The following is a 48608-nucleotide window of genomic DNA, read 5'->3' on the forward strand; positions in this document are numbered from 1 at the left end:
ACAGGCGCAAGGCGAGCGCGGACGCGGCAGCGAGGCCGTCGCGGATCGCGGCAAGATCGCGCGGTCCGCCGCGGCCGATGACCAGCCGCGACAGCGCGCGCGCGAGGTCGGGCGCGCTCCTCAGCGTCGTGCGCACGTCGCCGCGTATCGCGGGATCGGCAACGAACAACGCCACCGCATCGTGCCGTCGCGCGATGGCATCGGGGTCCGTGAGCGGGGCCGCGAGGCGCTGCGAGAGGAGGCGCGCGCCGGCGGATGTGACGGTACGGTCGATGGCGGCGAGCAGCGAACCCCTGCGCTCGCCCGACAGCGTCCGCATCAGTTCGAGATTGGCGCGGGTCGCCGCATCGATCGCAAGGCAGGCACCGGCGCTCTCGCGCAGCGGCGGCGACATCGGCGGCCGTTTGCCGAATTGCGTGCGCTCGACATAGGTGACGCAGGCCGCCGCCGCAGTCAGTTCGAGCCGCGACAGCGGTCCGAAGCTTTCGGTGGTGGCGACCCGGAAATAATCGCACAGCCGCCGCTCCGAAGTTGCGCCGTCGAACACGTCGCGGGCCAGCGGCATCACATGCTCAAAGGCGCGCAAGAGCGGCGCGACCTCCGCGTCCGCATAGAGCGCGTCGGAGACGATGATCTCTCCCGGCTCGATCCTTGCGATCTCGGCTGCGAGCTGGCCGGGCTCGCATTCGGTAACGCGGAACTCGCCGGTGGAGATGTCGATCCATGCGAGCGCGAACCGGCCGCGGTCTTCCGTCGACGAGGTGCGGGCGCGCGCCAGGGCCAGCAAGTAATTGTTGCGGCGGGCGTCGAGCAGCGTGTCTTCGGTCAGCGTGCCCGGCGTGACGAGCCGCACCACCCCGCGCTGCACCACGCTCTTGGCGCCGCGCTTCTTCGCCTCTGCCGGGTCTTCGAGCTGCTCGCACACCGCGACGCGGTGGCCGAGCGCGATCAGTTTGTGCAGATATTCATCGGAACGCTCGACCGGCACGCCGCACATCGGGATGTCGTTGCCAAGATGCTTGCCGCGCTTGGTGAGGACGATGCCCAGCGCGCGCGACGCCACCTCGGCGTCGTCAAAGAACAATTCGTAGAAATCGCCCATCCGGTAGAACAACAGGCAATCCGGATTGGCCGCCTTGATCTCGATGAATTGCTCCATCATCGGGGTCACGCGGCCGGCGTCGTCGCCTGCTTTGGCGGCCGTGCCCCCGGTGCCGGGCGGCGGGGCCTTGGCCTGCGATGGTTTGTGGGGAGCGTCCATGGCGGGCAAGCTATCAAACCGCTGGCTGGAAAAGAAATCGCCGGGGCGGGCCCCGGCAAAGTCTTCAACAGCGCAGCGTCTCACGGCCGCACGATCGTCCGTCATCCCGGCCTTGTGCCGGGCATCCATGCCTGTCCTTGTTCGGCAAGACGTGGATGGCCGGGTCAAGCCCGGCCATGACAGGCAGGCGGCTACTTCACAAATGTCTTGCCGGTGATCCGCTCCAGGTTCTTGTAATAGACCTTGTCGAGATCCTCCTTCGGCATGCCGTATTCGTCGAGAATGCGCAGCGTCTCGCGGATATACATCGTGCCCTTTTCCGGATCGAACGGGCAGTCCGATGCGAAAATCACCTTGTCGAGATCGAAAAAGCCGAAGCCGATCTTCATCGCGCCTTCCGAGGTGAAGGTCGCCGTATCCGGATAGAAGTCGTGCTTGAAATAGTCGAGCGGGCGCTTCTTGAGGCTTTTGAGCAGCGCGCCGTAGTCTTCATCCGACGTGCGTGAACCGAACTGATCCCAGCCCGGGCCGACGCGGCCCTCCAGCGTCGGCACGATCGAGCCGAAATGATGCACGATGACCTTCAGCTTGGGCATGTCGTCGAGAATTTTCGAAAAGACGAGACGCGACATCATCGCCGCGGTCTCGTAGGCCCAGCCGAAGGTCCACCAGATTTCGTACAGCGATTTCTTCTCACTGAGATAATCCGGGAAATTGGCGCCGCGCGAGGGATGCACCCAGATCGGCTTGTCCAGTTTCTCCATCGCCGCGAAAAAGGGACGGAATTCCGGTGCGTCGAGCGGCTTGCCTTCGACATTGGTGAAGATCTGCGTGCCGCAGGCGCCAAGCTCGTTGATGGCGCGCGTGGTTTCGGCAATTCCGGCATCGGGCGCAGTCAGCGGGGTCTGCGCGACAAAGCCTGCAAACTCGTCCGGATATTTCGCACAGAGTTCGGCCATGCCGTCGTTGCCGACTTTGGCGAATTCGACCGCACGTTTTGGGTCGCCCTTGGAAACCTGTTCGAGGGTTGGCGCGGCCAGCGAGATCACCTGCCTGTAGTCCTTGAAGCTGCCGACGATCTTGCGGCGGTGATCGAGGTCGTGCAGCGCGGGCAATTGCGTGGCGCGCTTGCCAATGTCCGGCAGCCCGCTGGCCAGCAGCATGTCGAAATATTTTTTCGGGAAAAAGTGGTTGAAGGCGTCGATACGCATGCGGTGTTCCCTGGGTTAGCGCGTCTGTATTGCAGGGGTGGCGCCACAAAATCCGGTCATTCCCGCGATAGCGGGAATCCAGTTCTTGACTCTGGGTCGCCGCTTTCGCGGGGACGAGCGGATGTGGCGGCTTTTGGCAAACATCAGTACGGCGTGATCACGTTGAGGAGCGCCTGCCGGCCGCCGCGCACGGCGTCCTGCGCGCGCTTGAGCGCCGCGGGCACGTCCTCCGGCCGCTCGACCCGTTCGCCATGGCCGCCCTGCGCGGTCACGAAGGCGTCGAAGGGCGGCGACGGATCGAGATCGGCAAGGAAGCGCCCGTCGGTCTCGCCGGCCACGCCGTCCTTGAACATCGAGAGCGTCGCCCGCCGCACCGCACCGTAGCGGCTGTTGTTGAAGACGATCGAGAGCACCGGCAGATTGAACTTGTCCTGCACCCAATGGCTCACGGTCGGATTGCCGAACATGTAGCTGCCGTCGCCGAGCGTCGCGACGATCAGCTTGTCCGGTGCGGCGAGCTTTGCGCCGATGGCGGCGCCAAGGCCCCAGCCCAGCCCGCCCGCCGGGCCGAGCGAATAAAAGGTCTCCGGCTTCTCGCGCGGGCAATATTCCAGCGACAGCGGGTATTCGTTGAAAATGACGGCGTCAGTGCCGAAGGCTTCGCCGATACAACGGCTGAGATAGGCCGGCGTGATTTTGTCGGATGCGCCGCGCACGGCCTGCTCCGCCTTGTCAGTGCGTTCCCTGCGCCGTTCGGCCATTTTTTTGCGGCGCGCGTCGATCGCGGCGGCCATCGCCGGACGATGCTGTTCCAGTGCGGCATGGAGCGCCTCGAAAGCATCGGCCGAACGCGCCACCAGCGACAGATCGCTCGGGAACGAGCGCATCGGATAGCGCTGATAGACCGGGTCCTCGCCGATATGGGCGAATTTGCAGCCGCTCATCACTTTGTCGGAATGCGGATAATACGGCACGTCGCATTCGGCGTTGACGATCAGGTCGGCCTCCGGCACCAGCGGGCCGGAATCGTAGCCGGCATGCATCGCATGGCTCGACGGCAGTGTAACCACGCGCGGATTATGGTTCACGACCGGCAGTGCATACGTGTCCGCAAGCTTGGAGAGCGCGGCCACGGCACGCGGATCGCCGTCCGAGGATGTGACGATCAGCGGCGACTGCGCCTTTGCAATCCAGTCCGCAAGCGTCGCGATCGCCTGCGGGTCGGGACAACCGACACTTGGCACCTGACGCGGCGTCGAGGCCAGCGTTTCGGATACCGGGGCGGCGAGCGGCTCGCGCGGCAGAACCAGATAGACCGGGCCGCGCGGGCTCGTCATCGTCATCTCGTAGGCGCGGGCGGCGACATCGGCGGCCTGTTCCGGCACCTTCATCTCGTAATCCCACTTCACCAGTTCGCGCAGCATGCCGGCCTGGTCGAACATCTCCTGCGCCCAGTGGATCGAACGGCTGCGCGAGCCGAAGCTGCCTTTCTCGGTAAAGGGCGTGCGGCCCGCGGCAAGGATCAGCGGCGCGCGGTCGCGCGCGAGATTGGTGACGTTGTTGATGGTATTGGCGGTGCCGACATTGACATGCACCATCACGGCCTGCGGCCGGCCGGTCATCAGATAGGCGCCGTGCGCCATCGCGACCGCCAGATTCTCATGCGGAACCAGCACCGGGCGCGGCAGCCTGGCGTTGCTGTGCCGCGCGCGGGTGAAGGCCTCCACGATGGGGGGAAAGTCAGTGCCGGGATTGCAGAAGAAGTAGTCGACGCCGTGTTCGGCGAGGGTCTTCAGGAAAATCTCGGCCGCGATCGGCGCGTGTTTGCTTTGCCTTGCGCCGGACGGGCCTGACATGACGATACCTCACCCACTCGGACGAACGGACACATGTGCCGGGATTTCAGCGGCGTAGACGCATAGCGGACCGCCCCGCCGCTTACAATGCCGGTGCGGGCATGCGGGCTATTCCGCCGCAATGCGGAAGGACAGCCGGGCGTCGAACTCGTCGAGGCATTTTGCCAGCGATTGTCCTTCCGGATCGACCAGCGCGGCGGTACGGGCGCTGGCAATGCCGTCGATCGCGTCCTTGATTGGAAGCTGGCCCTGCAGGGCCGGACGGATCAGGCGGGTTTCGATGGTGTGAAAATTCTGCGTACCACGCTTGTGGGTCGAGCCATAGCCCTTGATCAGCCGCGCGCATTCGGCGATCTCGAGCCCGAGTGCCGGCGAGAGCCGCGCGCCCTGCATGATCATCGATAGCCACGCCTCGATCTGCGCCTGTTCCTCGACATAGCGGTGCATATAGCGGCGCAACGGCCGCATTTTCGCCAGCAGCCAGAAACGCAGGTAGCCCGTGACCGAGGTGGTCTGCACATACATGCCGATGTGGAAACGGTCCAGCCAGCCGCGCTTTTCGGAAAACGCGATGATGCGCCGCGCCAGCCATGGCGGCAGCACCTGGCACATTTCCTCGATGCCGGGCTTGAGGAATTCGGTCACCGAATAGGGCTCGCCATTCCTCGCCCCGAGTTCCTGCTCGATGCGCTGCATGCGGGCCGGGTCGATTTTGGCTTGGGCGACGCGGATCAGATCCTCGAACGACATGCGCACCGCGAGATGGCGCGCGGTCTCGCGCAGCAATTTGCCGTCGCCCTGCATCTGCGCTTCGTGATCGCGCACCGGGGCGAGCCGGTCGAGAAACAGACGCGCATAGTCGCCGTCCTGGAAGCGGGCAAGGCGGCGCACGCCCTCGATCACGATGTCCTGAGCCGATTGCGGCATGGTCGCGCGGATGTCGCGCTCCAGTGTCGCGAGATCGTTGCGCGGCTTTTCGCGGCGCTTGCCCTCGGCGGGGCGGCGCAGGCTCGTTGCTTCGCTCCGCGCCATCGCGAGCCCGGCCTGGAAGCCGCGCAGGTTGGCCTCCGCGGCCTTGCCCTCGGCGCGGATCGCGCGCTCGAACGCCTCGACCGGAATTGGCAGCTTGCCACAGCCGGCAATGGCGCCGAGCATCACCGCATTGATCATGGCGCCGGCTTCCTTCGCGACCGCCTCCATGTCGAACAGGATGCGGCCTTGCGCATTCTTCTCGGCGGCCTCAAGCAGGCGGCTTTCGTCGAAGCGGCCGTCGCCCAGTGCCATCTTCTCGTTGATGACGTAGAAGCGGCTGGTCGAGGAAATCAATAGCGTGCGGTCCGGCGTGCAGAAGCCATTGGCGATGCAGCGGCCCGCTTCCATGAATTCGGACGAAACCAGCACGTCGATATCGCCGATGCCGGGCGCCAGCGCGAGCACCGGACGGCGCAGCCCAAGCTCCTGCCAGGTCGTCGGATAGATTTCGATATAATAGGTGGTGCCGCCGGTGCGCTGGGCGACGCCGGGGATCGAGGTCGATTGCGCCGGCAGGCCGAGCTCGGCTGCGGCCGACATGATCCAGTTGGTGAGCACGCCGCCGCCTTCGCCGCCAAGCGCGGCGATCAGCATGGTGACGGGACGCTGCTCCTTGATCATGCGGTCACCTGTTCGCGCGCTGCGGCGGGCACCGCGCCTGCGGGCATGTCGGCCTCACGCGGACGGCCGCCGAACCAGCCGATCACGGCGCGGCGGATGTTGAACAGGGTGCGGTCCCACCATGTGGCATTTCGGATAATCTCGGCGCGATAGAAAGACGGGCACAGCACGGCGGCATGCGCGACTTCGCCGCACAGGCCGCAGCCGACGCAGGATTCGACCACGCTCGCCACCGGATCGGTGCGCAGCGGATCGGGCGATGGCTTGATGGTGAGCGAGGGGCAGCCGGAGAGCCGGATGCAGGAATGGTCGCCGGTGCAGATTTCGTCGTCGACCCCGAACTTGGTGCGCACCACGCGCTCGCCGCGGGTGAGCTTGGCAGCATCCTCGGCGCGCACCCGGCGCTGGCGCGCGAGCTGGCATTCGCCGTCCGCGATGATGACCTTCAGCCCATGCTCGGCGCTGGCCAGCGCCTCCTTGATGGTCGCCATCATCTTGCCGACCGAATAGGTGCGCACCTTGCGCAGCCATTTGACCCCCATGGTCTTCAGCGTCTGCTCGATATCGGCGGTCTGGCCTTCGCCGGCGCGGCTTGCCTTGGAGGAGGGCATGTATTGCAGGCCGGTCGCCGATGTGTAGCCGTTCTGGAACACGATCAGCAGGCCGTCGCCCTTGTTGAACAGGTTCGAGGTGACGCCAGTGATCAGGCCGTTATGCCAGAAGCCGCCGTCGCCCATCACCGCGATCGGCCGCTTGTTGGTGTTCGGCCCGACCGCGGCCGCGCTCGCGAGCGACATGCCGTAGCCGAGAACCGAATTGCCCATGCTGAACGGCGCGAACAGCCCGAAGCAGTGGCAGCCGATATCGGCGGAGATATGCGCATTGCCGATTTCCTGCTGCGTCAGCTTGAGCGCGGAGAAGACAGGGCGTTCGGGACAGCCGGTGCAGAAGGTCGGCGGCCGCGGCGGCAGGTCGCGCAACGAATGCTGAACCGCCGGAAGATGCGCGGTCAGCTTCTTGATGCGCTCGCCCACGGCGGCCGTGTCGAGCCGGGCGGGTTTGGCCTCGATCAGGAACTGCGCGAGGCCGCGCATCAGCACTTCTTGGGTATATTCGCCCGCCTGTGGCAGCACGTCCTTGCCATAGAGCCTGGTCTGGATGTCGCCGCGCCGCAATTCGGTCGCGACCATCTGCTCGATATATTCGGGGAAGCCTTCCTCGACGATCAGCACCGATTTCTTGTCGGCGCAGAAGGAGCGGATTTCCTCCGGCACCAGCGGATAGGTGACGTTGAGGCACAGGATCGGCACGCGGCAGTCGCCGAAGGTGTCGGCCAGGCCAAGGCGTTCGAGAGCACGCAGCGTGCCGTTATACAGGCCGCCCTGGACGATGATGCCGATGTCCTTCAGGTCGCCAGGGAAGAACTCGTTCAGCTTTTCGCGCTGGATGAAATCGCGTGCGGCCGGCATGCGCTGCTCGACCTTCAGCTTCTCGTGCGCGAAGGTCACAGGCGGATGGGCAAGCTTGGCGAAATTATGCGGCGCCGGCCCGGTTCGATGAAGTTCGGAGATCGCCGGTTTGATGTTGTCCTTGGCAGAGAAGGCGCCGGTCACATGGCAGGCGCGGATGCGCAATTCGAGCATGACCGGCGCGTGGCTCGCTTCCGACAGCTCGAAGCCCTTCTCGACGATGCGGACGATGCTCGGCAGATCCGGGCGCGGATCGAGCAGCCAGATCGAGGATTTCAGCGCATAAGCGTGCGAGCGCTCCTGGATCACCGCGCCGCCCTCGCCGTAATCCTCGCCGACGATGATCATGGCACCGCCCATGACGCCGGGGGAAGCGAGGTTGGAGAGCGCGTCGGATGCGACATTGGTGCCGACGATGGCCTTCCAGGTCACCGCGCCGCGGATCGGGTAGTTGATCGAGGCGCCGAGCATGGCGGCGGCGGAGGCCTCGTTGGTGCAGGTTTCGACGTGGACGCCGAGTTCCTTGAGGTAGTCCTCCGCATCGACCATCACGTCGAGGAGGTGCGACACCGGCGCGCCCTGGTAGCCGCCGACATAGGAGACCCCGGACTGCAGCAGCGCCTTGGTGACGGCGAGGATGCCCTCGCCGTGGAAGGTCTGGCCCTCGCCGAGCCGCAGGGACTGCACTTCCTTCTTGAATGACCGTTCCATGAGCACTTGCCGCCGGACAATCGTGAGCCGTTGGTCCGGTATTTAGCACCTTGGCACAATTATAAAAGGCACCGGTTTGATCCCTCAAACCGGCGGGATTCGTCCCACGGCCGCGCGCAGTCTCACATCTGCGAGGGCAGGAACGTCGACAGGATCGGGAACGAGACCAGGATCGCGAGCCGGATCACGTCGGTGATGATGAACGGCGTCACCCCATAGAAGATCGTGGAGAGGTTGACGTCCTTGAGCACGCTGTTGATGACATACACATTCATGCCGATCGGCGGGGTGATCAGTCCGAGTTCCACGGTCATCACGATGATCACGCCGAACCAGATCGGGTCGAAGCCGAGTTCCATCATCGCCGGGAAGATGATCGGGATGGTCAGGATGATCATCGCCATGGCATCGAGGATGCAGCCGAGCAGGAGATACATCAGCATCACCAGCAGCAGCACCACATAGGGTGCGAGGCCGAGATGGGTGATGAAGTCGGTGACCTTCTGCGGGGTCTGGGTGATCGTCAGAAAGTAGCCGAAGATCATCGCCCCGATCAGGATGGTGAAAACCGCGGCCGAGGTGCGCACGGTATCGACCAGGCATTTGATCGTCAGCGCCAGCGTCAGCCGGCCGCGCAGCAGGGAGATCAGGAAGGCGCCGCCGGCGCCCATGCCGGCTGCTTCGGTCGGAGTGAAGGCACCGCCATAGATGCCGCCGATGACGAAGAAGAACAGCAGCAATATCGCCCACACGCCGCGCAGCGAGGCGAGGCGTTCCGGCCACGACGCCTTGGGCGCCAGCGGAAACGCCTCCGGGTTGCGGGCGGCGAGAAACATCACGCACAGCACATACATCGACGTCGCGATGATGCCCGGCACGATGCCGGCGATGAACAGCTTGCCGATATCCTGTTCGGTAATGATGCCGTAGACCGCGAGCACCACCGATGGCGGGATCATGATCCCGAGCGTGCCGCCGGCGGCGATCACCCCGGTGGCGAAGGTCGCCGGATAGCCGTAGCGGCGCATTTCGGGATAGGCGACATTTGCGAAAGTAGCGGCCGAGGCGACCGAGGAGCCGCTGATCGCGGCGAAGCCCGCCGATGCGGCAATGGTGGCGGTGCCGAGGCCGCCGCGGAAATGGCCGAGGAAGGCATGCGCGACAGCGTAGAGCTCGCGGCTCATGCCGGAGGCGGTCGCGAAAGCGCCCATCAGCAGGAACAGCGGGACAACGCCGAAGCCCAGATCGGTTGCCGTCCGGATCGGCGACTGCGCCAGGATGCGGAGCGCCGGCCCCATATCCGCGAGATAGCCGAAACCGAGCACGCCAACCGTCCCCATCGCGATGCCGATCGGCACCCGCAGCAGCATGGCGACGAATAGCGATACGAACCCGATGACCGCGACCGCATCAGTACTCATGGGAACGGCTCAATCGACCTTGACGTGAGGTTGCTGCTCGATGACCTCGGGCCGCACGATCAGGCGGATGGTGCGCACGACCAGAAGAAGAATGGCGCAGGCCAGACCGATCCAGGCCACGAAATAGAAAATCCAGACCGGATAGCGCAGGTCGAAGGTCAGGAGGTTGGAGGCGCGCGTGCTCAGCACCTGCTCGCCCATCATCCAGGTGAAGACCAGCATCGCGCCGAGCGACACCAGCGAGGCAAAGGTATCGAGTGCGCGCTTCAGGCCGGGGCCGCCCCAGCTCCAGAGCAGGTCGACCGTGATGTGGTCGCCGCGATAACTTGTGACTGCAATGCCCCAGAAAATCAGGATGCCGAGCAGCAGGCGCGAGAAGTCGTAGGCATCGAGAATGCCGAAGCTGAAAAGATAGCGGGCGCCGACGGATACAAAGGTCAACAAGGTGACAGCGGCGAGGAAGATCGCCGCTGTCACCTCGATTGCGTCGATCACACGATCGACAATGCCGCGTTTTGCGGGGGCGCTCATCAATAGGCCGAGTCGCGCTTCTTGAGTTCGTTTTTCAGGTCGCCCAGAATTTTATCGGCATCGTAGCCTGCCTTCTTGACCTCGTCTGCCCACTTCTTGACGAGCGGTTCGGCGGCCTTTTTCCACTGATCGAGCTGGGCCTCGGTGAGTTGATAGACGGTGTGTCCCGGCGCCTTCATCAGCTTCTCGCGGCCGGAATTTTCGTTGTCCGCCCAGGGCGAAGCCAGCTTGAGCGCCCATTCGGAATTGCAGTGATCGTCGATCACTTTCTTCTGCGCGGCCGACATCTGGTTGTATTTGTTGCGGTTGATCGCCCACACGAAGGTCGTGGCGTAGAGCGGCACGTCCATGTGGTATTTCACCACGCCGTCGAGCTTGAACAGCAGCACCGAGCCCCAGGGGAAGGTGATTGCATCGGCGACGCCCTTCTCCAGCATGTCGCGGGCTTCCGGCGCGGAGCCATGCGCATTGGTACCGCCGAGCGAGGTCACGAACGCTGCCATGGTGGCCTGGGCCGGACGGATTTTCATGCCCGAAAGCTGATCGGGCGTTTCGATCTTCTTCTTGGCATGCAGGGCGCCCGGATCGTGCGCATGCACGATGCACACTTTCACGTCCTTCATTTCCTTCTCGGCATATTGCCGGTACCAGGCATCCAGCGCCTGCGACCCGCCCTTGGCGTTGGTCATCAGGAACGGCAATTCGCCGGCGGCGATGATCGGGAAGCGGCCCGGCTGATAGCCGGGGTTGACGAAGGTGACGTCGGCGATGCCGTCGCGCGCCATGTCGTAATGGTCGGTGGCCTTGCCCAATTGCTGGGCCGGATAGATCCGGTACTTGATGGTGCCGTTCGAGGCCTTCTCGATCGACTTTGCCCACTCCTCCATCGCGCGATGGATCGAGTGTGTGGGCGGAATCCAGTGGGCAATCTTGAGTTCGACGGTTTGATCCTGCGCCGTAGCGGCACCGGCCATCGTCAGGATGGCGGCGGCCGACATGCCGACGAGGGCGTTGCGCGCTTTAGACATCATACGTCCTCCCGTGCGTTCGCATATCCGGTTGGCCCGGAGCTTGGAAGCATTCAGCAGAAATCCCGAAGCATTGTAAAGCGGGATAGTTGGTATTAAAACTATTTTGCAATCGTCATGAACGCTTCAGGGGTGCAGGGCAAGCGTGGCACGTTCCGCGACACGACCGGCAGCGATTGCCGAGACCTCACCCGAGCCGCAAGCGGCGGATTCGCTGGATTTCGGTCCGTTCGACGACTGGATCGGTTTCCGCCTGCGGATGGCGCAGATCGCTTCCTTCCAGTCTTTCGCACGGCACACACAGTCGGTCGGCCTGAGCCCCGGACGTTTCGCCGCACTCATCCTCATCGACCGCAATCCCGGGATGAGCCAGACCGCGCTCGCCCGCGCGATCGGCAGCGACAAGTCCACGCTGACGCCGGTACTGGACGATCTGGTCAAGCGCGGTCTGATCAGCCGGACGCGCACGCGCAGCGACCGCAGGCTCTACGAATTGTCGCTCACCGATGCCGGGCGCAAGGTGGTCCGCGCGATGCAGGACTGCGCCGAGCGTCACGAGCGCGAACTGGACGACATCGTCGGACCGCGCGACCGCGCGCAATTCGTCAGGATATTGCGAAAGATTTCGACGGCGCTGGGCTAAAACTCGCCGCGGAAACGCGCCGCCAGTTCTTCCGGCAGCGGATGCGCCTTGATCTTGGTCCGGTCAGCCGGATCGCGCTTGACCCAGGCTCTGGTTTCCTGGCCCTCGACGGCGACCTGGTTGTTCTTGCGGATCTGGTGCTTGATCTCGAAGCTGGACCGGCCGACCCGCACGAAGGTGGACTGGATGATCACGTCGTCGCCGAACCGGGTCGGCTGAATGAATTTCGCCTGCGTCGCGACCAGCGGATAGCCGTCGAACTCGAATTTCTTCAGCAGCTCGGCCTTGCTGACGCCGGAAGCCGCGGTGATCAGCATCGTGACCGAGTGATCGAACATCGCAAAATAGCGCGGATAGAAGATGATGCCTGCGGGGTCGCAATCGCCCCATTCGATCCTGACGCTGCGGCTGTTGCTGAGCATTATCTGTAGTCCAAGCCTTTAGGTCCGTTCGTCCCCGAGAAAGCGGGGATCCAGCGCCATGGATACTGGATTCCCGCTTTCGCGGATTGAACGGAGGTTGTGTGACGCTCCGTGAATAACAAGGAAGCTAGCGCGGCGCCATCCGCAGCGCGCCGTCGATGCGGATGGTCTCGCCGTTCATGTAGCCGTTGCGCACGATGAACAGCGCAAGATCGGCATATTCCTCCGGCCGGCCGAGCCGCGGCGGGAACGGCACCGAAGCGCCGAGGCTTTTCTGCGCGTCTTCGGGGAGCGCCGCCAGCATCGGCGTGTGGAAAATGCCGGGCGCGATGGTCATCACGCGGATGCCGAACTGGGCGAATTCGCGCGCCGCCGGGATGGTCAGCGCCACGACGCCGCCCTTCGACGACGAATAGGCGGCCTGGCCGATCTGACCCTCGAAAGCCGCAACCGAGGCGGTCGAAATGATGACGCCGCGCTCGCCGCCGTCCAGCGGTTCGGCTTTCGACAGCGCCGCCGCGAACAGCCGCATCATGTTGAAGGTCCCGATCAGGTTGATGTCGATCACCTTCTTGTAGTCGGCGAGCGGCATCGGGCCGTCGCGGCCGACGATGCGCTTCGGCGGTCCGACGCCCGCGCAATTCACCAGGACGCGGCCGACGCCGTATGCCTTCTGCACCTCGGACAAAGCATCGGTGGCGCTTTGCTCGTCGGTGACGTCGCACTTCACCGCGATGCCGCCGAGCTTGTCGGCAGTTTGCTGAGCCGCGGCCAGATTGATGTCGAGCAGTGCGATCTTGGCGCCGGCATTCACGAAGGTTTGCGCGGTCGCGGCGCCGAGCCCCGATGCGCCGCCGGTAATGACTGCGACCTGTCCGTTGATGTCCATGTGTTCGTCTCGCTCTTTCCTCCGGTCATTCCCGCGAAGGCGGGAATCCAGCCTCTCTTTCGCTGGGTCCCCGCTTTCGCGGGGACGAACGGGACACTAGTTAGCGGCCTCGGTGTTCTCGATCAGCATCGCGATGCCTTGGCCGCCGCCGATGCAGGCCGACGAGATGCCGTAGCGCAATCCCTTGCGCTTGAGCTCACGCGCCAATGTCGTCGTAATGCGGATGCCGGTGGCGCCAAGCGGATGGCCGATGGCAATGGCGCCGCCATTGACGTTGAGCTTGTCCTCGTCGAGCCCGAGTTCGCGGGCGCAGGCCATGACCTGCGCGCCGAAGGCCTCGTTGATCTCGATGCGGTCGATGTCGGCGAGCGTCAAGCCCGCACGCTCCAGCACCGCCTTGATCGCCGGCACCGGCCCGATGCCCATGACTTCGGGCGGCACGCCGACCACGGCGGACGCCACGATGCGGGCGAGCGGCGTCTTGCCGTTCTTCTTCAGATAATCGGAGTTCGCGACCAGCGCCGCGGCGGCGCCGTCGACGATGGCCGAGGAATTGCCGCCGGTCTGCACGCCGCCGAAGGCCGGCGGGATTTTCGCCAGTGTCTCGACGGGCGAAGGCCGCACATGGCTGTCGGCCGTCACCTCGGGGACTTTCCGCGACAGCCTGATGCCGCGCGATTCATAGCCCGGCAGATCAAAGGTCTCGGTCTTGACCGGCACGATTTCGCCGTCGAGAAAGCCGTCCTTCTGCGCGGCGAGCGCGCGGTCGAAGGAACGTGCGGCGAATTCGTCCACCTCCTTGCGGGTGATCTGGTATTGCCGGGCGAGATTCTCGGCGGTGTCCCCCATCGTCACCTTGGCGGCGGGATCGAGCAGGGCCTCCCAGAGGAAGTCCTTGAACTCGACCTGGCCCATGCGGAAGCCGCCGCGGCTGGTATAGGACGCCACCGGATTGCGGCTCATCGATTCCGCGCCAACACAGAGCGCAAGATCGGCGCGGCCGAGCGAGACTGCGTCGGAGGCCTGCGACAGCACCTCGATGCCGGTGCCGCAGACCCGCTGCACGTGATGCGCCGGGGTGTCGATCGGCGCGCCGGAATAGAGCGCGACATGGCGTGGCAGGCAGTAGGTGTCGAAGCTCGCCTGCGCCATGCCGCCGGTGATGACGGTATCGACGTCGTCGCCCTTGACGCCGGCGCGCTTCAGCACCTCGCGGCCGACCTTGATGCCGAGATCGGTCGGCGAGATCGCGGCAAGCGCGCCGTTATAATCGACGAAGGGCGTGCGGACGCCCTCCACCAGCCACGCATCGGTGAAGGTTGCGCCGATGCCGGGAATCTTGTCGGACATGTCAGGCCTTTTTGTCGACGGTGATGACCCGCGAGGACGGCGGATCGGAATACATCTCGTCCACCATCGCCTTGCGATGGCTCAACACTGCGCGCTGGTTGATCGAGCCCTTGTCGGTGATTTCGCCGACATCGAGCGAGGGCGGTTCGGAAAGCAGGATCGCGCGCATCACGCGGTTGGACGATCCGGTCGAGGCTTTGGCGAAGCTCGTCAGCAACTCCTTGAATTTCGCCTTCACGCCGTCATGCTCCAGCACGTCGGCGGCGGCGGCATCCTCCGGCAGGTCCGGCGCGTATTTGCGCAGCGCCTCGACATCGGGAATGACGATGACCGCGATATAGTCGCGGTCGGCGCCGCCGATCACCACATCGCGGACATACGGCGCAAAGTGCGAGATGAAAGCCGCACGCAAGGGACCGACGCTGACCCAGGTGCCGGTGCCGAGCTTGAAGTCCTCGGCGATGCGGCCGTCGAACAGCAGACCCTGCAGCGGGTTATTCTCGTCCTCGAATTTCAGCGCGTCGCCGATCTTGTAGAAGCCTTCCTCGTCGAACGCCTTCGCCGTAAGGTCGGGCTGCCGCCAATAGCCCGGCGTGATGTGCGGGCCCTTGAAACGGGCTTCCAGCTTGTCGCCCGACGGCACGAGCTTCAGCGTCGAGCCGCGCGCCGGCAGCCCCATATTGACGCCGTGCACGCTCTCCCACATCCGGCTCATCGCGAACGGCGCGGTTTCGGTCGAGCCGAGGCCGGTCAGGAACAGGATTCGTTGTCCGACCGTCTGCATCGCGAGTTGCTGGTACTCGTCATAGACGTGTTGTGCGATCGCCGCGCCCGCATACCACAGCACTTTGAGCCGCGAGAAGAAATTGCGGCGGAGCTGCTCGTCGGTCCGGAAGAACGGCAGCAGCGCCTCGTAGCCCTTCGGCACGTTGAAATACCAGGTGCAGGCGACGTCCTTCAGGTTGCGCACCGTCTGTTCGATCGCGCCCGGCAGCGGCTTGCCCTCGTCGATGTAGAAGGTGCCGCCGTTATAGAGCACGAGGCCGACATCGTGATTGCCGCCCGCGGTGTGATGCCACGGCGCCCAGTCGAGAATGGTCGGCGGCTCGTCCTGCAGATACTGCAAGGCCGAGCGCACCATGATCTGGTTCGAGCACCACATGCGCTGGGTGTTGATCACGCCCTTCGGCATGCCGGTCGAGCCGGAGGTGAACAGGAATTTCGCGATGGTGTCCGGGCCGACCTTCTGGTGGGCATCGTCGACCGCATCGGTCGGGACGGTGGCGGCAAGATCGTCGAAGGCGACCGATTTGCGGCCCGGCATAGGATTGCGGGTGAAGACGAGTTCGACGTCTTGCGGAATGATCGCCTGGATCGCCTTGGCATATTGCTGGCCGTCGCAGGCGAACACCATGCCGGGCGTGAGCAGGTCGACGATATAGCGCAGCTTGCCGAAATCGGACGAGATCAGCGAATAGGCCGGCGAGATCGGCGCATAGGGAATGCCGACATAGAGGCAGCCGAGCGCCAGCATGGCGTGTTCGAGATCGTTGCCGGACAGGATCGCGACCGGCCGTTCCGGCGACAGGTTGCGCGACAGCAGGGCCTGGCCGATGCATTTGGCATATTGCAGCGCCTGCGCATAGGTGATGTGCCGCCATTCGCCGTTTTCGTCGCGGGCGGCCATGAAGGTGCGGTCCGGCGTCTCCTTGGCCCAATGCACCAGGCGGTCGGTGATCCGGTCGGGATACGGATCGAGCGGATAGCGAGAACGGATCAGCAGGGTGCCGTCCGGCCGCCGTTCGATGTCGATCTCCGGCTTCTCAAGCTTCACCGGCCGGATCGGCGCCGTTGTGTCGCTACGCGAAATCTGAGGCGCTTGCGCCATTGGCTTTGTTCCTACCCTGCGCGGCCTTGTTGTTCTTGATCGGCGTGTTCAGTGACTTTGTGTCTGACTGTTGTCCGACTTGCCGATCAACCCTTGTGCAGGGCCTTGGGCGCGCGCTTCTCCAGAAAATCCTTGAGCCTTGCCTGCGCCTCCTCGCTGCCGGAGGAGATCGCAGCCATCAGAGCCTCCATCATATAGCCGCCCGGACGGTCGATGTCCGCAATTCGTGGCAGCGCGTGCATGACGGCATAATTTGTCATCGGGGTGTTGGCGGCGCAGCGCTTGGCAAGCTCGATGGCCTTCTCCAGGCCAGCGCCGTTCTCGACCAGATAGTGGGACAAGCCCATCGACAGCCCATCCTCGGCCCCATAAGTCCGGCCGGTCAGCATCATGTCCATCATGCGCGACGCGCCGATCAGCCGCGGGATGCGCACCGAGCCGCCGCCGCCGACATAAATGCCGCGCACGCCTTCCGGGAGCGCGTAATAGGCGGACTTTTCGGCAACGCGGACATGGCAGGCCGACGCCAGTTCGAGGCCGCCGCCCACCACCGCGCCGTGCAGCACCGCGATGACCGGCACCTTGCCGAATTCGAACATGTCGAACACACGATGCCAGTTGCGCGAGTGATGCACGGATTCCACCGTGCCGCGCACCGTCAGTTCGGAGAGATCGAGGCCGGCGGAGAAATGGTCGCCGTCCCCGGTCAGCACCACGGCGCGGATGTCATTCGGCAGGCCGGCGAAATAGGCCTCGATGCCCATCACCAGCGTGTCGTTCAGCGCATTGCGCTTTTCAGGCCGCGACAGGCGCAGAAAGCCGATCTCGCCATCGCGCTCGGCGGTGACGACGGAGGGCAAATTCGGAATGTCGATCTTGGTCCTTGGCATCGGTCCCCGAGACGGCCTCACCGGGCCTTGGTCTGATTGTTGTGTTTGGTCTAATTGTTGTGGTTGACAACAAATTCCCGAAAACCGCTCGGCGGTCAATCCCCATCCTTACAAGTATGGATGAACAAAAGCACGAAATATTGGGGTTTCTTGCCGACGTGCGCTGTTTCGCTGATCAGGCGCAATGGTCCGCGGCCGTCGGAGGGGAGTCCCCCGGCCGCCATCGTCCGGAGAGGCTGCGGCCGCCACCGGACAGCCGGCCTCACAGCACCTCGTGGACGTCCAGCTTGACCGCATTCTTCTCGCGCGCGCCACGCGCGATCGCGATCACCCGGTTCAGCCAGTCGAGCTCCCGGTCGCCGGTCTCGAAGCGCATGCAGGTGCGGAAATAATAGAGCGACGGATCGACCGCCTCTCCGGTGAGGAGGCGTGCCAGCACCTCCGGCGGGCCGTGCCGGAGCCCCTCGCTCGAGACCAGGATCAGCGCGCCGCTGTCGGCCCGGATGGTATAGCGCGCCTCGACATGGGCGGCGCCGTCGGCGCGGATGAATTGCCAGTCCGCCCCGCCGGGCAAAATTTGGCCGGTCACTTTGCCGGTCACGGTGCCGCCGAGGATATTGATCACCCGCCGCTCCCCGATGGGGGTCGCCCCGAATTGCAGGATGTCGGCGAGTTCGGCATTCACGCGCAGGATCGGCTCGGGCGAAAGCAGAGTCATGTCAGATGTGCCGCCAAAACATTGGACTTGAGTTGGATTCGCTGGCATTTGACCGCCCGAAACCCGCTCCGTAAATAGAATAAATGCAAAACGGCGCGTCCGTCGCGCCTGAGGAACCGTCTGATATGTCGCGTGTCATGTCGCTTGCCGAGGCCGTGTCGTCGACCATCAAGGATGGCGATACGGTCGCGATGGAAGGCTTCACCCACCTGATCCCGCATGCCGCGGGGCACGAAATCATCCGCCAGGGCAGGAAGCATCTGACGCTTTTGCGGATGACGCCGGACCTGATCTACGACCAGATGATCGGCATGGGCTGCGCCGACAAGGTGATCTTCTCCTGGGGCGGCAATCCGGGCGTCGGCTCGCTGCACCGGCTGCGCGATGCGGTCGAGAAGGGCTGGCCGAACAAGATCGAGATCGTCGAGCATTCGCATGCCGCGATGGCCAATGCTTATGCCGCCGGCGCCGCCGGCCTGCCGTTCACGGTGTTCCGCGGTTATATCGGCACCGATTTGCCGAAGGTGAATCCGGCGATCAAATACATCAACTGCCCCTATACCGGCGAGACGCTCGCGACCGTGCCGGCGCACCGGCCCGACGTCGCGGTGATCCATGCGCTGCGCGCCGACAAGGAAGGCAATGTCCTGCTTGAGGGCATTCTCGGCGTTCAGAAGGAAGCGGTGCTGGCCGCGAAAAAGTCGATCGTGACGGTGGAGGAGATCGTCGACGATTTCGGCCCGCGCAGCCTGAATGCAGTGATTCTGCCGAGCTGGACAGTGGGCGCGATCGCGGTGGTGCCGGGCGGCGCGTTCCCGTCCTATGCGCAGGGCTACTACAAGCGCTTCAACGCCTTCTATAAGCAATGGGACGGGATTGCGCGCGAGCGTGAGACCTTCCTGGCCTGGATGAAGGAAAACGTACTCGACAAGACGCCGGAGGATTTCGCGCGTCATGTCGAAGGCCTGCGCACGGCGGCGGAGTAAGTGCGATGAATTACAAGCCCAACGAGATGATGACCATCGCCGCGGCACGCGCGCTGAAGAACTCCGACGTGACCTTCGTCGGCATCGGCATGCCATCGGCGGCCGCCAATCTCGCGCGCCTGACGCATGCGCCCGACATCACGCTGATCTACGAGTCGGGCACGCTGGCGACCAAGCCGACCGTGCTGCCGCTCTCCATCGGCGACGGCGAACTCTGCGAGACCGCGCTGACCACGGTCTCGGTGCCCGAAATGTTCCGTTACTGGCTGCAGGGCGGGCGTATCACCGTCGGCTTTCTGGGCGGCGCGCAGATCGACAGATTTGCCAACCTCAACACCACGGTTGTCGGTCCCTATGACAAGCCCAAGGTGCGGCTGCCGGGCGGCGGCGGCGCGCCGGAGATCGCGACTTCCTGCGGCGAGATTTTCATCATCATGGCGCAGGGCAAGCGCTCGTTCGTCGACAAGCTCGATTTCATCACCTCGCTCGGGCACGGCGAGGGTGGCGATCACCGCGAGCGGCTGGGCGTGAAGACCAAAGGGCCGACCAAGCTCGTGACCGATCTGTGCGTGTTCGAGCCGGACCCGGTCACCAAGGAAATGACGGTGACGTCGATCCATCCCGGCGTCACGCGGGAGCAGATCCAGGACAATACCGGCTGGACTGTGAAATATGCCGACAAGGTCGCAGAAACCCCGGCCCCGACCGAAAAAGAGCTGACGGTGCTGCGCGAACTGCATGCCCGCACTGCGCGCGCCCACGGCGAGGCCGGCGGGAAGGAATAACGAGATCCGGCGCCAGCAAACCTCTTCGCCGCTTGCTTTGCGGAGAGGGAGAAAGAAAGGCAATTCCATGCGTGACGTATTCCTCTGCGACGCCGCCCGTACCGCCATCGGCCGCTACGGCGGCGCGCTGTCGAAGGTACGGACCGATGACCTCGCCGCGGTGCCGATCAAGGCGCTGGTAAAGCGTAATCCGAATGTGGATTGGGCGGCGCTTGACGAAGTGGTGTTCGGCTGCGCCAACCAGGCCGGCGAGGACAATCGTAACGTTGCGCGGATGGCGCTGCTGCTCGCAGGGCTGCCGGATTCCATTCCCGGTATCACGGTGAACCGGCTGTGTGCGTCGGGGCTCAATGCGGTGGGCGACGCGGCGCGCGCAATCCGCGCCGGCGAAATCGATTTCGCCATCGCCGGCGGCGTCGAGTCGATGACGCGCGCGCCATTCGTGATGGGCAAGGCGCAGGAAGCGTTCGCCCGGCAGGCCGACATCTACGACACCACCATTGGCTGGCGCTTCATCAATCCGCTGATGAAGAAGCAATACGGCGTCGATTCCATGCCGGAGACCGGCGAGAATGTCGCCGAGGAATTCCAGGTGACGCGCGCCGATCAGGATGCATTTGCGCTGCGGTCGCAACAGCGCGCCGCCAAGGCGCAGGCCGCAGGCTTTTTCGCCGAGGAAATCGTGCCGGTCGAAGTGCCCGGCAAGAAAAGGGGCGAAGTCGCCATCTTCGACACGGACGAGCATCCGCGCGCCGACACCACGCTGGAGCAACTTGCCAAGCTGAAGACGCCGTTCCGCGAGAACGGCACCGTCACCGCGGGGAATGCTTCGGGCGTCAACGATGGCGCCGCCGCGATGATTCTGGCCTCCGAGGAGGCGGTGAAGAAGCACGGGCTGAAACCGCGCGCCCGCATCCTCGGTATGGCGTCCGCCGGTGTGCCGCCGCGCATCATGGGGATCGGCCCGGTGCCGTCAACGCGCAAGCTGATGGATAAGCTCGGGCTCAAGATTACCGATTTCGACGTGATCGAACTCAATGAGGCATTCGCCTCGCAGGGCCTTGCGGTTTTGCGTCAGCTCGGTGTGCCGGACGATGCTGAGCATGTGAATCCGCATGGCGGTGCCATCGCGCTCGGTCATCCGCTCGGCATGTCGGGCGCGCGGATCGCAATGACGGCGGCGCATGCGCTGGAAAAGCGCTCCGGCAAGAAGGCGCTCGCGACCATGTGCGTGGGGGTCGGGCAGGGCGTGTCGCTGGCGCTGGAGAGAATTTGATCTAGGTCAAGTCCGGCCGTGAGGTTGATTGGCAGATCGCGCTTTCCGGCCGTTGCTTTGAATTTCAGGATAGCGCGTCCCGCGCGCGAGTCGGACAATGACGAGGGGAACTGAACGATGTCTCTGATTTATCCACTGGATGGCCTGTCGGCCTATCCGAAACATCTCTCGCCCGATTACAAGAGCACGGTGAAGCGGTCGCCGACCAAGCCGCTGATCCTGGCTCCGCACACGCTCTCCGAGCTGACCGGACCGATCTACGGTCACGATGCGATCCAGGAAAACGACAACGATCTGACCAAGCAGGGCAAGGGCGAGCCGCTGGGCGAGCGCATCATCGTGCACGGCTATGTGCTGGACGAAGACAAGCGGCCGGTGCCCGAAGCGCTGGTGGAAATCTGGCAGGCCAATGCCTGCGGCCGCTACGTGCATATCGTCGATCAGCATCCGGCGCCGCTCGATCCGAACTTCACCGGGGCGGGCCGCACCGTCACCGACAAGAACGGCTATTACAAATTCATCACCGTGAAGCCGGGCGCCTATCCGTGGGGCAATCACTACAATGCCTGGCGGCCCAATCACATCCACTTCTCGGTGTTCGGGCACTCGTTCCTGTCGCGGCTTGTCACCCAGATGTACTTTCCGGGCGACTATCTGTTTCCGTTCGATCCGATCTTCAATTCGGTGCCGGACGAGAAGGACCGCGCGCGGATGATCTCGTCCTTCGATCTGGAAAACACCGTGCCGGACTGGGCGCTCTGCTTCCGCTTCGACATCGTGTTGCGCGGCCGCGAACAGACTCCTCCGGATCTCGACTAAGACGAACGGGAATTAAGATCATGTCAGTTCTCACGCCTTCGCAAACCGTCGGCCCGTTCTACGCCTACGGCCTTACGCCCAAGGGTCGCGCGCACTGGGACCCGGACGGGACCTATTCCTGGAAGGAGACCGTCGGCTCGAACCTCGTCACGCCCGACGTCGCCGGCGACCGCATCCGTATCGAGGGCGGCATCTATGACGGCGACGGCAAGCCGATCCCCGACGCGATGCTGGAAATCTGGCAGGCCGACGGCAACGGCAAATACTCCAACGAGCCGGGCAGCCGCCGTTTGCCGAATACCAAGTTCAAGGGCCACGGCCGCTCGGCCTGCGACAAGGACGGCGTGTTCCAGTTCGACACCGTGAAGCCCGGGCCGGTCCCGGGTCCGGATGGAAAAATGCAGGCGCCGCATATCGTGGTCGCGATCTTCGGCCGCGGCATGCTGCGGCAGGTCTATACCCGCATCTATTTCGACGGCGAGGCCGCCAACGCCACCGATCCGATCCTTGCGCTGGTGCCGGCCGAGCGCCGCGCCACGCTGATGGCGAAGAAGCAAGGCGACGTCTGGCGCTGGGACGTCCACATGCAGGGCGACAAGGAAACGGTGTTCTTCCAGGTTTGAACGATGTCGTCCGCGCGTAGGGCGACGACAGCAAAAGCCCCGGTGCATCGCACCGGGGCTTCTTCATTTCGTCAGTGACAGGGAGGCTCAGTGACGGGGAGGCTTACGCCGCCTGGTGGCGCCACTTGCCTTCGTAGCCGGTGCGGACTTCTGCAGCATACGGGGTCGGGCCGACCACGACCTTGATCTCGGTCTGCTTGTGACGCTCGACCGTGGTCTTCTTGGTGCCGCCATTCTCTTCACCCCAGACGAGGGTGAGTTCGGTGCCGGGCTTGGCATATTCGCCCTCGACCCAGCCGAGCGACAGCATCTTGCGCTCGTTGAAGGAATAGCCCGAGAACATCGAGGCGCCGACCATCTTGCCGCCCTTCGCCATCACGGTGTCGTAGGACGACGAAGCGTAGTTCGACAGCGGCAGATCGATAAACTTGTAGTTTTCGCCATGCGGAGCGAACATCGACGCATTGATGCGGTTCACGTCGTCATTGTCCCAGGCGAAGGTCACCTTCTTGCGGTGGTTCTTGCCTTCCATCTCCTTCAGCGCATCCGAACCGATGAAGTCGTGGTCGAACTTGGTGAAGGTGTTGTAACCGAGCTCATACGGCGTCGTGTAATAGTCCTCGATATTCTTGGAGACGAAGCTGCCACCGATCGAGGCGTTCGCCTCATAGCTGGTCGGCGACAGCCATTCGCGATAGGCCTTCAGCTTGTCGCCGGAATAGATCGCCGGCACGGGCGACGGGATCCAGCCCGATTCCAGCGTGTTGGTTGCGTAGGCGCGCGAGCCGACCGGCACGATGCCGAAATCCTTGCCGGCTTCGAGAATGGCGTTGCGGATCTCGTCGCCCTCGGCATAGGGGCCCCACACTTCGAGGCCCGGCGCACCGGCCATGCCGTGACGCAGCGCCCGCACCTTGCGGCCGGCAATGGTCATGTAGCCCATGTTGAAGAATTTGATATCCGGCATCACGCCGTTGTTCAGCTTCTTGATGACGTCCTGAGCATTGGGGCCCTGGATCTGATAGCGATAGAACTGACGCACCACCGGCTTGCCCATCGGGCGCGAGGGCGAGCGGTCGTCATACTGCGTCTCGACATCGAAGCCGCCGGTCTTGGCGTGGAATTCGATCCAGTTCGCAGCCGGGTTACGGCCGACATACACCATCTCGTTCTCGGCGAGATAGAACAGGATGCCGTCACCGATCACATGGCCGTACGGCGTCACGGGCGCGAATTGCTTGGCCTTGTCGACGGTGAAGTTCTTGAAGGAGTTGGTGGAGAGATAGGACAGAAGCTTCACCGTGTCCTTGCCGCGCACGAACAGGTTCACCATGTGGTGCGACTGATCGAACAGCACGCAGGTTTCGCGCCAGGCGCGCTGCTCGTCGCGCCAGTTGGTGAATTCGGGCGCCACGACCGGATACACATAGGCGCCGATCTGCGAGTTGCGCATCATGTCAACGGCATTGCCGGCCGCTTTCAGCTTCTCTTCCAGGTTCTTGTAAGCCATCTCAGGTTCCTCCGAATGATGGGTCGTTGCGTGACGTGGCGGATCGCATGGCGGCCGGTCGCGCGAGGCGGGGCGTCTCCGCCAAAACCTGCGTTGCCGGCAAAACATCAAATGTCTGTATACAGGGGCGCGAAGAACCGCCGTTCGAGCCCTCTGCGTGTTTCGTCCCTAGGTCGGAATTTGAGCGTTTTTTGGCAATCCGGATGGACTACCCAACCGACGTGCCTGTATTGTATACAGCATGAATTCCCGGCAAGCTCAAGACCGGGAATCAAGGGAGGGCTTCCGGTGCCGGGCCAGGCCGCCGAACATGAGCGCGCGTCATCGCAGACCGTCAAGGCGCAATTGTCGCTGCGCGACCTGATCCTGTCCGGCGATTTGAAGCCGGGGGACCGGATTTCGGAATTGTCCGTCGTCGAACGGCTCGGCATTTCGCGCACGCCCATCCGCATGGCGCTGGTCAGGCTCGAAGAAGAGGGCTTCCTCGAGGCGATCCCTTCCGGAGGCTTCGCCGTCAAGGCGTTCTCCGAGCGCGACATCCATGACGCGATCGAGATGCGCGGCACCCTGGAAGGCTTTGCGGCGCGGCTCGCGGCCGAACGCGGCGTGCGCAATGCTGTCATGCTGCAATTGAAGGACCGGCTGGCGCAGCTCGACGAGCTTGTGGGCAGGCCCACGCTCAGCGTCGACGACTTTTCCCAATATGTGGGACTGAATGGGCAATTCCACGCGCTGCTGATCGACGCTGCGGATTCGCCGGTTCTGGCGCGGCAGATCGATCGCGCGCTCAATCTGCCTTTCGCTTCGCCGAGCGGTTTCGTTATGGTGCAGGCCGTGCTGCCGGAGGCGCGCAAGATTTTGACCATCGCCCAGGACCATCATCATTGCGTCGTGCGCGCGATCGAGGAACGCGAGGGTGCGCGCGCCGAGGCGTTGATGCGCGAACACGCGCGGCTTGCGCATCGCAATCTGCAACTTGCGTTTCGCAATCAGGGAACCCGCGATCTCGTGCCCGGCGCCGTGCTGATCAAGAAGCCGGTACCGGCGCGCTATTGAACCGCCGACAGGCAACAGAAGAATGGGAGTGAACGCTTCATGACGCAACGCACCAGGCCGCCGTTCCGCGCCGACCAGGTCGGCAGTTTCCTGCGCCCCGAGCGGCTGAAAGAGGCGCGCGCCAAGCGCGAAAAGGGCGAGATCACGGCGGCGCAACTCAAGGCCGTCGAGGACGAGGAGATTGTCAAGCTCGTGCGCAAGCAGGAAGAGATCGGGATGCAGCTTGCGACCGACGGCGAATTCCGCCGCACCTTCTGGCACTTCGATTTCCTGGGCGGACTCGATGGCATCGATCTCTACGACCACACCCAGGGCATTCAGTTTCAGGGCGCGCAGACCAAGGCCTGGGACATCCGCACCGTCGGCAAGATCGATTTTCCGCTCGATCATCCGTTCCTGGAGCATTTCCGGTTTCTGAAGGCCAATACAAAAGTCGTGCCGAAGATGACGATCCCGTCGCCGACGGTGGCGCATTTCCGGGCCGGGCGGATCAAGATCAGCAAGGAGGTCTATCCGGACCTCGATGTCTTCTACGAAGACCTTGGCAAGGCCTATGCGAAGGCGGTCAAGGCCTTCTACGACGCCGGCTGCCGCTATCTGCAGTTCGACGACACGGTGTGGGCCTATCTCTGCTCGGAGAAGGAACTGGCGCAGTCGCGCGAGCGCGGCGACAAGACCGACGATCTCCAGCAGAAATACCGCGACATGATCAATCTCGCGCTGAAGGACAAGCCGGCCGATATGACGGTCACCATGCATGCCTGCCGCGGCAATTTCCGCTCGACCTTCATTTCGTCGGGCGGCTACGAGCCGGTGGCCGAGGTGCTGCTGGGCCAGGTCAATTTCGATGGCTATTTCCTGGAATACGATACCGAGCGCGCCGGCGGCTTCGAGCCGCTGCGCTTCCTGCCCAAGGGCGAGAAGCAGGTGGTGCTCGGGCTGATCACCTCCAAGAGCGGCACCCTGGAAAAGAAAGACGACGTCAAACGCCGGATCGAGGAGGCGACAAAATTCGCCCCGCTCGAGCAGTTCTGCCTGTCGCCGCAATGCGGCTTCGCTTCGACCGAGGAAGGCAACATCCTCACCGAGGAGCAGCAATGGGCCAAGATGCGGGAGATCGTCGAATTGTCCCACGAGGTGTGGGGCAAGTGAAGGGTGGAGCAGGCGAAGGGTGGGGCAAGCGAAGTGCGGGGCAAGCAGCGCCGCCGCTGCATTCTCATCCGCAGCGGCCCCCGGAGGTCTGCTCCGGGGGCGATCGTCGCCTTGCGACAGGATCGGATTGCCGGATCACGCTGCTGCGCAGCAATCAGATTTCGAAATCCGCAGTGATGCGAGGCTATTAAGGCTTGATGCCGCCCCGGGGATCGGGAAAACTCCCCTCATAAATCAATAACGTCCTTTGAGGGAGGAACGCATGGTCAAAAACCTATCCGGCGTGCTTGCGGCGGGTGCGGCGGCGTTGACGCTGCTCGCAAGTCCGCAGGCTCACGCGCAGTCCGGCGAGCCGATCAAGATCGGTCTTGGCATCGCCATGACCGGCGGCCTTGCCGGTCCCGGCAAGCAGGCGCTGCTCGGCGTGCAGATCTGGGAAGAGCAGATCAACAAGAAGGGGGGGCTGCTCGGCCGTCCGGTGCGTCTCATCGCCTACGACGATCAGACCAACGCCTCGACGGTGCCGGGCCTCTACACCAAGCTGCTGGACGTCGACAAGGTGGACCTGATCCTCGGTCCCTACGCGACCAACATGATCGCTCCGGCGATGCCGGTCGCGATGCAGAAGGGCAAGACCATTATCGGGCTGTTCGGTCTCGCGATTAATACCGAGTTCAACTATCCGAAATATTTCGCGATGATCCCGACGGGTCAGAATACCAAGCCGTCCTTCACCGAGGGCTTCTTCGAGATTGCCGCGAAGAACAAGATCCAGTCCGTCGCGCTTGTGGCGGCCGACGCGGAGTTTGCCAACAACGCCTGCGAAGGCGCGCGCACAAACGCGAAGAAGCACAACATCAAGATCGTCTATGACGGAAAATATCCGCCGCCCACGACCGACTTCACCCCGATCGTCCGGGCGATCCAGGCGCGCAATCCGGAAGCCGTCGTGATCTGCTCCTATCCGCCGGATTCGGTCGGCATGGTGCGTGCGGTCAACGAGGTCGGGTTCAAGCCCAAGATGATCGGCGGCTCGATGGTCGGCCTGCAGATCAGCGCGATCAAGACCCAGCTTGGTCCGCTGCTGAACGGCTGGATCAACTACGAGACCTGGGTTCCGACCAAGGAAGCGCTGAATCCTGAAATCCAGGAATTCCTGAAGGTGTATCAGGAGCGCGCCAAGGGCGCCGGCGTCGATCCGCTCGGCTACTATCTCGGCACCTGGGGCTATGCCTATGCCGAACTCCTCGGCAAGGCCGTGGAAGGCGCAAAGAGCCTCGACGACGACAAGATCGCCGACTATCTGCGCAAGAATACGATCCAGACCATTATGGGTCCGATCAAGTTCGGCAAGAACGGCGAATGGGTCGATTCGGGCATGATGCAGGTTCAGTACAAGGGCATCAAAGGCAACGACCTCGATCAGTTCCGCGGCATGGATACGCAAATTGTCGTTGCGCCGGCAAGCCGCGCCACCGGCGAAGCGGTGTTGCCGTTCGAGAAGGCGCAGCAACAGTAACGCGCCTGTCGAAGCGTTCCGGCGCCGCGCGAGCGCATCGTGCGGCGCCATTTTCATCAACCGATGAAACCCTGTTAGGTTGCGTCGTCCCCGCGAAAGCGGGGACCCATAACCACCGCTCTGGAATATGGGTCCCCGCATTCGCGGGGACGACTGATCCACAAAAAGAGCTGGTGCCTTAATGCTCCTCCCCACAAGCCTTGTCGGCTCCTACCCGCAACCCGAATGGCTGATCGATCGCGAGAAGCTGTCCAAGCAGGTGCCGCGCGTTCGCATGCACGATCTGTGGCTCATCCCGGAAAAACATCTCGAAGCCGCGCAGGACGACGCCACCCTGCTTGCGATCCGCGACCAGGAGCGCGCCGGCCTCGACATCATCTGCGACGGCGAGCAGCGCCGCGAAAGCTATTCCAACCGCTTCGCCACCGCGCTCGAAGGCATCGACCTCGACAAGCCGGGAACGACGATCAACCGCACCGGCAAGACCATTCCGGTGCCGCGTGTCGCCGGAAAAATTCGCCGCATGCATCCGGTCGAGGTGCGCGACGTCAAAATCCTGCGCGCCAATACCGATCGTAAAATCAAGGCGACGGTGCCGGGCCCTTTCACCATGGGCAAGCAGGCGCAGGACGATTTCTACGGCAATGAGGAAGCGGTCGCGATGGACTATGCCGTCGCCGTCAACGCGGAGATCAAGGATCTGTTCGCGGCCGGCGCCGATATCGTGCAGATCGACGAGCCGTGGATGCAGCAGCATCCCGAGAAGGCGCGGCAATACGGGCTGAAGGCGCTGGCCCGCGCGCTCGACGGCGTGACCGGAACGATCGCGATCCATCTGTGCTTCGGCTATGCGCAGGTCGTGCACGAAAAGCCGACCGGCTATTCCTTTCTCGGTGAGCTTGAGAACACCGCCGTGCATCAGGTCTCGATCGAGGCGGCGCAGCCGAAGCTCGATCTGAGCGTGCTGAAGCAATTGCCGTCGAAGACCATCATTCTTGGTGTCATCGATCTCGGCGATCTCACAGTCGAGCGGCCGGAAACGGTTGCGGAGCGCATCCGCGCGGGGCTGAAAGTGGTGCCGGCTGAGCGCCTCGTCATCGCGCCCGATTGCGGCATGAAATATCTGCCGCGCGCGGTCGCGTTCGCAAAGATGAAGGCGATGGTCGAGGGGACGAACATCGTGCGCAAGGAATTGACGGGGGCATGAATATTTCTTCCGTTCGTCCCCGCGAAAGCCGGGGCCCAGACTTTCGCCGGGTCTCCCTGGGCTCCCGCCCGCGCGGGAACGAGCGGCAAAACTGATAGGGCGGAGCTACGCATGACCAAAGACACACGACCACCCTTCCGCGCCGACCATGTCGGCAGTCTGCTGCGGCCGCAGGCGATTCACGACGCGCGGGCCAAACGCGCCAGGGGCGAAATCAGCGCGGAGCAGCTCAAAGAGATCGAGGACCGCGAGATCGAGCGCGTCATCAAGAAACAGGAAGAGGTGGGCCTGAAGGCGATCACCGACGGCGAGTTCCGCCGCTCGTGGTGGCATCTCGACTTTCTCTGGGGCCTCGACGGTGCCGAGAAGCATGTGATGGACACCGGCATCAAGTTCGCTGCGGTGAATACGCGCAACGAAGGCGTCGCCGTGACCGGCAAGCTCGGCCTGTCGGGCCCGCATGCCATGGTTGAGCATTTCAAATTCGTCGCCGCGCATACCCGACAGACGCCGAAAATCACCATTCCCTCGCCGTCGGCGATCTACGGCCGGCCGGTCGCGACCCCGATCGACAAGCGGGCCTATCCGGACATGGACGAATTCTGGCAGGATCTTGGTAACGCCTATCGGAAAGCGGTGCGCAGCTTCGCCGATGCCGGCTGCCGCTATCTGCAGCTCGACGAGGTCTTCATCGCGATGCTGTGCGATCCGAATTATTGCGACCAGATGAAGAAGCGCGGCGACGATCCGCACAAGCTCGGCCCGCTCTATGGCGACCTGATCAACGCGGCGATGGCGGACATTCCTTCCGACATGACCATCACCATGCATCTGTGCCGCGGCAACTACAAATCGACCTTCATGGGATCGGGCGGCTATGAGGCCGAGGCCGAGGTGCTGTTCGACCGCATCAAGGTGCACGGCTATTTCATGGAATACGACACCGAGCGCGCCGGCGGCTTCGAGCCGCTGCGCATGGTGCCGAAAGACCGCCGGGTGGTGCTCGGTCTCATCACCACCAAGACCGGCGAGCTTGAAAAGAAGGACGTTATCAAGCGCCGCATCGACGAAGCGGCGAAGTATATCGATCTCAGCCAGCTCTGCCTGTCGCCGCAATGCGGCTTCGCCTCCACCGAGGAAGGCAACACACTGACCCAGGAGCAGCAATGGGCGAAGCTGCGGATGATCGTGGAGATCGCCGACGAGGTTTGGGGCAGCAACTGACGCCGCTCGTCCCCGCGAGGGCGGGGACCCGGCGCAGATCATGCCGCAAAGAGAGACGTTCTGGATTCCCGCTTTCGCGGGAATGAGCGGACAACTGAGAGAGACTTGAAAATGACCAATACCACCGCACCCTTCCGCGCCGATCATGTCGGCTCGATCCTGCGCACCGCGCCTTTGAAAGAGGCGCGCGCGAAGCGCGAAAAGGGCGAGATCGACGCCGCCGCCCTGAAGGCGGTCGAGGACGAGGAAATCAGAAAGATCATCAAAAAGCAGGAAGAAGTGGGCCTGAAGCTTGCGACCGACGGCGAGTTCCGCCGGTCCTGGTGGCAGTTCGATTTTTTCAAGCTGCTGGACGGCGCCGAATTGGTGAAGACGGAGCACGGGATCAAGTTCGCCGGCGTCGAGACGCGCCCGGAAGACATCGCCGTGACCGGCAAGCTCGGCTATTCCGGCGCCCCGATGATCGACCATTTCGAATTTCTCAAGGCCAATTGCGCCGCGGGCATCACGCCGAAGATGACGCTGCCGTCGCCGACGGTGCTGCAATATCGCGTCGGCCCCAAGCCGGTACAGGACGGCATTTACAGGTCGACCGAGGAACTCCTCCACGATCTCGGGCTCGCCTATCGCAAGGCGATCAAGGCCTTCGGCGACGCGGGCTGCCGGTATCTGCAGCTCGACGACACCTCCTACGCGCATCTGTGCGACAAGGAGCGCCGCGCCATGCTTCAGGGGCGCGGCGAGGATCCGGTCTGGATCGCCGATGTCTGGGCCGACATGATCAATTCCGCGCTCAAGGACAAGCCGGCCGATATGGTCACGGCCATGCATCTGTGCCGCGGCAATTTCCGCTCGACCTTCGTCTCATCCGGCGGCTACGAGCCGGTGGCGGACGTGTTGTTCAACAAGATCGGCATCGACGGCTATTTCCTGGAATACGATTCGGACCGCGCCGGCGATTTTGCGCCGCTTCGTTTTCTGCCGAAGGGCAAGAAGCGCGTTGTGCTCGGCCTCGTCACCTCGAAGACCGGCACGCTGGAAAGCAAGGATTTGCTGAAGAAGCGGATCGAGGAGGCGGCGAAGATCGTGCCGCTTGAGCAGCTCTGCCTGTCGCCGCAATGCGGCTTCGCCTCGACCGAGGAGGGCAATGTGCTGGCCGAGGACGAGCAATGGGCCAAGCTGCGGCTCTGCGTCGAGGTCGCCGAAGAGGTGTGGGGGAGATGATCGGGCGACCCGCGCGGCGGCGGGGCGGCGCTTGACTCAATGCCGCTCGATCCCGACAAGCTGCTCGCTTTGCGCATCCCCGATATCGAGCAGAGCTATTCCGAGAAGGACGTCATCCTTTATGCGCTCGGCATCGGGCTCGGGCGCGACCCGCTCGATACCCGCGAGCTTTCCTACGTCTACGAGAAGAAGCTGCGCGTGCTGCCGACCTTTCCCGTGGTGCTCGGATTTGAGCCCTATCTGTTGCGGGACATCGATGCCGGCGTCACCTTCGCGATGGCCGTGCATGGCGAGGAGCAGCTGACGCTGCACCGGCCGCTTCCGCCATCCGGCACGGTTGTGGCGCGGCGTCGCTTTCTGGATGCGATCGACAAGGGCGCGGACACGGGTGCGCTGCTTGTGATGGAGCGCGCGCTCTTCGACAAGACGAGTGGAGATGCGCTTGCGACCATGCGCGAGACCGTATTCTGCCGCGCCGATGGCGGTTTCGGCGGCGCTGCGCGGCCGTCGCCGCCGGCGCATCCGATCCCCGATCGCGCGCCGGATTTCGTCTGCGATCTGCCGACGCGGCCCGACATGGCGCTGCTCTACCGGCTCTGCGCCGACATCAATCCGCTGCACGCCGATCCCGAAGCTGCGCGCGCGGCGGGTTTCCCGCGCCCGATCCTGCAGGGGCTCGGAACGTTCGGCGTGGCCGGACACGCAATTCTGCGCAGCGTCTGCGGGTACGACCCGGCGCGAATCAAGTCGGTCGCCGGCCGCTTCTCGGCGCCGGTCTTTCCGGGCGAGACCATCCGCACCGAAATCTGGCGCGATGGCGATCTCGTGAGCTTCCGCGCGACAGTGGCCGAACGCGATGCGGTTGCGATCAATAACGGCCGGGCAGAGGTGGTGTGATGCGTGACGATCCCGACGATCTCGCCGCGATCCGCGAAAGCGTCCGCGCGCTGTGTGCGGGCTTCCCCGGCGAGTACTGGCGTGCGCTGGATCGCGAGCGCGCCTATCCGTCAGCTTTCGTCGATGCGCTGACCAAAGCGGGCTTCCTCGCCGCCCTCATCCCCGAAGAGTATGGCGGCAGCGGGCTGTCGATGCGTGCGGCAGCCGCGATCATGGAAGAAATCCACGCCGCCGGCTGCAACGGTGCCGCATGCCATGCGCAGATGTATACGATGGGCACCGTACTGCGGCACGGCAGCGATGCACAGAAGCGTGCTTATCTTCCCGCGATCGCGCGCGGCGAACTGCGCCTGCAGGCCTTCGGTGTGACCGAGCCGACATCAGGCACCGACACGCTGTCGCTGCGCACCACAGCGGTTCGCGACGGCGACGATTACGTGATCAATGGCCAGAAAATCTGGACCTCGCGCGCCGAATATTCCGACCTGATGCTGCTGCTCGCCCGCACAACGCCGCGCGACCAGGTGCAGAGGCGGACGGATGGACTGTCCGTGCTGCTCGTCGACATGCGCGCGGTGAAAGGCAGGGGCCTCACGATCCGTCCGATCCGCACCATGATGAATCACGCCACGACCGAAGTGTTTTTCGATAATATGCGGGTGCCGGCGTCGTCGCTGATCGGCGAGGAGGGCAAGGGCTTTCGCTACATCCTGTCCGGCATGAATGCCGAACGCATTCTGATCGCGGCCGAATGCATCGGCGACGCCAAATGGTTCATCGACAAGGCGTCGGCCTATGCGAAGGACCGCACCGTGTTTGCGCGGCCGATCGGCCAGAACCAGGGCATTCAGTTTCCGATCGCGCGGGCCTATGCGCAGATGCGCGCGGCCGCACTGATGGTGCGGGAGGCTGCGGAGCGTTACGAGAGCGGTGCAGACATCGGCGAGGAGGCGAACATTGCGAAACTGCTCGCTGCGGATGCCTCATGGGCGGCGGCCGACATGTGCGTGCAGACCCATGGCGGTTTCGGCTTTGCCGAGGAATACGACATCGAGCGCAAGTTCCGCGAGACCCGGCTCTATCAGGTCGCGCCGATCTCGACCAATCTCATCCTGTCCTATATCGCCGAGCATGTGCTCGGTCTGCCGCGGTCCTATTGATCGCGTCGATCGTGCAAAGCCGGAATAAGACCTAGCTGACAAGAGATAAGCCCGCTGGTGTTCCCCCTCGACGCTACGGCTCTCGCATTGTTCCTCGTCTCGGCATTCGTCGGCGGCGTGACCACCGGGCTTGCCGGTTTTGCCATGGGCCTCGTGGTGTCGGGCGTCTGGCTGCATGTGCTGACGCCCGCTCAGACCACGGCGCTGATCGTCGGTTACGGGCTGTTCGTGCAGGCTCATGGCGTATGGACGTTCCGCCAGGAGCTGAACTTGCGCCGGCTTGTGCCGCTGATCGCGGGCGGGCTGATGGGCGTTCCGTTCGGCATTTGGCTGCTGGCGCATCTCGACCCGGCTTATGTGCGGCGTGCAGTCGGCGTCCTGCTCGTCGTCTACAGCCTTTACGCGATGCTTCGGCCCGATCTCGGCAGGATGCGCGCGAACGCTGCGGCGGACACGGGCATCGGTTTCATCAACGGCATTCTTGGCGGGCTGACCGGTCTTGCCGGGCCGATTGTGGTGATCTGGTGCCAGCTTTCGGGCGTGCCGCGCCATGCGCAGCGCGCCATTTTCCAGCCGGTGATTTTCGCCGCTTTTGTCGCGACCGCGATCGGGCTTGGCGTGAGTGGCGAAATCACCGGCGCGGTTCTGAGGCTGTTCGCGCTCGGGCTGGTTCCGGTCGCGGCCGGGATCTGGATGGGGCTGAAGCTCTACGGGCGGCTCGACGAGGCGGGGTTCCGCCGCACCATTCTCGTGCTGCTCCTGGTCTCCGGGCTTGTCCTGCTGATCCCCGGGCTGCGCTGAGATCGGTGCGGCGCGCGTGCGGGCTTGCAGCGCGCCCCGGCGTTTGGCTATGGTCACGGCGCGCGGGCGTAGTTCAATGGTAGAACGGCAGCTTCCCAAGCTGCATACGAGGGTTCGATTCCCTTCGCCCGCTCCAATCCTTCAGGTCTTTGTGGGGCTTGGCGGGGTCACTGAGCGGCCGGTGCCGGCGCAGCGTCACGCGCCGCCGACCCGGTGGTCGACTGTTTCACCGTGGTGCCGTCGCCCGCGATCATGACGCGGTCCTTGGTGTAGAACCACATGCCCACGGCAACCAGAAGCGCAACGCCGCCGAGAATCGACACAATCCGGATGTCGGCGCGTTCGCGCTCGACTTGTCCGGGAAGCTGAGGATCGTGTCCCTGGCGGGAAGGCGCTGGTTCCGGGCGGCCGCGCATCGAATGGCTCTCCGAGCGAATTGCATAATTGACGGCGATTTTCAGTGAAGTCGCATGCGGCCTTTTCGTTCCTGCGCGCGATTGACGCAGGTGCTCGCTCGCTGATGACCCTGCGTGCACAGGCTATGCGGATTGGGCCCGATTTCCCTTCCTCTGCGCCGCCGGCTCGCTGTCTTGACAGCGGTTTAACGAAGCTCGCTCACCGACCCTTAACTGCGTCGTCGCGGCGCCGTCTCCGCTTAGCGTTCCCTTAAGCCGCGCACGGATAGGCAGAGCGGGCAGTCTAACGAGAGGAGGAGCAGCACATGCGTCAACGCAAGGGGGTCGGCTTCACCATAGCCGCTGCCGCAATCTTTTCATTGCTTGCCCAGCAGGTGTCGGCCTGCACCGGCATCATGCTGAAAACCAAGGACGGATCGGTCGTCCATGGCCGCACGCTGGAATTTGGGACGCCGGTCGACACATCGGTCGCGGTGATCCCGCGCGGACAGGCCTTCACCGGTCAGACGCCGAACGGCGATGGCCTGAAATACACGGCGAAATACGGTGCGGTCGGTATCGTCGCCTTCGGCAACCCGCGGCTTCTCGACGGGGTCAACGAGGCAGGTCTTGCGGCCGGCTCGTTCTATTTTCCGACCTTTGCCGAATACACCGCGGTGACGCCGGAGAATCAGGGCAAGGGCCTGTCGCCCGCCGATTTCCCGAACTGGCTGCTCACCCAATTCGCCACTGTCGGTGAGGTGCGCAAGGCGGTCGAGAGCGGCGCCGTCGCCGTGATGCCGACCGTGCTCGATGGCTGGGGTCCGGTGGCGCCGCCGTTCCATTATGTCGTCTACGACAAGACCGGCGCCAGCATCGTGATCGAGCCGGTCGGCGGCAAGCTCGTCATTCACGACAACCCGCTTGGCGTGATGACGAACTCTCCGTCTTTCGACTGGCACATGACCAATATGCGCAACTTCATCGCGCTCAATCCGCGCGATGTGCCTCCGGTGAAGATCGACGGCGAGACCTTCAAGGCGCTCGGCCAGGGCACCGGCATGCTCGGCCTGCCGGGCGATTTCACGCCGCCCTCGCGCTTCATCCGCGCTGCGGTCTTCAGCGCCACCGCGATGCCGTCCGAGAATGCGACCAAGGGCGTGGAACAGGTCTTCCACATCCTCAACAACTTCGACATTCCGATCGGGGTGTCGCGTGAAGTGGTGCAGGGCGTGGTCTATTCCGACTACACGCAGATGACGGTGGCACGCGATCCGCAGAGCCTGCGCTATTACTACAAGACCTATGACGACCAGACGATCCGCATGGTCGATCTCAAGGCGTTCGACCTTGACGCCAAGACGATTGTGCAGATCAGCACCAAGGGCCAGCAGCCGGTCGTCGATATGAGCGCGAAGCTGAAGCCGATGGACGCGGCTGCGACCACCGGCTCTCGCAACTAAGGCGCCATGGGCCGGGCCGGCAGATGCCGGTCCGGCCTTGCCGCGCCGCAGCCTTGCCGCCGCGGCGCCCGTTCGTCATGAACGCCCTGCCGTTCGTCAGCCGTCGAATCGGGGCGTATAGTGCGGACATCCGCCTCCGGCGAGGAGAACTGCCGTGTCCGACTGCATCCATTGCGATATTCACGACCTGCTCGAACCCGAGCTGATGCGGGAGGGCGCCGATCTCGGCGCCATCGCGGCCAAGGTCACGGAGGTGCTGGCGGATCTGGTGATTATGGCCGATCCGCAGGACCGGGCGGCGCTGCTCGCCGACGTGATCGCCAATCTCGGCCATATCGTCCTGGAAAAGACCGACCAGCCGCAGGGCGGGGCGGGCGAGGCGAGACCGCGGCGCCATTGACCTGTTCCTGACACCCGCGATCGCGGAACCGCGCGGGCCCGGCCCGCGTTTCCGCGGCATGGGCCAGGTGTTGTCATTTGCCGATGCGCGCGCCGACCGGGTGAGGGCGAAGCTGCAAGCCTATGCCTGCCGGGGACAGCCGGGCAAGGTCGAGACCCGCGACGGCCCGTTCGATGCCCGCCGGATTTTTTGCCGCGAGGCGGGCGCCGTCGTGATCGACCGCTTCGGCGTGCAGACGCGGATTGCCTATTGCGACATTACCGATGTCAGCCCGGTTGTGCCGGCCGCGGAAATCGCCCGGCTCGCCGGCCGGGGCATGATTTCGGCGCAGGACAGCGGCACAGACGCGCAGATTGTGCCGTTTCCGGCGTCGCGCTGATGGCGGCCGCCTGCCTGCGCGCAGATGGCGGTTGATCGGGCCGCCGACCGCGCCTATGTGATGGTCATGTCCGGGATCGTTCCGAATGCGGCGTCTCGCCGGCTGTCGTTGCCGCTGGTCGCGGTCGGACTTGGCATGGGCGCGTTGCTGGCGCTGGCTGGCGCGCTCTGGCTTCATTATGGGACGGCTGTGTTTTTTGAAATCGTGCGCGCAGGCATCGCGGCGTGCTTCTGATCCTCTCGTGATGTCTCGATGACCCAGCAATCCGCACGAATCGTCACTGTGCTTGGCGCCTTTCTCGCCGGGCTGGTGATTTTTTCCGCCGCGATCTTCTTCGTCGTCGGCCGGTTGCCCGCGCCGATCCCGGCGCCGTCCGCGATCGGCGGGCCGTTCCAGCTGGTCGACCAGAATGGTGAGACGGTCACGCAGGACGGCCTGAAGGGCAAGCCGTCGCTGATCTTCTTCGGCTTCACGCATTGCCCGGACGTGTGTCCGACCGCGCTGATGGAGATGACGCAGATCTACAAGGCGCTAGGCAAGGATGGCGACAGGGTGAGGGGCTTGTTCGTTTCCGTCGATCCCGAGCGCGACACGCCCGATGTGCTCAAGGAATATCTGTCGAGCTTCGATCCGAATTTGCGCGGGCTCACCGGCGATCCGGCCGCGGTCGCGGCAATGGAGAAGGCGTACCGGGTCTATTCGAAGAAAGTCCCGCTGGAAGGGGGCGGCTACACCATGGATCACACTGCGCTTGTGTATCTCATGGACAAGGAGGGCCGCTTCGTCGCGCCCTTCAACATGAAGCGCAAGCCGGAAGAGGCCGCGGCCGAACTGAGGCGTTATTTCTGAGCCGTCATTGCGGCGCGCCCCGAATGACCGGCTATGACGGATTCGGCAACTCCGTCGCTGCGTTTTGTCGCGATGTGCGTGCGAGGCCGTGCGCGGTCTTCTCCCAGCGATAGGGGGCGCGCATCAGCTGGAACACTGCGCGCCAGGCGGCGTAGGACATCAGCAGCCAGTAAAGCGGCAACAGCAGGAGAAACGGTGCGCTGCTCAGCAGCCTGCGCCGCGACAGGCCGATCAGACCAAGCAGTGCTGACATCAGATAGCCCGCGGCCATTGTGAAAATATAAAGACCGGCGAAGGCCTGATCGAAAACGCCCGCCTTGCCCGCAAACAGGATGCCTGCCGCGATCTGCCAGGCCAAGATTCCCGCAAAGACGCCGTGGACCAGCGCGGCCAGCACGGCTCCGCCGATCACAAGCTGAAACACGATGAAGCCGCCGGGGCGAAGCTCGCGCCACAGCCGTAACGGATCGCGCATATGCACGGCCCAGGTCTGCAGATAGCCCTTGAACCAGCGCGTGCGTTGCCCGACCCACTGGCCGAGCCGGACGGGTGCTTCCTCATAGGTCGAGGATTGCACGAGGCCTGTATGATAGCCCGCGCGGGCCAGCCGGATGCCGAGATCGGCGTCCTCCGTGACGTTGTAGGGATCCCAGCCGCCGAGTGCGCGCAACGTCTCGGTGCGGAAATGATTGGAAGTCCCGCCAAGCGGCAGCGGCATGCGCCACGTGGACAGTCCTGGCAGGAAGACGTCGAACAGTGCGGCATATTCGGCGGTAAAAAGGCGGGTCAGCCAGTTATCGCGGGTGTTGTCGATGGTGAGCCGCGCCTGCACGCAGGCGAGTTTCGGATCGCTTCTTTCGAAGGCGCCGAGTGCGATGCGAAGCTGCTCCGGCTCCGGCCGGTCTTCCGCGTCGAAGACGGCGACATAACGCCCGCGGACAAAGGGCAGTGCGGCGTTGAGCGCCTTTGGTTTGGTCCGCGGTCCAGCTTCCGGGGCAATGACAATTTCAAAGGGCGCAGACAAGTCCATGAGGTCGAAGGCCAGACGCGTTTCGATATCGTCGGCTTCCATCACGATTTTGATGTCGAGGCATTCTTTGGGATAATCGAGTTGCGCCAGCGCCGTGACGAGGTCGGGGGCGGATTGCGCCTCCCGATAAACCGCGACGATGATCGAGTAGAGAGGCAAGTCATCGTCGCCTCGCCGCGCATGCGGAAAATGCGGTGTGAACGACCACAACATTACCAGCACGCGCAGGCCGCTCCAGCCCAGAAAAATCAGCGCAAGGGCGACTTCGACTGCAACCGCGGTGCTGGTTTGGAACCCGAGCACGGCGGCTGCGCCTGCGATGCCGCCTGCAAGCCAGGCGAGCGGTCTTCGGCTGCGGCTTGTTCCCGCGCAGAATTCGGGGCGGTGCGCGCGCAGATCGAAGGCCGCCCTGCACGCCACCACAGTCTGCACTTCGCGATGAACGAAGCCGCGAATATCCTCCATGGCCGCGATCCGCAGCCGCGATCGCATCGCCGGATAGCGTTGCAACGTTGCGATCAGAAGCCGCGCGGACAGGTGCCAGGGTGCGATCACCCAGATAAGACCGTGGTTCGCGCTGATCGGCAGGGTTCCGCGCGCCAGCCCGGAGATAAGCGTTTTGTCGTCGGCCGGGCAGGCGGAGCGCGGTAGCCGCTCCAGAGGTTCGACAACGAGCCCGTAATGGCGCGCCAGCGCCCGCACATAGTCGCGATCGGCGATGGCGCCTTCCGTCACCAGCACGCGGTCGGCACCGGTCCCGATTTCGGCAGCGCGCAATTCCGCGGCTGCGATCCGCGCCGGCGGCAGCAGATGACGGACGCAATCGACTTCGGGGCAGGCCGCGATCCGGGCACGAATGCGTGCACCGGCAAAATCCGGCCTTGAACCCGGTCGCGAGCCGTAAGAGATATTGCCCGCATGACAGATATCACCCGTATGAGAGATATCGCCCGCACGCCGCGGGTCCGCGGACCCGGTTTCGACCATCGGCCCCCGCATGGCCGCCCCATGATCCGTACTGGTGTTACGCTACTTCACTGGCTGCTATAGACACGCGAATGCTGTTATTTGGACAACGCATGCGAGTATGGTCGATGTTGCCAGGACATTGCCACAGGAAAATCTCGGGGCTGCTGCTTGCTCTTGCCGGCCTTGTGCCGGCCGCCGTGGTCGTGCCGGCCCTTGCCCAGCCCCATCTGCCGCCGCCGCGCGAGATTGCGCCCGCGCCGTCACCCTATCCGGGCTTCTGGGATCCCAAGCGGCGGCCCGAGCGCCCCGACATGTCGCGTCTGACGCAGATCCGCTTCATGACGGAGACCGACTATCCGCCGTTCAACTATGCCAACCAGGATGGCCATCCGGTCGGATTCAATGTCGATCTGGCACGCCTGATCTGCGAAGAACTGAAAGTCGTCTGCACGATCCAGATGCGCCGCTTCGATACGCTGGTGCCGGCACTGAACGAAAATCGCGGCGAGGCGGTGATCGCGTCCCTTGCAGTGAACAAGGAAACCCGCAAGGTCATGGATTTCACCGACCCCTATTACCGGGTGCCGGCGCGCTTTGCTGCGCTGAAAGCGGTTGCGAGTCCGGTGCTCAAGCCGGAGCAGCTCGAAGGCAAGAAGATTGCGGTGGTCGGCGGCAGCGCCCATGAGGCCTATCTGAAGTCTTTGTTTACGGAGGCGCAGCCCGTCGCCTATCTCACGGCGGATGCGACGCGCGACGCCTTGCGGCGGGGCGAGGTGGACTATGTTTTCGGCGACGGCATCGCCTTGTCGTTCTGGATCAACGGGACCGATTCGGGCGGCTGCTGCGCCTTTGCCGGCGGCCCGTTCTTCGAGGGCCGGTATTTTGGCGAGGGGGTCGGTATCGCCGTCAGGAAGGGTAACGACACGCTGCGGCAGGCCCTGAACTACGCGCTGTTCCGGCTCTGGGAAAAGGGGCGCTTCACCGATCTGTGGCTGCGCTATTTCCCGGTCAGCCCGTTTTGATCGAAAATTGGAAAGAAGATGTCTGTGACTGATGCTGCAAGCCTGCGCGCGCTCGCCGAACAATCCGGCGCCTGGCCGTTCGAGGAGGCGCGCAAGATCGTGGCGCGGCTGAAGAAGAAGCCGAAAGGCGAGGTCATCTTCTCGACCGGCTACGGCCCCTCGGGCCTGCCGCATATCGGTACCTTTGGCGAGGTCGCGCGCACCACCATGGTGCGTCATGCGTTCCGCGTGCTCACCGACGACAAGATCAAGACGCGGCTGATCGCCTTCTCCGACGACATGGACGGGCTGCGCAAGGTGCCGGACAATGTGCCGAACGGCGAGATGCTGGCGCAGGATCTCGGCAAGCCGCTGACCAGGGTGCGCGATCCGTTCGGGACGCATCCGAGCTTCGGCGCGCACAACAATGCGCGGCTGCGCGCCTTTCTCGATACCTTCGGCTTCGACTACGAATTCTTCTCGGCGACCGAATGCTACACATCGGGCCGCTTCGACCAGGCGCTCATTCAGGTGCTGGCGAACTACGACAAGGTGATGGCGATCATGCTGCCGTCGCTGCGCGAGGAGCGGGCGCAGACCTATTCGCCGTTCCTGCCGATCTCGGAGCGCACCGGGATCGTGCTGCAGGTGCCGGTGACGGCGCATGATGCGAAGGCCGGCACCATCACTTACGAGGATCCGGATACCAAGGAAAGCGTGACGACGCCCGTCACCGGCGGCCGCTGCAAGCTGCAGTGGAAGCCGGACTGGGCGATGCGCTGGTATGCGCTCGGCGTCGATTACGAGATGGCCGGCAAGGATCTGATCGACTCGGTGAAGCTGTCGGGCGAGATCAACCGCGCGATCGGCGGCACCCCGCCGGAAGGCTTCAATTACGAGCTGTTCCTCGACGAGAAGGGGCAGAAGATCTCGAAGTCGAAGGGCAACGGCCTGACCATCGACGAATGGCTGCGCTATGCCTCCCCGGAATCGCTGTCGCTGTTCATGTATCGCGAGCCGAAGGCGGCGAAGCGGCTGTATTTCGACGTCATCCCGCGCAACGTCGACGAATATTTCCAGTTCCTGGACGGCTACCGGCGGCAGGACGACAAGCAGCGGCTGTCGAATCCGGTCTGGCACATCCATTCCGGCCAGCCGCCGGCGGTGGATATGCCGGTCAATTTCCAGATGTTGCTGACGCTGGTGTCGTCGTCGAATGCGGAGAATGCCGAGACGCTCTGGGGCTTCATCGCGCGCTATCGGCCGGGCGTGAGCCCGCAGACCCATCCGACGCTGCATGCGCTGGTCGGCTATGCGCTGAACTATTATCGCGACTTCGTGCTGCCCACAAAGAAATTCCGCGAGCCGACCGATCAGGAGCGTGCGGCGCTGATGGATCTGCGCGATGCGCTCTCCAACATGCCGGTCGATGCCACCGCGGAGACGATCCAGGATCTGGTCTACGAGATCGGCCGCCGCGAGCCGTTCCTCGACGAGAAAAAGAAGGCCAAGGACGGCAAGCCCGGCGTCTCGCTCGACTGGTTCAACATGCTGTACCAGGTGCTGCTCGGGCAGGAAAAGGGCCCGCGCTTCGGCTCGTTCGTCGCGGCCTATGGCCTGAAGAATACCGTCGACATGATCGACGGCGCATTGGCAAGAAGCGCGTGACTGTCATTCCGGGACGCGCGTGAAACGCGCGGACCCGGAATCCATGCTCGCGGATCGTGCTTATGGATTCCGGGTTCGCGAGCTTTGCTCGCGCCCCGGAATGACGTTAAACCTACTGGCTCGCCCACATGATGCGCGCGACCCACAGCACGTCCGACATCGGAAGGGTGCGCGCGGCATGATCGGGATTGAGCGAATGCAGCTCGATGGTCTTGGCGGTCTTGCGGGCGAGCTGCTTGACCATCACCTCGCCGTCCTTGGTCTTGACCACCACGCGGTCGCCGCGGCGCACGGGCGCGGCCGGCGACACCACGATCACGTCGCCCTTGCGATAGGCCGGCTCCATCGAATTGCCGGAAATCTCCAGCGCATAGGCGTGCTCGTCATTGACCGAGGGGAAGGCGATCTCGTCCCAGCCCTTGCCGACCGGGAAGCCGCCGTCGTCGAAATAGCCGCGCGAGCCCGCTTCCGCAAAGCCGATCAGCGGCACGGCTTGCGTGATCGGCCGCGGCGCCTCTGAAATCAGCGCGATGAAGGTCTCGATGCTGGTGCCGGTCGCGGCGAGCGACTTGGCGACCGATTCGGTCGAGGGCCAGCGCGCCCGGCCGTCCGGCGTGATGCGTTTGGACTTGTTGAAGGTGGTCGGATCGAGCCCGGCCTTCTTGGCGAGGCCGGACGCCGAAAGCCCGGCGCGCGCCGCGAGCCGGTCGATGGCGGTCCAGATCTGAGCGTGCGTCAGCATGGCGAGCCCCATGCGCTGCGAAACGGATTCGATAGTATGACTATTGTCCTACCTGAACAAGGGAATTAGTCTTGTTTGGGGGCGCTGTCCAGTCCCGCGTCAGGTTTCTTGTCTTGTCCTGCGGACGCCGGTTAGGTTCGGCGCGCCCTTGACGTGGAGTTTTGCCGGTTGTGATTGCCCTTCTTGAGCGTCTGGCGCGTCCTGTCCTGCATCGTTTCGATCCTGAGGACGCGCACGGGATGGCGTTGCGCGCGCTGCAATGGGCGCCGCTGCCGGCGCCCCAGCCCGACGATTCGCGGCTCAAGGTGCGCGCCTTCGGGCTGAATTTCCCCAATCCGGTCGGACTTGCGGCCGGGTTCGACAAGAATGCCGAGGTGCCGGACGCGCTGCTGCGGCTCGGCTTCGGCTTCGTCGAGGTCGGCGGGGTCACGCCGCTGCCGCAGCCGGGCAATCCGCGTCCCCGGCTGTTCCGGCTCGACGCCGATGGCGGGGTGATTAACCGGCTCGGGCTGAATTCGCATGGCGCCGCCGCGGTGCTGCGCCGTCTTGCCGCGCGCGCGCACCAGGGCGGCATCGTCGGCATCAATGTCGGCCCGAACAAGGACAGCCAGGACCGCACCGCCGATTACGTCCGGCTGGTGGAGGCCTTCGCGCCGGTGGTCTCCTATATCACCATGAATGTGTCGTCGCCGAATACGCCGGGCCTGCGCAATCTGCAGGAGGCGAAACTGCTCGACGATCTTCTGGCGCGGGTGATCGAGGTGCGCGACCGCGTCAGCACGCATGCCGGCCCGACGCCGCTTCTGGTCAAGATCGCGCCGGACCTGTCGCTCGCCGATCTCGACGACATTGTCGGCATCGTGCGCAGCCGCAAGGTCGACGGTATGGTGGTCGGCAACACCACGGTGACGCGCCCGCCGTCCTTGCGCGAACGCGAGAAGGCGATCGAGCAGGGCGGACTGTCCGGCAAGCCGCTCTTTCCGCTGTCGACGCGGATGCTGGCGGAAACCTATGTTCGGCTCGAAGGTGCGATGCCGGTCGTCGGCGTCGGCGGTATCGATTCAGGTCCGGCCGCGATTGCGAAATTGCGCGCCGGTGCGACGCTGATCCAGCTCTATAGCGCGCTGGTGTTTCATGGAATTGCGCTGGTCGACGAGATCAAGCGCGCGCTGCTTGTGGAGGCGGACAAGCGGCCGCTCGCCGAACTGGTCGGCGTGGATGCGGCCGACATCACCGCGCAGCCCTGGCCGGTGTAACGTCCACAAACTCCGCTCATTCCCGCGAAGGCGGGGATCCAGCAATCCTGACTCTGGATCCCCGCTTTCGCGGGGACGAGCGGAGTAATGTGCGTGGAGAATTACCGTCCCTTCGGGGCGTTCACGAGGCGCATCAGCAGCCAGACCGGGATCACGATCACCGCGCCCAGCAGAAAGTAGCGCCACAGCCAGTGAATGGCGTCGAAGCCGAGATGCCAGATGGTCTCGAACAGGTGGCGGATGCTGCGGATGATGTTGTAGGGATCGAGACCGAACGTCACCATCACGAAGCCGACCAGGATCGACAGCAGGATCAGCCGGCCGGCGACCGCGAGCGGCGATCCGCCGAGAAAGCGCGTCAGCGAATCGCTCTGCGCAGGCCGTGACGGCTCGATCGAGGCGCGCGGATCGTTGGTGGACATGGACCCCTCCATTCCGGCGTCGCGGCCGGATACCGCGATCATTTAATCAGCGGGCTGCGCCTTGCAAGCGGTGGGGTGCGGAGCCTCGGCTTTCCTCAAGCGTTTGTGCCATCTTTTCCAGCGTTTCCAGCCGGTCGGCCTCCCGCGGGGGCTTGTCCCAGCGCAGTCTTGCGATCCGCGGAAACCGCATCGCGAGCCCGGATTTGTGCCGGGTGGACCGTTGCAGCCCCTCGAAGGCGACTTCCAGCACGAGGCCCTCGTGAGGGCCGAATTTCACCGCGCGGACCGGGCCGAACCGCTCCACGGTGTTGTTGCGCACGAAGCGGTCGATCCGGATCAGTTCCTCGTCGGTGAAGCCGAAATAGGCCTTGCCGACCGGCACCAGCGTTTCCACGCCATCGACCAGCGTCCAGACGCCGAAGGTATAATCGGAATAATAGGACGAACGCTTGCCGCTGCCGCGCTGCGCATACATCAGCACCGCATCGACCGTGAACGGATCGCGCTTCCATTTCCACCACAATCCCTTCGGCCGGCCGGGGACATAGGGCGCGTCTTTGCGCTTGATCATGATCCCCTCGACGGCGCTGGCGTCCTCGCCGGCACCGGCCGAAGCGGGGTCGGCGCGCGCCGCGGCGAGTTCGTCCCACGAGGAGAAGGGAACAAGCGGTGACAGGTCGAGCCGCGGATGCGCGTGCCGCGCGATGAAGTTTTGCAGGCGCTTTCTGCGCTCCTCGAACGGCAATTCGCGCAGGTCTTCGTGTCCATCGACAAGGAGATCGTAGGCGCGCAAATGTGCCGGATAATCCAGTGTCAATTTCGGGGTCACGGCTTTGCGGTTCAGCCGCTGCTGCAGCACGTTGAAGCTCTGCACGCGGCCTTCGCGCAGGACCAGCAATTCGCCGTCGAGCGAGCCGTTGAAATTCAGCGACTCCAGCAGGTCAGGAAAACTCTTCGAAATGTCCTCGCCGGTGCGCGAATACATCCGCACGATGCGGTCGCCGCGTGGATTGACGCCGGCCGAGGCCTGCACGCGGATGCCGTCCCATTTCCATTCGGCGAGGAAATCCGCCGGATCGAGCTTGTCGAAGTCGGTCTCCTCGATGGCCTGCGCCAGCATCGCGGGGCGAAACGGCGCCGGGTCAGACGTTTCCGGCCTCTCTCCGCGGCTTTCGAGCCAGGCAAACAGATTTACGTAGGGTGGTTCGAGGCCCGACCACATCAGTTCGATCTCGGTCACGTCCTTGGCGCCAAGCGCGGCCGCGGCGGTCTTGGCAAGCCGCGCCGACACGCCGACGCGCAGCGCGCCGGTCACGAGCTTGAGCAGCGCCCAGCGCCCGGTTTCGTCCAGCGCGTCGAGCCAGCGCGCGATCTGCGCGGGCAGTTGTGCCTTGCCGAGGGTGTTGAGTGTGGTCACGACATCGGTGATCGACGGAATGAAATTCGGCCGCGCAACTGGCACAGGCCACATCAGCGCAATGGTTTCCGAGGTGTCGCCGACGAAGTCGCGTGATAGTGCAAAAAGCACTGCATCGGTGCGCTCGGTAATGAGCGCGCGGATCATGCCCGGCTTGGCGTGCTGGAACACGAGACTGCCGGTCAGTGCCGCGAGCGCGTAACCACGCTCCGGATCCGGCGTGTGACGGAAATAGTCGGTCATCAGCCGCAGCTTGTTGTTGCGGCCGGGCTCATAGGCGAGGCGGTCGAGCAGTTCGGCGAAGCGGTTCATGCAGGATGTCCCGCGTCGCCTTCGAGAGACGTGCCGTTCGTCTCGTCCTCGTCGCCATAGCCGACGATGTCGAGCGGCCGCGCCTTTAGCCCCTGCAAGCCGCACCAGTGGACCAGCGCGTCCTCCTGGCCGTGCGTCACCCAGATTTCGGACGCGCCGGTCGCGATGATGGTGTCGCGCAGGCCGTCCCAGTCCGCGTGATCCGAAATCACCAGCGGCAATTGCACGAGGCTCTGCCGCGCCCGCGCCCGCACCCGCATCCAGCCCGAGGCATAGGCCGTCACCGGATCGGGAAACCGGCGCGACCACACCTCTTTCAGCGCCGAGGGCGGGCACAGCGTGATGCTGCCGCCGAGTTCCTGCTTCTTCACGTCGCGGACGGGACGAAGGTCGCCGAGATCGATGCCGCGGGCGAGATAATAACGCGACAGCGTTTCCATCGCGCCATGCAGGTAGATCGGCTCGCGGTAGCCCGCCTTGCGAATCAGCGCGATCACCCGCTGCGCCTTGCCGAGCGAATAGGCGCCGACAAGATGCGCACGCTCCGGGAACAGCGCGACCGAATGCAGGAGCTTGGCGATCTCCGCATCCGGATCGGGATGGCGGAACACCGGCAGGCCGAAGGTGGCTTCGGTAATGAACACGTCGCAGGGCACAAGTTCGAACGGCGCGCAGGTCGGGTCCGCTACGTCCTTGTAGTCGCCGGACGCCACGATCCGGCAGCCGCCGCGTTCGACCGCGATCTGCGCCGATCCCAGCACGTGGCCGGCGGGATGAAAGGTCGCGGCGACGCCATTCAGGGTCACGGTCTCGCCGTAGCGGAGCGCCTGCGTGGAGCCAGCGAAATCATCGCCGTAGCGCAGCCGCATGATGTCGAGGGTTTCCTGCGTCGCCAGCACGGCGCCGTGGCCGGCCCGGGCGTGGTCGGAATGGCCGTGCGTGATCAGCGCCCGGTCGACCGGACGGGTCGGGTCGATGTAAAAGCCGCCGGTCTTGCAGAACACGCCGGAGGGCGTCGGGAGCAGCAGGTCTTCGGGACGCATCGTGCTTACATAAGCCATGGGCGGGAAATCGCGAGAATGTCTTCAACGCTGCAAACGCTGTTTCAGTCGTCGGGCGACCTGATCGCCGACCGGCGCTACGGCATGGCGCGCGAGTTCCGGGAACGGGGCGACCATGCCGCCGCGATCGACCTGCTGGAACAGACGGTGGAGCGCACGCCCGGCTTCGCCGCGGCGTGGTTCGACCTCGGGCATTTGCGCGAGGTGGCGGGCGACCGGGACGGCGCAGTGGCAGCCTTCGCGCGGGCGCTGGCCGCGGACCCCGCCGACCGGCACGGTGCGGGATTGCGGCTGAGGCTTCTGAATATCGGCGGACATGCGATGTCGGCCGACTATGTGCGCTCGGTGTTCGATCAGTACGCAGCGAAGTTCGACGATGCGCTGGCGGCGCTCCGCTACACCGCGCCGGAACTGCTGGCGCAGGCCGTGGCGGACGCCCGCCGCGCGCAGAACCGGCCGGTGCATTTTGCCGCCATGCTCGATCTCGGCTGCGGCACAGGATTGTCGGGCGCCGCGTTCCGGCCGGTCTGCGACTGGATCGAGGGCGTCGATCTCTCGCCCGGCATGATCGCGCAGGCGCAGCGGAAGAACCTCTATGACAAACTGGATACCGGCGATCTCACCGAAAGTCTCGACCGCCATATCCGCGCCGATGCCCGCTTTAATCTCATCGTGGCGGCGGACGTGTTCGTCTATTGCGCCGACCTGACGCTGATCGCGGCGCTGGTCCATGACGTGCTGGCGTCCGAGGGGCTGTTCGCCTTCACGGTCGAGACCCATGGCGACGGCGGCGTCATCCTCGGGCCGAAGCTGCGCTACGCGCATGGCGAGGCGCATGTGCGAACCGCGCTGGAGCTGGCCGGGTTGACGATCCGCACGCTTGAGCCGGTCTCGACCCGCATGGAGGCCGATGTTCCGGTGCCCGGCTTGCTGGTGATTGCGGAGCGCGCCCCTTCTTCGCCACTGTCGCCGCGGTAAGCTGGTCCGCGTGACCTTGCTCGATCCCATCGCGCCCCCCGACGCTCTCCCGGAGGTCTTCTCGCGCTGGTTCGCGGCGCGCGGCT

Annotated in this window: 44 protein-coding genes, 1 tRNA gene and 1 pseudogene; 25 read left to right on the forward strand and 21 right to left on the reverse strand. The window is 64.2% G+C overall.

Annotated elements, in window-relative coordinates; genetic code table 11:
- The 8 genes and pseudogenes from ACK41X_RS05510 to ACK41X_RS05545 form a co-directional block, all read right to left on the reverse strand.
- Positions 1-1261: pseudogene (locus ACK41X_RS05510) on the reverse strand (DNA mismatch repair protein MutS); the annotation flags it as partial.
- Between the two features lie 191 nt (positions 1262-1452).
- Positions 1453-2472 carry an amidohydrolase family protein gene (locus ACK41X_RS05515; RefSeq protein ID WP_409720088.1) on the reverse strand — a complete coding sequence of 340 codons (1020 nt, stop codon included), beginning with the start codon at positions 2470-2472 and terminating at the stop codon, positions 1453-1455.
- Positions 2473-2615: 143 nt separating this feature from the next.
- Positions 2616-4328 carry a thiamine pyrophosphate-requiring protein gene (locus ACK41X_RS05520; protein WP_409720090.1) on the reverse strand — a complete coding sequence of 571 codons (1713 nt, stop codon included), beginning with the start codon at positions 4326-4328 and terminating at the stop codon, positions 2616-2618.
- Between the two features lie 108 nt (positions 4329-4436).
- Positions 4437-5981 carry an indolepyruvate oxidoreductase subunit beta family protein gene (locus ACK41X_RS05525; protein WP_409720092.1) on the reverse strand — a complete coding sequence of 515 codons (1545 nt, stop codon included), beginning with the start codon at positions 5979-5981 and terminating at the stop codon, positions 4437-4439.
- Positions 5978-8161, reverse strand: coding sequence for a thiamine pyrophosphate-dependent enzyme (locus ACK41X_RS05530; RefSeq protein ID WP_409720094.1), 2184 nt, complete (start codon positions 8159-8161; stop codon positions 5978-5980). The genes ACK41X_RS05525 and ACK41X_RS05530 overlap by 4 nt, the downstream gene beginning before the upstream one ends.
- A 122-nt stretch (positions 8162-8283) precedes the next feature.
- The gene (locus ACK41X_RS05535; protein WP_409720096.1) at positions 8284-9582 is read right to left on the reverse strand and encodes a TRAP transporter large permease; all 1299 of its coding nucleotides are present in this window, start codon (positions 9580-9582) and stop codon (positions 8284-8286) included.
- A 9-nt stretch (positions 9583-9591) separates the two neighbouring features.
- Positions 9592-10113, reverse strand: a complete 522-nt coding sequence (locus ACK41X_RS05540; protein WP_409720098.1) for a TRAP transporter small permease — start codon at positions 10111-10113, stop codon at positions 9592-9594.
- Positions 10113-11144 carry a TRAP transporter substrate-binding protein gene (locus ACK41X_RS05545; RefSeq protein ID WP_409720100.1) on the reverse strand — a complete coding sequence of 344 codons (1032 nt, stop codon included), beginning with the start codon at positions 11142-11144 and terminating at the stop codon, positions 10113-10115. The genes ACK41X_RS05540 and ACK41X_RS05545 overlap by 1 nt, the downstream gene beginning before the upstream one ends.
- A 142-nt stretch (positions 11145-11286) precedes the next feature.
- On the opposite strand from ACK41X_RS05545, the gene ACK41X_RS05550 reads away from it, so the two are divergent.
- Positions 11287-11784 carry a MarR family winged helix-turn-helix transcriptional regulator gene (locus ACK41X_RS05550; RefSeq protein WP_409720102.1) on the forward strand — a complete coding sequence of 166 codons (498 nt, stop codon included), beginning with the start codon at positions 11287-11289 and terminating at the stop codon, positions 11782-11784.
- Here the strand turns inward: ACK41X_RS05550 and ACK41X_RS05555 are convergent.
- The 6 genes from ACK41X_RS05555 to ACK41X_RS05580 all read right to left on the reverse strand — a co-directional run bounded on the left by ACK41X_RS05555 (position 11781) and on the right by ACK41X_RS05580 (position 17941).
- The gene (locus ACK41X_RS05555) at positions 11781-12206 is read right to left on the reverse strand and encodes an acyl-CoA thioesterase (protein WP_409720104.1); all 426 of its coding nucleotides are present in this window, start codon (positions 12204-12206) and stop codon (positions 11781-11783) included. The two genes, ACK41X_RS05550 and ACK41X_RS05555, sit on opposite strands and share 4 nt — an antisense overlap.
- Before the next feature lie 127 nt (positions 12207-12333).
- The gene (locus tag ACK41X_RS05560; protein WP_409720106.1) at positions 12334-13095 is read right to left on the reverse strand and encodes an SDR family NAD(P)-dependent oxidoreductase; all 762 of its coding nucleotides are present in this window, start codon (positions 13093-13095) and stop codon (positions 12334-12336) included.
- A 96-nt stretch (positions 13096-13191) separates the two neighbouring features.
- Positions 13192-14445, reverse strand: coding sequence for a thiolase family protein (locus tag ACK41X_RS05565; protein ID WP_409720108.1), 1254 nt, complete (start codon positions 14443-14445; stop codon positions 13192-13194).
- A 1-nt stretch (position 14446) separates the two neighbouring features.
- The gene (locus tag ACK41X_RS05570) at positions 14447-16333 is read right to left on the reverse strand and encodes a feruloyl-CoA synthase (RefSeq protein ID WP_409720110.1); all 1887 of its coding nucleotides are present in this window, start codon (positions 16331-16333) and stop codon (positions 14447-14449) included.
- A gap of 86 nt (positions 16334-16419) precedes the next feature.
- Complete coding sequence (locus ACK41X_RS05575) at positions 16420-17223, reverse strand: crotonase/enoyl-CoA hydratase family protein (protein WP_409720112.1); 804 nt, start codon at positions 17221-17223, stop codon at positions 16420-16422.
- A 262-nt stretch (positions 17224-17485) separates the two neighbouring features.
- Positions 17486-17941: a DUF3237 domain-containing protein gene (locus tag ACK41X_RS05580; protein WP_409720114.1), complete on the reverse strand. Its 456-nt coding sequence runs from the start codon at positions 17939-17941 to the stop codon at positions 17486-17488.
- A 125-nt stretch (positions 17942-18066) separates the two neighbouring features.
- On the opposite strand from ACK41X_RS05580, the gene ACK41X_RS05585 reads away from it, so the two are divergent.
- The 5 genes from ACK41X_RS05585 to pcaG all read left to right on the forward strand — a co-directional run bounded on the left by ACK41X_RS05585 (position 18067) and on the right by pcaG (position 22430).
- Entirely contained in the window at positions 18067-18927 is an 861-nt protein-coding gene (locus ACK41X_RS05585; RefSeq protein ID WP_409720116.1) for a CoA transferase subunit A, read from the forward strand.
- Positions 18928-18932: 5 nt separating this feature from the next.
- Positions 18933-19712, forward strand: coding sequence for a CoA-transferase subunit beta (locus ACK41X_RS05590; RefSeq protein WP_409720118.1), 780 nt, complete (start codon positions 18933-18935; stop codon positions 19710-19712).
- Between the two features lie 67 nt (positions 19713-19779).
- Complete coding sequence (pcaF, locus tag ACK41X_RS05595) at positions 19780-20988, forward strand: 3-oxoadipyl-CoA thiolase (protein WP_409720120.1); 1209 nt, start codon at positions 19780-19782, stop codon at positions 20986-20988.
- 117 nt (positions 20989-21105) lie between these two features.
- Positions 21106-21807: a protocatechuate 3,4-dioxygenase subunit beta gene (pcaH, locus tag ACK41X_RS05600; RefSeq protein ID WP_409720122.1), complete on the forward strand. Its 702-nt coding sequence runs from the start codon at positions 21106-21108 to the stop codon at positions 21805-21807.
- A 20-nt stretch (positions 21808-21827) separates the two neighbouring features.
- The gene (gene pcaG, locus ACK41X_RS05605) at positions 21828-22430 is read left to right on the forward strand and encodes a protocatechuate 3,4-dioxygenase subunit alpha (RefSeq protein ID WP_409720123.1); all 603 of its coding nucleotides are present in this window, start codon (positions 21828-21830) and stop codon (positions 22428-22430) included.
- Positions 22431-22533: 103 nt separating this feature from the next.
- Here the strand turns inward: pcaG and ACK41X_RS05610 are convergent, their stop codons facing one another.
- A complete protein-coding gene (locus tag ACK41X_RS05610; RefSeq protein WP_409720125.1) occupies positions 22534-23940 on the reverse strand; it encodes an aminomethyl transferase family protein in 1407 nt (468 codons plus the stop codon).
- 288 nt (positions 23941-24228) lie between these two features.
- On the opposite strand from ACK41X_RS05610, the gene ACK41X_RS05615 reads away from it, so the two are divergent.
- The 10 genes from ACK41X_RS05615 to ACK41X_RS05660 all read left to right on the forward strand — a co-directional run bounded on the left by ACK41X_RS05615 (position 24229) and on the right by ACK41X_RS05660 (position 34316).
- The gene (locus ACK41X_RS05615) at positions 24229-24996 is read left to right on the forward strand and encodes a GntR family transcriptional regulator (protein ID WP_409720127.1); all 768 of its coding nucleotides are present in this window, start codon (positions 24229-24231) and stop codon (positions 24994-24996) included.
- 39 nt (positions 24997-25035) lie between these two features.
- Entirely contained in the window at positions 25036-26148 is a 1113-nt protein-coding gene (locus ACK41X_RS05620) for a cobalamin-independent methionine synthase II family protein (RefSeq protein ID WP_409720129.1), read from the forward strand.
- A gap of 262 nt (positions 26149-26410) precedes the next feature.
- On the forward strand, positions 26411-27667 hold the full coding sequence (locus ACK41X_RS05625; protein ID WP_409720131.1) for an amino acid ABC transporter substrate-binding protein: 1257 nt from the start codon (positions 26411-26413) through the stop codon (positions 27665-27667).
- A 181-nt stretch (positions 27668-27848) separates the two neighbouring features.
- Complete coding sequence (locus ACK41X_RS05630) at positions 27849-28874, forward strand: uroporphyrinogen decarboxylase family protein (RefSeq protein WP_409720133.1); 1026 nt, start codon at positions 27849-27851, stop codon at positions 28872-28874.
- A 111-nt stretch (positions 28875-28985) separates the two neighbouring features.
- A complete protein-coding gene (locus ACK41X_RS05635) occupies positions 28986-30098 on the forward strand; it encodes a 5-methyltetrahydropteroyltriglutamate--homocysteine S-methyltransferase (RefSeq protein WP_409720135.1) in 1113 nt (370 codons plus the stop codon).
- A 111-nt stretch (positions 30099-30209) separates the two neighbouring features.
- Positions 30210-31322, forward strand: a complete 1113-nt coding sequence (locus ACK41X_RS05640; RefSeq protein ID WP_409720137.1) for a 5-methyltetrahydropteroyltriglutamate--homocysteine S-methyltransferase — start codon at positions 30210-30212, stop codon at positions 31320-31322.
- A gap of 39 nt (positions 31323-31361) precedes the next feature.
- Positions 31362-32219 carry a MaoC/PaaZ C-terminal domain-containing protein gene (locus ACK41X_RS05645; protein WP_409720139.1) on the forward strand — a complete coding sequence of 286 codons (858 nt, stop codon included), beginning with the start codon at positions 31362-31364 and terminating at the stop codon, positions 32217-32219.
- Positions 32219-33379, forward strand: a complete 1161-nt coding sequence (locus tag ACK41X_RS05650) for an acyl-CoA dehydrogenase family protein (RefSeq protein WP_409720141.1) — start codon at positions 32219-32221, stop codon at positions 33377-33379. The genes ACK41X_RS05645 and ACK41X_RS05650 overlap by 1 nt, the downstream gene beginning before the upstream one ends.
- A gap of 57 nt (positions 33380-33436) precedes the next feature.
- On the forward strand, positions 33437-34180 hold the full coding sequence (locus ACK41X_RS05655; protein WP_409720143.1) for a sulfite exporter TauE/SafE family protein: 744 nt from the start codon (positions 33437-33439) through the stop codon (positions 34178-34180).
- Positions 34181-34242: 62 nt separating this feature from the next.
- A tRNA-Gly gene (locus ACK41X_RS05660) sits at positions 34243-34316 on the forward strand.
- Positions 34317-34347: 31 nt separating this feature from the next.
- On the opposite strand, the gene ACK41X_RS05665 is transcribed toward ACK41X_RS05660, so the two are convergent.
- The gene (locus ACK41X_RS05665; RefSeq protein WP_409720145.1) at positions 34348-34596 is read right to left on the reverse strand and encodes a hypothetical protein; all 249 of its coding nucleotides are present in this window, start codon (positions 34594-34596) and stop codon (positions 34348-34350) included.
- 305 nt (positions 34597-34901) lie between these two features.
- On the opposite strand from ACK41X_RS05665, the gene ACK41X_RS05670 reads away from it, so the two are divergent.
- From ACK41X_RS05670 to ACK41X_RS05690, 5 genes are all read left to right on the forward strand, one after another.
- Positions 34902-36038: a linear amide C-N hydrolase gene (locus ACK41X_RS05670; RefSeq protein ID WP_409720147.1), complete on the forward strand. Its 1137-nt coding sequence runs from the start codon at positions 34902-34904 to the stop codon at positions 36036-36038.
- A 154-nt stretch (positions 36039-36192) separates the two neighbouring features.
- Positions 36193-36438, forward strand: a complete 246-nt coding sequence (locus ACK41X_RS05675; RefSeq protein ID WP_409720148.1) for a hypothetical protein — start codon at positions 36193-36195, stop codon at positions 36436-36438.
- 58 nt (positions 36439-36496) lie between these two features.
- A complete protein-coding gene (locus ACK41X_RS05680) occupies positions 36497-36817 on the forward strand; it encodes a hypothetical protein (RefSeq protein ID WP_409720150.1) in 321 nt (106 codons plus the stop codon).
- A 24-nt stretch (positions 36818-36841) separates the two neighbouring features.
- On the forward strand, positions 36842-37051 hold the full coding sequence (locus ACK41X_RS05685; RefSeq protein ID WP_409720152.1) for a hypothetical protein: 210 nt from the start codon (positions 36842-36844) through the stop codon (positions 37049-37051).
- A gap of 18 nt (positions 37052-37069) precedes the next feature.
- Positions 37070-37666 carry an SCO family protein gene (locus ACK41X_RS05690; RefSeq protein ID WP_409720154.1) on the forward strand — a complete coding sequence of 199 codons (597 nt, stop codon included), beginning with the start codon at positions 37070-37072 and terminating at the stop codon, positions 37664-37666.
- Positions 37667-37697: 31 nt separating this feature from the next.
- Here the strand turns inward: ACK41X_RS05690 and ACK41X_RS05695 are convergent, their stop codons facing one another.
- Positions 37698-39473, reverse strand: coding sequence for a glycosyltransferase family 2 protein (locus ACK41X_RS05695; protein ID WP_409720156.1), 1776 nt, complete (start codon positions 39471-39473; stop codon positions 37698-37700).
- Positions 39474-39790: 317 nt separating this feature from the next.
- Here ACK41X_RS05695 and ACK41X_RS05700 point away from each other — a divergent pair, with 317 nt between their 5' ends.
- Positions 39791-40687 (forward strand): transporter substrate-binding domain-containing protein, encoded by an 897-nt coding sequence (locus ACK41X_RS05700; protein WP_409720169.1) that lies wholly within the window; start codon positions 39791-39793, stop codon positions 40685-40687.
- 18 nt (positions 40688-40705) lie between these two features.
- Positions 40706-42334, forward strand: a complete 1629-nt coding sequence (locus tag ACK41X_RS05705; protein WP_409720158.1) for a lysine--tRNA ligase — start codon at positions 40706-40708, stop codon at positions 42332-42334.
- Between the two features lie 112 nt (positions 42335-42446).
- Here the strand turns inward: ACK41X_RS05705 and ACK41X_RS05710 are convergent, their stop codons facing one another.
- Positions 42447-43076, reverse strand: a complete 630-nt coding sequence (locus ACK41X_RS05710; RefSeq protein ID WP_409720160.1) for a helix-turn-helix transcriptional regulator — start codon at positions 43074-43076, stop codon at positions 42447-42449.
- Between the two features lie 170 nt (positions 43077-43246).
- On the opposite strand from ACK41X_RS05710, the gene ACK41X_RS05715 reads away from it, so the two are divergent.
- Positions 43247-44332: a quinone-dependent dihydroorotate dehydrogenase gene (locus tag ACK41X_RS05715; RefSeq protein WP_409720162.1), complete on the forward strand. Its 1086-nt coding sequence runs from the start codon at positions 43247-43249 to the stop codon at positions 44330-44332.
- A gap of 101 nt (positions 44333-44433) precedes the next feature.
- On the opposite strand, the gene ACK41X_RS05720 is transcribed toward ACK41X_RS05715, so the two are convergent.
- From ACK41X_RS05720 to ACK41X_RS05730, 3 genes are read right to left on the reverse strand one after another with little or no spacing between them, the layout of a single operon-like run.
- On the reverse strand, positions 44434-44754 hold the full coding sequence (locus ACK41X_RS05720) for a DUF6460 domain-containing protein (protein ID WP_409720164.1): 321 nt from the start codon (positions 44752-44754) through the stop codon (positions 44434-44436).
- A 46-nt stretch (positions 44755-44800) separates the two neighbouring features.
- Positions 44801-46483: a cisplatin damage response ATP-dependent DNA ligase gene (locus tag ACK41X_RS05725; protein ID WP_409720166.1), complete on the reverse strand. Its 1683-nt coding sequence runs from the start codon at positions 46481-46483 to the stop codon at positions 44801-44803.
- A complete protein-coding gene (locus ACK41X_RS05730) occupies positions 46480-47526 on the reverse strand; it encodes a ligase-associated DNA damage response exonuclease (protein WP_409720171.1) in 1047 nt (348 codons plus the stop codon). Before ACK41X_RS05730 ends, ACK41X_RS05725 begins: the two co-directional genes overlap by 4 nt.
- A gap of 36 nt (positions 47527-47562) precedes the next feature.
- Between ACK41X_RS05730 and ACK41X_RS05735 the strand changes: the two genes are divergently transcribed.
- On the forward strand, positions 47563-48522 hold the full coding sequence (locus ACK41X_RS05735) for a methyltransferase domain-containing protein (protein WP_409720167.1): 960 nt from the start codon (positions 47563-47565) through the stop codon (positions 48520-48522).
- Positions 48523-48608 lie beyond the last annotated feature (86 nt).

It is taken from the genome of Pseudorhodoplanes sp. (assembly GCF_046289595.1).
Taxonomy (GTDB): domain Bacteria; phylum Pseudomonadota; class Alphaproteobacteria; order Rhizobiales; family Xanthobacteraceae; genus Pseudorhodoplanes.

Coding starts and splice junctions, on each gene's coding strand:
- ACK41X_RS05515 (WP_409720088.1), bottom strand. CDS start 2,472: ATGCGTATCGACGCCTTCAACCACTTTTTCCCGAAAAAATATTTCGAC.
- ACK41X_RS05555 (WP_409720104.1), bottom strand. CDS start 12,206: ATGCTCAGCAACAGCCGCAGCGTCAGGATCGAATGGGGCGATTGCGAC.
- ACK41X_RS05730 (WP_409720171.1), bottom strand. CDS start 47,526: ATGCGTCCCGAAGACCTGCTGCTCCCGACGCCCTCCGGCGTGTTCTGC.
- pcaH (WP_409720122.1), top strand. CDS start 21,106: ATGTCTCTGATTTATCCACTGGATGGCCTGTCGGCCTATCCGAAACAT.
- ACK41X_RS05545 (WP_409720100.1), bottom strand. CDS start 11,144: ATGATGTCTAAAGCGCGCAACGCCCTCGTCGGCATGTCGGCCGCCGCC.
- pcaG (WP_409720123.1), top strand. CDS start 21,828: ATGTCAGTTCTCACGCCTTCGCAAACCGTCGGCCCGTTCTACGCCTAC.
- ACK41X_RS05570 (WP_409720110.1), bottom strand. CDS start 16,333: ATGGCGCAAGCGCCTCAGATTTCGCGTAGCGACACAACGGCGCCGATC.
- ACK41X_RS05735 (WP_409720167.1), top strand. CDS start 47,563: ATGTCTTCAACGCTGCAAACGCTGTTTCAGTCGTCGGGCGACCTGATC.
- ACK41X_RS05635 (WP_409720135.1), top strand. CDS start 28,986: ATGACCAAAGACACACGACCACCCTTCCGCGCCGACCATGTCGGCAGT.
- ACK41X_RS05575 (WP_409720112.1), bottom strand. CDS start 17,223: ATGCCAAGGACCAAGATCGACATTCCGAATTTGCCCTCCGTCGTCACC.
- ACK41X_RS05705 (WP_409720158.1), top strand. CDS start 40,706: ATGTCTGTGACTGATGCTGCAAGCCTGCGCGCGCTCGCCGAACAATCC.
- ACK41X_RS05680 (WP_409720150.1), top strand. CDS start 36,497: ATGGGCCAGGTGTTGTCATTTGCCGATGCGCGCGCCGACCGGGTGAGG.
- ACK41X_RS05560 (WP_409720106.1), bottom strand. CDS start 13,095: ATGGACATCAACGGACAGGTCGCAGTCATTACCGGCGGCGCATCGGGG.
- ACK41X_RS05685 (WP_409720152.1), top strand. CDS start 36,842: ATGGCGGTTGATCGGGCCGCCGACCGCGCCTATGTGATGGTCATGTCC.
- ACK41X_RS05665 (WP_409720145.1), bottom strand. CDS start 34,596: ATGCGCGGCCGCCCGGAACCAGCGCCTTCCCGCCAGGGACACGATCCT.
- ACK41X_RS05540 (WP_409720098.1), bottom strand. CDS start 10,113: ATGAGCGCCCCCGCAAAACGCGGCATTGTCGATCGTGTGATCGACGCA.
- ACK41X_RS05590 (WP_409720118.1), top strand. CDS start 18,933: ATGAATTACAAGCCCAACGAGATGATGACCATCGCCGCGGCACGCGCG.
- ACK41X_RS05610 (WP_409720125.1), bottom strand. CDS start 23,940: ATGGCTTACAAGAACCTGGAAGAGAAGCTGAAAGCGGCCGGCAATGCC.
- ACK41X_RS05645 (WP_409720139.1), top strand. CDS start 31,362: ATGCCGCTCGATCCCGACAAGCTGCTCGCTTTGCGCATCCCCGATATC.
- ACK41X_RS05640 (WP_409720137.1), top strand. CDS start 30,210: ATGACCAATACCACCGCACCCTTCCGCGCCGATCATGTCGGCTCGATC.
- ACK41X_RS05670 (WP_409720147.1), top strand. CDS start 34,902: ATGCGTCAACGCAAGGGGGTCGGCTTCACCATAGCCGCTGCCGCAATC.
- ACK41X_RS05710 (WP_409720160.1), bottom strand. CDS start 43,076: ATGCTGACGCACGCTCAGATCTGGACCGCCATCGACCGGCTCGCGGCG.
- ACK41X_RS05720 (WP_409720164.1), bottom strand. CDS start 44,754: ATGTCCACCAACGATCCGCGCGCCTCGATCGAGCCGTCACGGCCTGCG.
- ACK41X_RS05525 (WP_409720092.1), bottom strand. CDS start 5,981: ATGATCAAGGAGCAGCGTCCCGTCACCATGCTGATCGCCGCGCTTGGC.
- ACK41X_RS05620 (WP_409720129.1), top strand. CDS start 25,036: ATGACGCAACGCACCAGGCCGCCGTTCCGCGCCGACCAGGTCGGCAGT.
- ACK41X_RS05650 (WP_409720141.1), top strand. CDS start 32,219: ATGCGTGACGATCCCGACGATCTCGCCGCGATCCGCGAAAGCGTCCGC.
- ACK41X_RS05565 (WP_409720108.1), bottom strand. CDS start 14,445: ATGTCCGACAAGATTCCCGGCATCGGCGCAACCTTCACCGATGCGTGG.
- ACK41X_RS05585 (WP_409720116.1), top strand. CDS start 18,067: ATGTCGCGTGTCATGTCGCTTGCCGAGGCCGTGTCGTCGACCATCAAG.
- ACK41X_RS05520 (WP_409720090.1), bottom strand. CDS start 4,328: ATGTCAGGCCCGTCCGGCGCAAGGCAAAGCAAACACGCGCCGATCGCG.
- ACK41X_RS05690 (WP_409720154.1), top strand. CDS start 37,070: ATGACCCAGCAATCCGCACGAATCGTCACTGTGCTTGGCGCCTTTCTC.
- ACK41X_RS05530 (WP_409720094.1), bottom strand. CDS start 8,161: ATGGAACGGTCATTCAAGAAGGAAGTGCAGTCCCTGCGGCTCGGCGAG.
- ACK41X_RS05725 (WP_409720166.1), bottom strand. CDS start 46,483: ATGAACCGCTTCGCCGAACTGCTCGACCGCCTCGCCTATGAGCCCGGC.
- ACK41X_RS05535 (WP_409720096.1), bottom strand. CDS start 9,582: ATGAGTACTGATGCGGTCGCGGTCATCGGGTTCGTATCGCTATTCGTC.
- ACK41X_RS05580 (WP_409720114.1), bottom strand. CDS start 17,941: ATGACTCTGCTTTCGCCCGAGCCGATCCTGCGCGTGAATGCCGAACTC.
- pcaF (WP_409720120.1), top strand. CDS start 19,780: ATGCGTGACGTATTCCTCTGCGACGCCGCCCGTACCGCCATCGGCCGC.
- ACK41X_RS05630 (WP_409720133.1), top strand. CDS start 27,849: ATGCTCCTCCCCACAAGCCTTGTCGGCTCCTACCCGCAACCCGAATGG.
- ACK41X_RS05700 (WP_409720169.1), top strand. CDS start 39,791: ATGTTGCCAGGACATTGCCACAGGAAAATCTCGGGGCTGCTGCTTGCT.
- ACK41X_RS05625 (WP_409720131.1), top strand. CDS start 26,411: ATGGTCAAAAACCTATCCGGCGTGCTTGCGGCGGGTGCGGCGGCGTTG.